Origin of the sequence: Microbacterium aoyamense (assembly GCF_023155855.1) — a bacterium.
GTDB lineage: Bacteria > Actinomycetota > Actinomycetes > Actinomycetales > Microbacteriaceae > Microbacterium > Microbacterium aoyamense.
On sequence record NZ_JAKNUT010000004.1, the window covers coordinates 396,330 to 439,897 of the forward strand.

At 69.8% G+C, this 43,568-nt stretch carries 39 protein-coding genes (1 of these 39 only partly in view); 38 read left to right on the plus strand and 1 reads right to left on the minus strand.

Annotated features, from left to right (window positions below; translation table 11 throughout):
• The 23 genes from efp to MA876_RS13320 form a co-directional block, all read left to right on the plus strand.
• Positions 1-325, plus strand: the 3' portion of a protein-coding gene (gene efp, locus MA876_RS13210) for an elongation factor P (protein ID WP_248150012.1). It extends 236 nt beyond the left edge of the window; only the last 325 of its 561 coding nucleotides appear in the window; the start codon falls outside the window, past its left edge; its stop codon occupies positions 323-325.
• 2 nt (positions 326-327) lie between these two features.
• Positions 328-738: a transcription antitermination factor NusB gene (nusB, locus tag MA876_RS13215; RefSeq protein WP_248150014.1), complete on the plus strand. Its 411-nt coding sequence runs from the start codon at positions 328-330 to the stop codon at positions 736-738.
• Positions 739-1,794: 1,056 nt separating this feature from the next.
• Complete coding sequence (locus MA876_RS13220; RefSeq protein ID WP_248150017.1) at positions 1,795-3,369, plus strand: Rieske 2Fe-2S domain-containing protein; 1,575 nt, start codon at positions 1,795-1,797, stop codon at positions 3,367-3,369.
• 105 nt (positions 3,370-3,474) lie between these two features.
• A complete protein-coding gene (locus MA876_RS13225; RefSeq protein ID WP_248150020.1) occupies positions 3,475-4,017 on the plus strand; it encodes a DoxX family protein in 543 nt (180 codons plus the stop codon).
• A gap of 108 nt (positions 4,018-4,125) precedes the next feature.
• Positions 4,126-4,656: a bifunctional pyr operon transcriptional regulator/uracil phosphoribosyltransferase PyrR gene (gene pyrR, locus MA876_RS13230; RefSeq protein WP_248150022.1), complete on the plus strand. Its 531-nt coding sequence runs from the start codon at positions 4,126-4,128 to the stop codon at positions 4,654-4,656.
• Positions 4,653-5,627 (plus strand): aspartate carbamoyltransferase catalytic subunit, encoded by a 975-nt coding sequence (locus tag MA876_RS13235; protein WP_248150024.1) that lies wholly within the window; start codon positions 4,653-4,655, stop codon positions 5,625-5,627. The genes pyrR and MA876_RS13235 overlap by 4 nt, the downstream gene beginning before the upstream one ends.
• Entirely contained in the window at positions 5,624-6,937 is a 1,314-nt protein-coding gene (locus MA876_RS13240) for a dihydroorotase (RefSeq protein WP_248150026.1), read from the plus strand. Before MA876_RS13235 ends, MA876_RS13240 begins: the two co-directional genes overlap by 4 nt.
• Entirely contained in the window at positions 6,934-7,443 is a 510-nt protein-coding gene (locus tag MA876_RS13245; RefSeq protein ID WP_248150028.1) for a PH-like domain-containing protein, read from the plus strand. Before MA876_RS13240 ends, MA876_RS13245 begins: the two co-directional genes overlap by 4 nt.
• Positions 7,440-8,582 carry a glutamine-hydrolyzing carbamoyl-phosphate synthase small subunit gene (gene carA / locus MA876_RS13250; RefSeq protein ID WP_248150031.1) on the plus strand — a complete coding sequence of 381 codons (1,143 nt, stop codon included), beginning with the start codon at positions 7,440-7,442 and terminating at the stop codon, positions 8,580-8,582. The genes MA876_RS13245 and carA overlap by 4 nt, the downstream gene beginning before the upstream one ends.
• Complete coding sequence (gene carB / locus MA876_RS13255) at positions 8,575-11,862, plus strand: carbamoyl-phosphate synthase large subunit (protein ID WP_248150034.1); 3,288 nt, start codon at positions 8,575-8,577, stop codon at positions 11,860-11,862. The genes carA and carB overlap by 8 nt, the downstream gene beginning before the upstream one ends.
• Positions 11,859-12,719, plus strand: a complete 861-nt coding sequence (gene pyrF / locus MA876_RS13260) for an orotidine-5'-phosphate decarboxylase (RefSeq protein WP_248150037.1) — start codon at positions 11,859-11,861, stop codon at positions 12,717-12,719. The genes carB and pyrF overlap by 4 nt, the downstream gene beginning before the upstream one ends.
• Positions 12,712-13,608 (plus strand): guanylate kinase, encoded by an 897-nt coding sequence (gene gmk / locus MA876_RS13265; RefSeq protein ID WP_248150039.1) that lies wholly within the window; start codon positions 12,712-12,714, stop codon positions 13,606-13,608. Before pyrF ends, gmk begins: the two co-directional genes overlap by 8 nt.
• A gap of 66 nt (positions 13,609-13,674) precedes the next feature.
• Complete coding sequence (locus MA876_RS13270; protein ID WP_248150041.1) at positions 13,675-14,508, plus strand: ABC transporter ATP-binding protein; 834 nt, start codon at positions 13,675-13,677, stop codon at positions 14,506-14,508.
• The gene (locus MA876_RS13275) at positions 14,505-15,548 is read left to right on the plus strand and encodes an aliphatic sulfonate ABC transporter substrate-binding protein (protein WP_248150059.1); all 1,044 of its coding nucleotides are present in this window, start codon (positions 14,505-14,507) and stop codon (positions 15,546-15,548) included. Before MA876_RS13270 ends, MA876_RS13275 begins: the two co-directional genes overlap by 4 nt.
• The gene (locus MA876_RS13280) at positions 15,545-16,366 is read left to right on the plus strand and encodes an ABC transporter permease (RefSeq protein ID WP_308221660.1); all 822 of its coding nucleotides are present in this window, start codon (positions 15,545-15,547) and stop codon (positions 16,364-16,366) included. Before MA876_RS13275 ends, MA876_RS13280 begins: the two co-directional genes overlap by 4 nt.
• Positions 16,357-18,345, plus strand: coding sequence for an acetate--CoA ligase (gene acs, locus MA876_RS13285; protein ID WP_248150062.1), 1,989 nt, complete (start codon positions 16,357-16,359; stop codon positions 18,343-18,345). The genes MA876_RS13280 and acs overlap by 10 nt, the downstream gene beginning before the upstream one ends.
• 41 nt (positions 18,346-18,386) lie before the next feature.
• Positions 18,387-19,706 carry an O-acetylhomoserine aminocarboxypropyltransferase/cysteine synthase family protein gene (locus tag MA876_RS13290; RefSeq protein ID WP_248150064.1) on the plus strand — a complete coding sequence of 440 codons (1,320 nt, stop codon included), beginning with the start codon at positions 18,387-18,389 and terminating at the stop codon, positions 19,704-19,706.
• Positions 19,703-20,263, plus strand: coding sequence for a CoA-binding protein (locus tag MA876_RS13295; RefSeq protein WP_248150066.1), 561 nt, complete (start codon positions 19,703-19,705; stop codon positions 20,261-20,263). Before MA876_RS13290 ends, MA876_RS13295 begins: the two co-directional genes overlap by 4 nt.
• Before the next feature lie 100 nt (positions 20,264-20,363).
• Entirely contained in the window at positions 20,364-20,618 is a 255-nt protein-coding gene (gene rpoZ / locus MA876_RS13300) for a DNA-directed RNA polymerase subunit omega (protein ID WP_248150068.1), read from the plus strand.
• Positions 20,619-20,706: 88 nt separating this feature from the next.
• A complete protein-coding gene (gene metK, locus MA876_RS13305; RefSeq protein WP_248150070.1) occupies positions 20,707-21,900 on the plus strand; it encodes a methionine adenosyltransferase in 1,194 nt (397 codons plus the stop codon).
• A gap of 1 nt (position 21,901) precedes the next feature.
• Positions 21,902-23,884 carry a primosomal protein N' family DNA-binding protein gene (locus MA876_RS13310; protein ID WP_248150073.1) on the plus strand — a complete coding sequence of 661 codons (1,983 nt, stop codon included), beginning with the start codon at positions 21,902-21,904 and terminating at the stop codon, positions 23,882-23,884.
• A 7-nt stretch (positions 23,885-23,891) separates the two neighbouring features.
• Positions 23,892-24,806: a methionyl-tRNA formyltransferase gene (fmt, locus tag MA876_RS13315; RefSeq protein ID WP_248150076.1), complete on the plus strand. Its 915-nt coding sequence runs from the start codon at positions 23,892-23,894 to the stop codon at positions 24,804-24,806.
• 5 nt (positions 24,807-24,811) lie between these two features.
• The gene (locus MA876_RS13320) at positions 24,812-26,173 is read left to right on the plus strand and encodes an RsmB/NOP family class I SAM-dependent RNA methyltransferase (RefSeq protein WP_372491532.1); all 1,362 of its coding nucleotides are present in this window, start codon (positions 24,812-24,814) and stop codon (positions 26,171-26,173) included.
• A gap of 218 nt (positions 26,174-26,391) precedes the next feature.
• Here the strand turns inward: MA876_RS13320 and glsA are convergent, their stop codons facing one another.
• Positions 26,392-27,564: a glutaminase A gene (gene glsA / locus MA876_RS13325; protein WP_248150082.1), complete on the minus strand. Its 1,173-nt coding sequence runs from the start codon at positions 27,562-27,564 to the stop codon at positions 26,392-26,394.
• A gap of 20 nt (positions 27,565-27,584) precedes the next feature.
• On the opposite strand from glsA, the gene rpe reads away from it, so the two are divergent.
• From rpe to MA876_RS13400, 15 genes are all read left to right on the plus strand, one after another.
• Positions 27,585-28,268 (plus strand): ribulose-phosphate 3-epimerase, encoded by a 684-nt coding sequence (rpe, locus tag MA876_RS13330; RefSeq protein ID WP_308221661.1) that lies wholly within the window; start codon positions 27,585-27,587, stop codon positions 28,266-28,268.
• A gap of 67 nt (positions 28,269-28,335) precedes the next feature.
• The gene (locus tag MA876_RS13335) at positions 28,336-28,599 is read left to right on the plus strand and encodes a phosphoribosyl-ATP diphosphatase (RefSeq protein ID WP_248150085.1); all 264 of its coding nucleotides are present in this window, start codon (positions 28,336-28,338) and stop codon (positions 28,597-28,599) included.
• A gap of 42 nt (positions 28,600-28,641) precedes the next feature.
• Positions 28,642-29,484, plus strand: coding sequence for an ATP phosphoribosyltransferase (hisG, locus tag MA876_RS13340; protein ID WP_248150088.1), 843 nt, complete (start codon positions 28,642-28,644; stop codon positions 29,482-29,484).
• Position 29,485: 1 nt separating this feature from the next.
• Entirely contained in the window at positions 29,486-30,259 is a 774-nt protein-coding gene (gene hisF / locus MA876_RS13345) for an imidazole glycerol phosphate synthase subunit HisF (protein WP_248150093.1), read from the plus strand.
• Positions 30,256-30,615: a phosphoribosyl-AMP cyclohydrolase gene (gene hisI, locus MA876_RS13350; protein ID WP_248150095.1), complete on the plus strand. Its 360-nt coding sequence runs from the start codon at positions 30,256-30,258 to the stop codon at positions 30,613-30,615. The genes hisF and hisI overlap by 4 nt, the downstream gene beginning before the upstream one ends.
• Positions 30,612-31,211 carry a Trp biosynthesis-associated membrane protein gene (locus tag MA876_RS13355; RefSeq protein WP_248150097.1) on the plus strand — a complete coding sequence of 200 codons (600 nt, stop codon included), beginning with the start codon at positions 30,612-30,614 and terminating at the stop codon, positions 31,209-31,211. The genes hisI and MA876_RS13355 overlap by 4 nt, the downstream gene beginning before the upstream one ends.
• A 28-nt stretch (positions 31,212-31,239) precedes the next feature.
• Positions 31,240-31,470, plus strand: a complete 231-nt coding sequence (locus MA876_RS13360; protein ID WP_248150099.1) for a DUF6704 family protein — start codon at positions 31,240-31,242, stop codon at positions 31,468-31,470.
• Between the two features lies 1 nt (position 31,471).
• Positions 31,472-32,248: an indole-3-glycerol phosphate synthase TrpC gene (gene trpC / locus MA876_RS13365; protein WP_248150101.1), complete on the plus strand. Its 777-nt coding sequence runs from the start codon at positions 31,472-31,474 to the stop codon at positions 32,246-32,248.
• Positions 32,245-33,501 (plus strand): tryptophan synthase subunit beta, encoded by a 1,257-nt coding sequence (trpB, locus tag MA876_RS13370; protein ID WP_308221662.1) that lies wholly within the window; start codon positions 32,245-32,247, stop codon positions 33,499-33,501. The genes trpC and trpB overlap by 4 nt, the downstream gene beginning before the upstream one ends.
• A complete protein-coding gene (trpA, locus tag MA876_RS13375) occupies positions 33,498-34,298 on the plus strand; it encodes a tryptophan synthase subunit alpha (RefSeq protein ID WP_248150103.1) in 801 nt (266 codons plus the stop codon). The genes trpB and trpA overlap by 4 nt, the downstream gene beginning before the upstream one ends.
• Before the next feature lie 10 nt (positions 34,299-34,308).
• On the plus strand, positions 34,309-35,295 hold the full coding sequence (gene lgt, locus MA876_RS13380) for a prolipoprotein diacylglyceryl transferase (RefSeq protein ID WP_248150106.1): 987 nt from the start codon (positions 34,309-34,311) through the stop codon (positions 35,293-35,295).
• A 93-nt stretch (positions 35,296-35,388) separates the two neighbouring features.
• The gene (gene gltB, locus MA876_RS13385; protein ID WP_248150109.1) at positions 35,389-39,951 is read left to right on the plus strand and encodes a glutamate synthase large subunit; all 4,563 of its coding nucleotides are present in this window, start codon (positions 35,389-35,391) and stop codon (positions 39,949-39,951) included.
• The gene (locus MA876_RS13390; RefSeq protein ID WP_248150118.1) at positions 39,944-41,410 is read left to right on the plus strand and encodes a glutamate synthase subunit beta; all 1,467 of its coding nucleotides are present in this window, start codon (positions 39,944-39,946) and stop codon (positions 41,408-41,410) included. The genes gltB and MA876_RS13390 overlap by 8 nt, the downstream gene beginning before the upstream one ends.
• A 52-nt stretch (positions 41,411-41,462) precedes the next feature.
• A complete protein-coding gene (gene pyk / locus MA876_RS13395) occupies positions 41,463-42,905 on the plus strand; it encodes a pyruvate kinase (RefSeq protein WP_248150121.1) in 1,443 nt (480 codons plus the stop codon).
• An 85-nt stretch (positions 42,906-42,990) separates the two neighbouring features.
• Positions 42,991-43,374, plus strand: coding sequence for an SHOCT domain-containing protein (locus MA876_RS13400; RefSeq protein WP_248150124.1), 384 nt, complete (start codon positions 42,991-42,993; stop codon positions 43,372-43,374).
• The last annotated feature ends 194 nt before the right edge of the window (positions 43,375-43,568 follow it).

Sequence of the window (43,568 nt, forward strand, 5' to 3'; positions counted from 1 at the left end):
CTTCGTCTTCATGGATGTCGACGACTACGACCAGATCAACGTCGCCGCAGCCACGGTCGGCGACGCCGCCAACTTCCTGCTCGAGAACCAGCAGGTTCAGATCGCGCTCAACAACGGCAACCCGCTGTACGTCGAGCTGCCGGCATCCGTCGTCCTCGAGATCACGTACACCGAGCCCGGCCTCCAGGGCGACCGGTCGTCAGCGGGCACGAAGGCCGCGACGGTCGAGACCGGCTACGAGATCCAGGTCCCGCTCTTCGTCGAGCAGGGCACGAAGGTCAAGGTCGACACCCGCACGGGTGATTACCTCGGCCGCGTCAACTGACCTTGAGCGCACGCAGCAAGGCGCGCAAGCGCGCACTCGACATCCTCTTCCAGTCCGACGTCCGCGGTGACGAGCTGTCGACGACGATCGCGGCCGAAGCCAAGCGGGCGGCGAGCGAACCCGCTCGCGAAGCATCCTGGCTCTACGCGCGCGAGATCGTCGACGGCGTCAACGACAATCGCGACGCGATCGACGAGCAGATCACGACCTTCGCGAAGGACTGGACGCTCTCGCGTATGCCGGCCGTCGACCGGGCCGTCCTGCGCATCGGCGTGTGGGAGCTCCTCTACAACGACGAAGTGCCGTCGGCCGTCGCGATCGACGAGGCGGTCGAGCTCGCTAAGGAGTTCTCGACCGACGAGTCCGGGTCCTTCGTCCACGGTGTGCTGGGGCGGATCGCGCGCTCCTCCTGAGGTCGAGTCGCTCGTCGTTCCCGCACGATCAGAAACGTCAGCAGGCCCGCGCCGACCGCGATCGCGGCGATACCGACGGGCAGCAGCCACGGCGACAGTTCGGCCATCGCGCTGGTCACGAGCGGAGTGAGCAGCGTGCCCCACGCGCCGATCCCGCCGCCCAGCAGCCAGTCGCGCAGCAGTCCGAACAGCGGGATCGCGGCGAGGCATACGGCACCGCCCGCCATGAGGCTGATCGCCAGCGCTTTCAGCGGCTTGCGCGCCAGAACGATGCCGACAGCACCCAGCACGACGCCGGCGAGCAGACCCCAGCGGTCGAGCTGCACCGCCCAGTGGTAGCGGGTGCGCATCGCATCCATCGACGGGGCATCGAGGATCGGGAAAGCGAGGTCGGCCGAGAGGCCGATGGATGCCCCGAACTCCGGCGGAATCTCCATCCCGAACGCCGTGAGGATCGGCAGGACCTCGATCGTGAGTGGGCGGGCGGGGGTGGATGCCGCGAACTGCGCGAGCGCGTCGTCGCGCGTCTCGAGGAGCTCGGTGACGAGCGCCTCCGCGACGGCGGGCGGAACCTCGCCGCCCGCGAAGACCTGCGCGAGCGCTCCCTGCAGGGGCGCGAGGTCCTTCCCCGTGATCGCCGCGCCCTGGCTCACCGCCCAGTCGGCCGCACCTCCGAGCTGCGCACGCACGTCGGGGCTGTTGTAGACCGCGATCGCGTTGCGCACCGTGCCGCCGTCGTCGTTCACCGCCGCGAGCACGAGGTGCGCCTGCAGCCAGCCGGTGAGCAGGAAGAGCGACAGCGCGATGAGCCACCGGCTCAGCCGCGGACGGTCGACGCGACCCGACACGAGATCCATCAGGAAGCCCACAGGTACTCCTCTCCGGGGTGACAGAGCGCGACGGCGCGTGCAGAGATACATCCGGCATCCTTTCGTCACGCACGCCCGCGCGGAACCGTGCCAGCACGCACGCACCGGGTTTGTCACGGTCCGGTCTCCGGGGTCGTCGGCGGGTCGAAGGTAGAATCGACGGGTTCCGATCAGGAGGATTCACCCCATGCGCATCACCGGGCTCGGCCACGCCGGCATGTTCATCGAGACCCGCGGCGGCAGCATCCTGTGCGACCCCGTCATCGGCCCGACGTTCTTCGGCTCGTGGTTCCCGTTCCCCGACAACCGCGCCCTGGACTGGGCGAAGTACGGTGCCGCGGACTTCCTCTACGTGTCGCACCGCCATCGCGATCACTTCGACCCCGCGCTCATGGAGCGCCACGTCCCCAAGAGCATCAAGGTGCTGCTGCCCGACTACCCGACGGACGACCTCGAGCAGGATCTCCGCAAGCTCGGCTACGACAACATCATCTACACGCAGGCGGGCGTCCCGCTGCAGTTCGGCGACCTCAAGATCATGGTGACTCCGCTGCGTGCCCCGAGCGACGGCCCGATCGGCGACTCGTCGCTCAGCGTCGACGACGGCACCGCCAGCATCCTGAATCAGAACGACTCGCACCCGCTCGATCTCGAGAAGCTCATGTCGTTCTCGAAGCCCGAGGCGTACTTCACGCAAGTCTCGGGCGCCATCTGGTGGCCGATGGTCTACGACCTGCCGCAGGATGCGAAGCAGAACTTCGCCCGACTCAAGCGCGACGCGCAGAACAAGCGCGCGATGTACTACATCGAGAAGGTGGATGCCGAGCACGTGTTCCCGATGGCGGGGCCGCCCATGTTCCTGCGTGAGGAGCTGTTCCGCTACAACGGGACGGGGCTGGAGGATGACTCGATCTTCACCGATCAGCGTCAGTTCCTCGCGCACATGGCGGAGCTGCGGCCCGAGCAGAAGGGCTACGAGTTCGTCCCGGGCACCGTCGTCGAGCTGAACGACGGCGAGATCTCGGTCACGCAGTCGCTGTACACGGATGCCGAGATCGACCGCTTCTTCGACGAGAAGTGGGATTACCTCGCCGAGCAGCGCGACACGCGTCAGGACGAGGTCGCTGCGGAAGAGGCATCCCGCGCCGCCGTCCTTCCGCCCGACGAGATGCTCGCCGCCATCAAGGAGTGGTGGGAGCCACTGCTGCGTCGCGGCCGGACGATCCGCATGGGCGTGGGCGGCAACGTGCGATTCCGCATCGGCGGCCTCGACATGGTCGTCGACTTCCCGAAGGCCAAGGTGCGCGAGTACGCGGGGGAGGAGTGCATCTACTGGTACACGATCCCTGCCGACCTCGTCTCGACGAACATCCGCGACCACGAGATCGACTGGTCGAACTCGATCTTCCTCTCGATGCAGTTCGAAGTCGGACGTTCGGGCAAGTTCAACGAGTTCCTCACGACGTTCCTGAAATGCCTGTCGCGCGACCGCATCGAGTACGTCGAGAACTGGTACGCGGAGCAGACGGATCAGACCGAGGATGCGCAGCTCGGCGACTGGATCGTGCAGCGCCGGTGCCCGCACCTGCGCGCCGACCTCACCAAGACCGGCAAGATCGAGGACGGCGTGCTGACCTGCAGCCTCCACGACTGGAAGTGGGACCTCACGAGCGGAAAGTGCCTCACGAGCCAGGGGCATCCGATCCGGGCGAGCCAGGTCGAGGACGATCTCTTCCGCGAAGCGACCACCCCCGCCGCGTAGGTGCTGGCACGGATCTCGGGCGCGATCGGTATCACGTGACCTGAACCCCGCTCCTGGGTGTGTGTCGGACAACCGTCCGGCAGCATCCACGATCGAGGAGTCACGATGACCACCGTTCCCGTATCCCACGGCGCCGTCGGCGCCTTCCCGACCACCCGCCACGCTCGCCCGTCGTTCGTACGGCGCGCGATCGCCGCTGAGGCTCGCGCCGAAGCGGGGCTCAAGGTCTTCCTGCAGCGCTGGAGCATTCCGGCCCTGCGCACGGCGCTCGGCGGGGTCTTCCTCGTCTTCGGCGTCCTGAAGTTCATCCCGGGGGCGAGCCCGCTCGAGGCGCTCGTCGCGAGCACATGGGACAAGCTCACGTTCGGGATCGTGGGCGCGCAGCCCGCGCTCATCCTGACCGCGGTGATCGAGGTCACCGCCGGCATCCTGCTCGTCGCAGGCGGTGCGCTCGCGCGCATCGGACTCGTCGTGCTCGCCCTCGCGTTCGTCGGAATCCTGTCGCCCATCGTCCTCCTGCCTGGAGAGGTCTTCGGTGCGGCAGGCCCTACGCTCACGGGGCAGTACATCTTCAAGAACGTCGTGCTCATCGCAGCCGCCCTCGTCGTGGCATCCCGGGTCCTTCGCGGCCCCGCAGCGAAGAGCTGACTTTCCCGTCGATCGGGGCCGGTCCTTCGGGGCCGGCCTTTCGGCGCGCTAGAGTGGAGGCACAGCAACCTTTAACACCGTCCTGTGAGGCGGAGAAGGGAGCGGCCGATGAGCACACGTACCGTGCTGCACGACGCCGACATCGCACGCGCTCTGACTCGGATCTCGCACGAGATCCTCGAGTCCAACAAGGGCCCCGAGAACCTCGTCCTGCTGGGCATTCCGACCCGCGGCGTGACTCTCGCGCAGCGCATCGGCGGTCTGCTCGCCGACTTCAGCGGTGCTTCCGTGCCCACGGGGGCGCTCGACATCACGATGTACCGCGACGATCTGCACCGGAACCCCACGCGGGCGCCGCAGCCGACGCAGATCCCCGCGGGTGGCATCGACGGCAAGGTCGTCGTCCTCGTCGACGACGTGCTCTTCTCGGGCCGCAGCATCCGGTCGGCCCTCGACGCGTTGCAGGACATCGGGCGTCCCGCTGCGGTCCGCCTCGCGATCCTCGTCGACCGCGGCCACCGCGAGCTGCCGATCCGCCCCGATTTCGTCGGCAAGAACCTGCCGAGCGCCCGCGACGAGCGCGTCAACGTCCGTCTCGCCGACGTCGACGGCGTCGAAGAGGTGACGATCGAGTCATGAGGCACCTGCTCGACACCCAGACCCTCTCGCGCGCGGACGCTCTGCGGATCCTCGATGTCGCCGAGGACATGGCCGACACGCAGCAGCGCGAGGTGAAGAAGCTCCCGACGCTGCGCGGCAAGACCGTGGTGAACCTCTTCTTCGAGGACTCCACGCGCACGCGCATCTCGTTCGAAGCGGCCGCGAAGCGCCTGAGCGCGGATGTCATCAACTTCTCGGCGAAGGGGTCGAGCGTATCGAAGGGCGAGTCCCTGCAGGACACGGCGCAGACGCTGCAGGCGATGGGGGCGGATGCCGTCGTCATCCGCCACGGTGCTTCGGGCGCCCCGCGCACGCTCGCGACGAGCGGGTGGATCACCGCCGGCGTCGTCAACGCCGGCGACGGAACCCACGAGCACCCGACGCAGGCGCTGCTCGACGCCTTCACGATGCGCAAGCGTCGATTCGGCACGGAGAGCCGTGGCCGCGATCTCGCCGGCATGAAGGTCACGATCGTGGGCGACGTGCTGCACTCGCGCGTCGCGCGCTCGAACGTCTGGCTGCTGAACACCCTCGGCGCCGACGTCACCCTCGTCGCGCCGCCGACGCTCGTGCCCCAGGACGTCTCGGGCTGGCCCGTGCGCGTCGTGTACGACCTCGATGAGGCGATCGCGGCCGGGCCGGACGCGATCATGATGCTCCGCATCCAACTCGAGCGCATGAATGCCGCGTATTTCCCCACTGAACGGGAGTATTCTCGCCGATGGGGGCTCGACGCCCGGCGCATGGGCATGCTCCTGACGGATACGATGGTTCTGCACCCGGGTCCGATGAACCGGGGGCTGGAGATCTCCGCCGACGCCGCCGATTCCCCTCGCTCGACGGTGCTCGAGCAGGTCGCGAACGGCGTGTCGGTGCGGATGGCGGTGTTGTATCTGCTGCTCGCGGGCGAACGTGCCCACGGCGGCGACGAGAGTGAGGACGTGCTGTGACGGATGAGGTCCTTCTGATCCGAGGAGCACTCCTCGAGGGCGGCCGTGCCGCCGACCTGATCGTCGACGGCGGAGTCATCGCCGAGGTGGGATCGGGGCTGAGCCGTGCCGGTGCGACGGTGGTGGAAGCCGAGGGTCTGATCGCCCTCCCGGGCCTGGTCGATCTGCACACGCACCTGCGCGAGCCGGGGTACGAGGCATCCGAGACGATCCTGACCGGATCCCGCGCCGCCGCGGCCGGCGGCTACACGACGGTGTTCGCGATGCCGAACACCTCGCCCGTGGCCGATACCGCCGGAGTCGTCGAGCAGGAGCTCGCCCTGGGCGAGGCCGCCGGTTACGCCACGGTGCAGCCGATCGGCGCCGTCACGGTGGGGCAGAAGGGCGAGCGCCTCGCCGAACTGGGGGCGATGGCCGACTCGCGGGCCCGCGTGAGGGTCTTCAGCGACGACGGCTTCTGCGTCTTCGACCCGCTCATCATGCGCCGAGCGCTCGAGTACGTGAAGGCGTTCGACGGTGTCATCGCCCAGCACGCGCAGGATCCGCGGCTGACCGAGGGCGCCCAGATGAACGAGGGCGCCGTCTCGGCCGAACTCGGCCTCGCCGGGTGGCCCGCCGTCGCCGAGGAGTCGATCATCGCGCGCGACGTGCTCCTCACCGAACACGTCGGCTCACGCCTGCACGTCTGCCACCTGTCGACGGCCGGCTCGGTCGACATCATCCGCTGGGCCAAGCGCCGGGGCGTCCAGGTGACGGCGGAGGTCACGCCGCACCACCTGCTCCTGACGGACGACCTCGTGCGCGGGTACGACCCGCGGTTCAAGGTCAACCCGCCGCTGCGCCGCGAGGAGGACGTCCTCGCCGTCCGCGAGGGCCTCGCCGACGGCACGATCGACATCGTCGCGACCGATCACGCGCCGCACCCGCTCGAGGCGAAGGCGTGCGAGTGGCAGGCCGCCGCGAACGGCATGGTCGGCCTCGAGAGCGCGCTGCGGGTCGTCCACGCCACGATGGTCGAGACGGGGCTGCTCCAGTGGACGGACGTCGCCCGCGTCATGTCACGCGAACCGGCACGCATCGGCCGGCTGAGCGACGCGGGAACGCCGCTCGCGGCGGGGCACCCGGCATCCTTCACCCTCTACGACCCGACCCCCGCGCGCCCGTTCACGACGGCCGACCTCGAGGGACGCAGCGTCAACTCGCCCTACCTCGGTCGCGACCTGCCGGGCGACGTGCGCTGGACGGTGTACCGGGGCACGCCCACGGTCGCCGATGGCGCGCTGCTCGAGAAGCCGGGGGTGCGCGGATGACGCGGGAAGGCGCGCTCATCGTCATCGTCGCGTTCACCGTCCTGCTGATCGCGGTCGGCGTGTGGGCGTGGACGAAGCGCCGTCGCCGCGACGCGACACCGCTCATCACGCCCGGCGACGTGCCCGCCGGCGCCACGACGAGTGCCCTGTTCGAGGGCCTCTACGTCGCGACGACGCGTCACGACGTCCCCCTCGAGCGCATCGCGGCTCCGGGTCTCGGCATGCGCTCGCGCGTGACGGTCACGGTGACCGACGCCGGCCTCGCGCTCGATCTCACGGGTCGGCCGCGCCTGTTCCTCGCGACAGACCGCATCGCGGGCGTCGATCAGTCGACGGTCGCGATCGACCGCGTCGTCGAGAAGGACGGCCTCACCCGCCTCGCCTGGCGCACCGACGCGGGGGACCTCGTCGACAGCTACTTCAGACCTCAGGATGCCTCGGCCCGTGCGCTCGCAGACGCCATCGCCGGCATCCTCTCCACCACGCAGACGGGAACCGACGCATGACCTCCCTTTTCCGCTCCGATCCCGCCGTGCTCGTGCTCGAGGACGGCACCCGTCACGTCGGCCGCGCCTACGGCGCGACGGGCACGACGATCGGTGAAGTCGTCTTCGCGACCGGCATGACCGGCTACCAGGAGACCTTGACCGACCCCTCGTACGCGGGCCAGATCGTGCTGCAGACCGCGCCGCACATCGGCAACACCGGCATGAACGCCGAGGACCCGGAGTCCCGCCGCATCTGGGTCTCGGGCTACATCGTGCGCGACCCCTCGCGCGTCGTGTCGAACTGGCGCGCCGAGGAATCGCTCGACGACGCGCTCGTCTCGGACGGCGTCGTGGGCATCAGCGGCATCGACACGCGGGCCGTGACGCGTCACATCCGCTCGGCGGGCAGCATGCGCGGCGGGATCTTCTCGGGCGAGGCTGCGGGGCTGGATGCCGCCGAGCAGCTGCGCCTCGTGACCGACGCGCCGCAGATGGCCGGGCAGAACCTCTCGGCCGCGGTCTCGGTCTCGACGGCCGAGATCACCCCGGCGACGGTTGAGCGGATCGGCAACCTCGCTGTCCTCGATCTGGGCGTCAAGCAGGCCACGATCGACAACCTCGCCGCACGCGGCTTCGATGTGCACGTCCTGCCGCAGGATGTGACGATCGACGGCATCCGTGCCATCGACCCGGTCGCGGTGTTCTACTCCAACGGACCGGGCGACCCCGCGGCATCCGGCGATCACGTCGAGCTGCTGAGATCGGTCCTCGACGAGCGTCTGCCGTTCTTCGGGATCTGCTTCGGCAATCAGCTCCTGGGTCGCGCGCTCGGTCTCGGCACTTACAAGCTGCCGTTCGGTCACCGGGGCATCAACCAGCCCGTGCTCGACAAGGCCACGGGCCGCGTCGAGATCACGGCGCACAACCACGGCTTCGCGGTCGAAGCGCCGCTGGAGGGGTCGTTCGACTCACCCAACGGCTACGGCAAGGTCGAGGTCAGCCACGTCGGCCTCAACGACCAGGTCGTCGAGGGCCTGCGGGCTCTCGACATCCCGGCCTTCTCGGTGCAGTACCACCCCGAGGCGGCCGCCGGCCCCCACGACGCCAACTACCTGTTCGACCGCTTCGCGGAGATGGTGAAGGAGAACCGTGCCTAAGCGGGAAGACATCAAGAGCGTCCTCGTGATCGGATCGGGTCCGATCGTGATCGGCCAGGCGTGCGAGTTCGACTACTCGGGCACGCAGGCCTGCCGCGTGCTGCGCGAGGAGGGCGTGCGCGTCATCCTCGTGAACTCGAACCCCGCGACGATCATGACCGACCCGGACTTCGCGGACGCGACGTACATCGAGCCGATCACGCCCGAGGTCATCGAGACGATCATCGCGAAGGAGAAGCCCGACGCGATCCTGCCGACCCTCGGCGGGCAGACGGCGCTCAACGCCGCGATCGCGCTCCACAAGCGCGGCAGCCTCGAGAAGTTCGGGGTCGAGCTCATCGGCGCCGACTTCGAGGCGATCAACAAGGGCGAGGACCGCCAGATCTTCAAGCAGCTCGTGCTCGACGCGGGGGCGGATGTCGCGGCATCCGTCATCTGCCACTCGATGGACGACCTGCTCGCGGGCGCCGCCAAACTCGGCTACCCCCTGGTCGTGCGTCCGTCGTTCACGATGGGCGGCCTCGGCTCGGGCTTCGCGTACGACGAAGCCGACCTCCGCCGCATCGGCGGCGCGGGCCTGCACGACTCGCCCACGAACGAGGTGCTCCTCGAGGAGTCGATCCTCGGGTGGAAGGAGTACGAGCTCGAGCTCATGCGCGACACGGCCGACAACACCGTCGTCGTCTGCTCGATCGAGAACGTCGACCCCGTCGGCGTGCATACGGGCGACTCGATCACCGTGGCCCCCGCGCTCACGCTGACCGACCGCGAGTACCAGAAGCTGCGCGACATCGGCATCGACATCATCCGCGCCGTCGGCGTCGACACGGGCGGCTGCAACATCCAGTTCGCCGTCGATCCTGCGACGGGACGCATCATCGTCATCGAGATGAACCCGCGCGTGTCGCGCTCGTCGGCGCTCGCATCGAAGGCGACGGGCTTCCCGATCGCCAAGATCGCCGCGAAGCTCGCGATCGGCTACCGCCTCGACGAGATCCCCAACGACATCACGAAGGTGACGCCGGCGAGCTTCGAGCCGACGCTCGACTACGTCGTGGTCAAGGTGCCGCGATTCAACTTCGAGAAGTTCCCCGCCGCCGACACGACGCTCACGACGACCATGAAGTCGGTCGGCGAGGCGATGGCGATCGGCCGCAACTATGCGACGGCGCTGCAGAAGGCGCTGCGCTCGCTCGAGAAGCGCGGCTCGTCGTTCCACTGGGGTGCCGAGGAGCGTTCCGTCGATGAACTGCTCGAGATCGCCACCGTGCCGACCGACGGCCGCATCGTCGTCCTGCAGCAGGCGATGCGCAAGGGCGCGACGATCGAGCAGGCCTTCGCCGCGACCAAGATCGACCCCTGGTTCCTCGATCAGATCGCGCTGATCAACGAGGTCGCCGAGTTCGTGCGGACGGTGGGGGAGTTGGACGCGTCGACACTCCGCATCGCGAAGGAGCACGGCTTCAGCGACGCTCAGCTCGGCGAGCTGCGCGGGATCCCCGAGGCCGAGGTCCGCGGCATCCGTCACGCCCTCTCGATCCGTCCCGTCTACAAGACCGTCGACACGTGCGCGGGGGAGTTCCCGGCGCTGACGCCCTACCACTACTCGAGCTACGACGTCGAGACCGAGGTCACGCCGTCGGATCGCACGAAGGTCGTCATCATCGGTTCGGGCCCCAACCGCATCGGGCAGGGCGTCGAGTTCGACTACTCGTGCGTGCACGCGTCGTTCGCGCTGTCGGAAGCGGGTTACGAGACCGTCATGGTCAACTGCAACCCCGAGACCGTGTCGACCGACTACGACACGTCCGACCGCCTGTACTTCGAGCCCCTGACACTCGAGGACGTGCTCGAGGTGCTGCACGCCGAGTCGCAGTCGGGCGAGATCCTCGGTGTCGTGTGCCAGCTCGGCGGCCAGACGCCGCTCGGCCTCGCGAAGGGCATCGAAGAGGCGGGGTACACGATCCTCGGCACGAGTCCCGCGGCGATCGACCTGGCCGAGGAGCGCGAGCTCTTCTCGCGCCTGCTCGACGACGCGGCGCTGGTCGCACCGCGTCACGGCACGGCGACGGACGTCGACGGCGCGGTGGGCATCGCGGAGGAGATCGGCTACCCCGTTCTCGTGCGCCCGAGCTTCGTGCTCGGCGGCCGCGGCATGGAGATCGTCTACGACAGCCCGAGCCTGCGCGAGTACTTCGTCCGCACGGCCGGCGAGGTGATCGTCGAACCCGGCAAGCCGCTCCTGGTCGACCGGTTCCTCGACGACGCGATCGAGATCGACGTCGATGCGCTCTACGACGGTGAGCAGCTGTACATCGGCGGTGTCATGGAGCACCTCGAGGAGGCCGGTATCCACTCCGGCGACTCGTCGTGCACGCTGCCGCCGGTCTCGTTGGGCCGCAGCGACATCGACCGCGTGCGCACCGCGACCCTCGCCATCGCGCAGGGCGTGGGCGTGCGGGGCCTGCTCAACGTGCAGTTCGCGATCTCGGCCGGCGTGCTCTACGTCATCGAGGCGAATCCCCGCGCATCGCGGACCGTCCCGTTCGTCTCGAAGGCGCTGGGCATCCCGCTCGCGAAGGCCGCCGCCCGCATCATGGCGGGGGCCACGATCGCCTCGCTCGTGGATGAGGGACTTCTTCCTGCGCAGGACGGCTCGCGCGTCCCCCTCGACGCCCCCGTCGCGGTCAAGGAGGCCGTCCTGCCCTTCAAGCGCTTCCGCACGAAGGACGGTCTCATGGTCGACTCCGTGCTCGGACCCGAGATGCGTTCGACGGGCGAGGTCATGGGTATCGACCGTGACTTCCCGACCGCATTCGCGAAGTCGCAGGAGGCCGCGTATGGCGGCATGCCCCTCGAGGGCACGGTGTTCATCTCGGTCGCCGACGGCGACAAGCGCGCCGTCATCCTTCCGGCCCACCGCCTGCAGGAGCTCGGCTTCACGCTCGTCGCGACCGAGGGCACGGCCGAGATCCTCGCGCGCAACGGCATCGACGTCGAGGTCGTGAACAAGTACTCCGCGACGCAGGAGTCGGGCGAGGTGAACATCGTCGACCTCATCAACGAGGGCCGCATCGACATGATCGTCAACACGCCCTCGGGCGGAATGGCGCGCGCCGACGGCTACGAGATCCGCGCGGCGGCCGTGGCCGCCGACAAGGCCCTGTTCACGACGATGGCCGTGCTCGGCGCCGCCGTCAGCGCGCTGCCCGTGCTGCGCGACGGCTTCGCGGTGCGGAGCCTGCAGGAATACGCGCTCGACCGAGCGGAGCGCGCATGATCCCATTCGGCACACGGCTGCGCACAGCCCTCGACTCCTTCGGGCCTCTCTGCGTGGGGATCGACCCCCACGAGAGTCTGCTGCAGGAGTGGGGGATGGATGCCTCGGCCGCCGGCGTGCGGTCTTTCGGGCTCGCCGTGGTCGAGGCGGCCGCGGGCCGGGTCGGCGTCGTCAAGCCGCAGGTCGCGTTCTTCGAGCGCTTCGGGTCACGCGGCTTCGCGGCGCTCGAGGAGGTCATGGCCGCCGCGCGTGAAGCGGGACTCGTCGTGATCGCCGACGCCAAACGCGGCGACATCGGCACGACGATGGAGGGCTACGCGCACGCGTGGCTCGAGCCCGGGTCACCGCTCGAGGCGGATGCCGTGACCCTGAGCCCCTACCTCGGAGCGGACTCGCTGCGTGCGACGCTCACGACGGCCGTCCGGCACGGCAAGGGCGCCTTCGTCCTCGCCGCGACGAGCAACCCCGAGGCCTACTCGGTGCAGAGTGCAAGGACGATCGACGTCGCCGCGTCCGACGACGAGTCAGTCGCCGAGCGCGTCGCGCGGGACGTGTCGTGGATCAACGGCTCCGACGCGTTCGAGGGCGGACTCGGCCCCATCGGTCTCGTCGTCGGCGCGACCGTCGACCGCACGGTCATCGGACTGCCCGACGACGCGCTCGCGGGCGCGCCGATCCTGGCGCCGGGATTCGGGGCGCAGGGCGCCGAACCGGGTGACCTGGGGAAGCTCTTCGGCGCGCTCTCGCGCAACGTCGTCGCGAGCGAGAGCCGCAGCATCCTGTCCGCCGGCCCCGACGCCCTCGCGGCGCGCATCGAGGCCCGCGCGGCGATGTACGTTAGACATTCCGATGCCTGATTCACGTACTCCCCCCGAAGTCGACCGCGTCGCCGCATCCCGTCGCGCCGTCGCCGCCCGCAGAGCCCGCGCCGCCCTCAAGAAGGACGTCGCGATGCGCGTCATCACCCCCCAAGCCCTCCTGCGCCGGGCGCTCGACGACCCGTCGTCGCCCGCCGGCGCGATGCGCGTGACCGAGTTCCTCACGTGCATCCCCGCGATCGGCGAGGGCAAGCGCGACCGCATCCTCGCCGAGCTCGAGATCGCCCCCGTCAAGAAGCTCGGCGGGCTCGGCGCGCGCCAGCGCGTCGCGCTCACGGCCTACCTCGACTCCCGCATTCCCGAGCGCACGCCGCGCGGCAATCGCAGCAAGCTGCTCGTGCTCGCCGGCCCCACCGCCGTCGGCAAGGGGACCGTCGCGGCGCACATCAAGGCGCATCACCCCGAGATCCTGCTCTCGATCTCGGCCACGACCCGCCCGCCCCGTCCGGCAGAGGTCGACGGCGAGCATTACTTCTTCGTGGACGACGCCGAGTTCGACCGCATGATCGCGGCGGGGGAGCTTCTCGAGCACGCGACGGTGCACAACCGCTTCCGCTACGGCACGCCCCGTCGTCCCATCGACGCGGCTCTCGCCGAGGGGCGCACCGTCCTTCTCGAGATCGACCTGCAGGGCGCACGCCAGGTGCGCGCGGCCGAACCGTCGGCGACCCTCGTCTTCCTCCTGCCGCCGAGCTGGGACGAACTCGTCGAACGGCTCGTGGGCCGTGGCACGGAAGGCGACGAAGAGCGCGCACGGCGCTTGCGCACCGCCAAGGTCGAGCTCGCCTCGCAGAACGAGTTCGACTACCGGGTCGTGAACGACGATGTCGCCCGCGCGGCGGCCGAGGTCGCGGCGCTCGCGCGCTGACCCCCCGCGTTTCGTAACATTACGACCGAGTCGAGGAACACGGCGTAACGTCGGCAGGCTGGACGCATGTCCTCCCTCGCCACTGCGCCCGCACCACGCGCCACCGAGCGTCGCGGCGTCGTGCACGTCAGCGGGCTCGCGCGCACGTTTCCGACCGCGCAGGGCGCGCACGACGTGCTGCGGGGCATCGATCTCGACCTGCACGCGGGCGAGATCGTCGCGATCGTCGGCCCCTCGGGCTGCGGCAAGTCGACGCTCCTGCGACTGCTCGGCGGTCTCGACTCGCCGACGGCGGGTGTCATCGCCGTCGACGGCACGACGGTCCGCGACACCGACGACCGCACGGCCGTCGCGTTCCAGGAGCCCCGGCTCCTGCCGTGGCGCACGATCGCGCAGAACGTCGCGCTCGGGCTCCCGCGCGGAACCGACAAGCGCACTGCGCGCTCGCGGGTGGCGGAACTGCTCGAGCTCGTGGGACTCACGCCCGCGGCGGAGCGACGCCCCTCCGAGGTGTCCGGTGGCATGGCGCAGCGCGCCTCGCTCGCCCGGGCGCTCGCCCGCGGCCCCGAAGTGCTCCTGCTCGACGAGCCGTTCGGCGCACTCGACGCCCTCACCCGCCTGCGCATGCAGGACCTCCTCCTCGACATCCATGCCTCGCAGCCGACGACCGTCGCGCTCGTCACGCATGACGTCGAAGAGGCCCTCTACCTCGCCGACCGCGTCATCCTGCTGCGGTCACTCGGCGAGGATGCCGGCGCATCGTCGGTCGCACGCGCGATCGAGGTTCCCGGCATCCGTCCCCGTGACCGTGCCGACCACGTGTTCACGCAGCTGCGCGCCGAGCTCCTCGAAGGACTCGGCGTGCCCACCCATCACCACACTCCCGAGGAGACCCGATGAGCACCATCGTCCGCCGCACCGTACCCGCCCTCGTTCTGGCCGGTGCGCTGATGATGGGCACGACGGGCTGCCTCGCCGGCGAGAACGCCTCGGCCGAGTCGGGGACGGATGACGCGGGTCAGGCGCAGGAGTGGTCGACCGACACGCTGTCGCTCGACTTCGCGACCTACAACCCGCTGAGCCTCATCGTGCGCGACCAGGGCCTCATCGAGGAGGCGCTGGGCGACGACGTCACCGTCGAGTGGGTGCAGTCGGCCGGCTCCAACAAGGCGAACGAGTTCCTGCGCGCCGGCTCGATCGACGTCGGCTCGACAGCGGGGTCGGCCGCGCTGCTCGCGCGCTCGAACGGCTCGCCCATCAAGGTCATCGACATCTACTCGCAGCCCGAGTGGTCGGCGCTCGTCGTCCCCGCGGGCAGCGACATCACCTCGGTCGCCGACCTCGCCGGCACCTCCGTCGCGGCGACGCCGGGCACCGACCCGTACTTCTTCCTCCTGCAGGCGCTCGAGACCGAGGGTCTCACGATCGCCGACGTGCAGCTGCAGAACCTGCAGCACGCCGACGGTCGCGCCGCGCTCGAGGCCGGCTCGGTCGACGCGTGGGCGGGTCTGGATCCGATCATGGCCGCCGCCGAGAGCGAGTCGGGCGCGGAGCTGCTCTACCGCAACGTCGACTTCAACTCCTACGGCTTCCTCAACGCGACCGAGGACTTCATCACGAACCACGCCGACGTCGCGCAGGTCGTCGTCGATGCCTACGAAGAGGCACGTGTGTGGGCTCTCGAGAACCCCGAAGAGACGGCCGCCCTGCTCGCCGAGGTCGCTGACATCGCCCCCGAGGTCGCCTCGACGGTCATCACCGAGCGCTCCAACCTCGATGTGAGCGGCATCCCCGGCGACGACCAGCTCGCTGTGCTGAAGAAGATCGCACCCGTGCTCGTCGAGTCCGACGCCGTTCAGGGCGGAGACGCCGCAGTGCAGGCCGCGCTCGACTCGATCATCGAGGACTCCTTCGCCACGAAGGCGGTCGAGGCTCAGTGAGTCTGCGCACCGCCGAGGCGGCGGCCCCCGACGCGGGGGTCGCCGCCTCGGCGCGCTCGTTCTGGTCGCGCCCGGTCGTCCGCATCGTCGGCGGCCTGCTCGTGCCGCTCGCGCTGCTGGGCGCATGGCAGATCGCGTCGGTGTCGGGCCTCGTGCCGGCCTACCGGCTGCCTCCGCCCGCGACGGTCGTCACGGCCGCGGTCGAGATGGCCGCAACGGGCGAGCTCTGGCTGCACATCGCCATCTCCGTGCAACGCGTGCTCCTCGGCTTCCTCATCGGATCACTCGTGGGCATCGGCGCGGCCGCGATCGTGGGTCTCACCCGGGCTGGTGACGTGCTGCTCTCGCCCACCCTTGCAGCGATCCGCGCCATCCCGTCGCTGGCCCTCGTGCCGCTGCTCCTGCTGTGGATGGGCATCGGCGAGGACTCCAAGGTCACGCTGATCGCGATCGGAGCGTTCTTCCCCGTCTTCACGACGGTGTCGATCGCACTCCGCCACGTCGATGTGCGCCTGGTCGAGATGGGGCGGTCCTTCAGCCTGCGCGGCTGGGAGCTCTTCCGCACCGTACAGCTGCCGTCCGTGCTCCCCGCGCTCGTCTCGGGCCTGCGACTGGGAATGGCGCAGTCGTGGCTCTTCCTCGTGGCGTCCGAGCTGCTCGGCGCCGCGATGGGCCTCGGATTCCTGCTGACGATCTCAGGCCAGAACGGCCGCGTCGATCGCATCCTCATGACCATCGCGATCCTCGCGATCCTGGGCGCCCTGTCGAACGCGATCCTGACCCTCATCGAGAAGAGGCTCCTGAAGCGATGGACGTGACCGAGCCGATGACCGAAGCCCGCCTGGTCGAAGCCCGCACGTTCCCGCCGTCCCCGTCGTTCGCAGAGCGCGCGAACGTGACGGCGGAGGCGTACGGGCGCGCGGCGGCGGATCCCGAAGCCTTCTGGGAGGATGCCGCGCGCCGGCTCGACTGGGCGCAGCCGTGGCACACCGCGCTCGAGTGGCGCCCCGCGACCGACGGGATCCCGCGGGCCCGCTGGTTCGAGGGCGGACGCCTCAACGTGGCCGTCAACTGCGTCGACCGCCACGTCGACGCGGGTCGGGGCGACAAGGTCGCGCTGCGCTTCGAGGGCGAGCCGGGCGACCGGATCACCGTCACGTACGCGGACCTGCAGCGTCGCGTCGCGCAGGCGGCGCACGCGCTCACCTCGCTGGGCATCGAGCCGGGCGATCGGGTCGTCGTCTACCTCCCGGTCCTGATCGAGACGGTCGTGATCGCGCTCGCGTGCGCCCGCATCGGCGCCGTGCACTCGCTCGTGTTCGGCGGCTTCTCGGCCGACGCACTGCGGTTCCGCCTCGAAGACACCCATGCGAAGCTCCTCGTGACGTCGGACGGACAGTACCGCCGCGGTGCCGCGGTCGAAGTGAAGTCGACGGCGGATGCCGCGGCATCCGGTCTGCCGCATCTCGAACACGTCCTCGTCGTGCGCCGCACCGGCAGCGCCGTGCCGTGGGACGAGGCCCGCGACCGCTGGTGGCACGACGTCGTCGAGACGCAGCCGACGCAGCACGACGCGCAGGCGTTCGAAGCGGAGCATCCGCTCTTCGTCATCTACACCTCGGGCACGACCGGCAAGCCCAAGGGGCTCGTGCACACGTCGGGCGGGTACCTCACGCACGCGAGCTGGGCGCACTGGGCGCACTTCGACGCGAAGCCGGACGACGTGCACTGGTGCACGGCCGACCTCGCGTGGGTGACGGCGCACACGTACGAGATCTACGGACCGCTCTCGAACGGGCTGACGCAGGTGATCTACGAGGGCACGCCCGACGCGCCGCACCGTGAACGCCACCTGGAGATCATCGAGCGCTACGGCGTCACGGTCTACTACACGGCGCCGACGCTCATCCGCACGTTCATGACGTGGTTCGGCGACGATCTGCCCGCGGGCCACGACTTGTCGAGCATCCGACTGCTGGGCACGGTCGGCGAGGCGATCAACCCGGCCGCATGGGTCTGGTTCCGCAAGAACTTCGGACGGGATGCCGTGCCCGTCGTCGACACGTGGTGGCAGTCCGAGACGGGTGCCGCGATGATCGCGCCCCTGCCCGGCGTGACGACGCTCAAGCCCGGCTCGGCATCCGTTCCGCTTCCCGGCATCGACGCGACGGTCGTCGACGAGCGCGGCCGCGAGGTCGAGCCCGGGCGCGCCGGCACGCTCGTCGTGCGCCGGCCGTGGCCGGGGATGGCCCGCACAGTGTGGGGCGATCCCGACCGCTACCGGAGCGCGTACTGGGCACAGCACGCCGACCGCGGCTACTACGTCGCCGGCGACGGCGCGACACGCGACGCCGACGGGTACATCTGGATCCTCGGACGCCTCGACGATGTCGTGAACGTCTCGGGGCACCGCCTCTCGACGATCGAGATCGAGTCCGCGCTCGTCGCGCACGACACCGTGGGAGAGGCCGGGGTCACCGGCGTCGGCGATCCGGTGACGGGCCAGGCGGTCGCCGCCTTCGTCGTCGGGGCGGGGCGTGCGGACGTGGATGCCGCGGCCCTGCGCGCCGAGGTCACCCGTGCGATCGGGCCCGTCGCCAAGCCCCGGCACATCGTCGTCGTGCCGGATCTGCCCAAGACCCGGTCGGGCAAGATCCTGCGTCGCCTGCTGGCTCAGTTGTGGACGGCCGAGCAGGACCGCCGCGCCGGACGCGAGCCCGAACCGCTGGGCGACACGACGTCGCTGCAGAACCCCGAGGCCGTCGAGCGCATCGCCGCGGCTCTCGCCGCGGCCTGACCGGCCCCGCAGATCTGACACCATGACAGGTGAGGGAGAACATGACTGAAGAGCACCGATTCGGCTTCCGCACGCGCGCGCTGCACGCGGGCGGAACACCCGATGCCACGACCGGCGCGCGCGCCGTGCCGATCTACCAGACCACCTCGTTCGTCTTCGACGATGCGACGGATGCCGGCAACCTGTTCGCCCTGCAGAAGTACGGCAACATCTACTCGCGCATCGGGAACCCCACCGTCGCGGCTCTCGAGGAGCGCCTCGCGTCGCTCGAGGGCGGCATCGGCGCCGTCGCAACGGCATCCGGCATGAGCGCCGAGTTCATCACGTTCGCCGCCCTCGTCGGAGCGGGCGATCACGTCGTCGCGTCGGCGCAGCTGTACGGCGGCACCGTGACGCAGCTCGACGTGACACTGCGGCGGTTCGGTGTCGACACGACCTTCGTGGCATCCACCGATCCCGCGGACTACGCGGTGGCGATCCGGCCCGAGACGAAGGTGCTCTACGTCGAGACGATCGGCAACCCGTCGGGCGAGATCGCCGACATCGCCGGACTCGCCGACGTCGCGCACGCCGCGGGCATCCCGCTCGTCGTCGACTCGACCCTCGCGACACCGTATCTCGCGCGTCCGCTCGAGCACGGCGCCGACATCGTCATCCACTCCGTCACGAAGTTCCTCGGCGGCCACGGCACGACACTCGGCGGCGTCGTGATCGAGAAGGGCACGTTCGACTGGGGCAACGGGAAGTTCCCGCAGATGACCGAGCCGGTCGCCTCGTACGGCGGCATCAAATGGTGGGACAACTTCGGCGAGTACGGGTTCCTCACGAAGCTGCGCACCGAACAGCTGCGCGACATCGGTCCGGCGCTGAGCCCGCAATCGGCGTTCCAGCTCCTGCAGGGCGTCGAGACCCTGCCTCAGCGCATCGACGCGCACCTCGCCAACGCGCGGATCGTGGCCGAGTGGCTCGACAGCGACCCGCGCGTGTCGTTCGTGACCTGGGCGGGGCTCCCGGATCACCCGCATCACGACCGCGCGAAGACCTACCTGCCGCTCGGACCGGGCTCCGTCTTCGCCTTCGGCGTAGCCGCGGAAGGCGACGACCCCGAAGCCGGGCGCCGGGCCGGCGAGGCGGTCATCGATGCCCTCCAGCTCGCCTCGCATCTGGCGAACATCGGCGATGCGCGCACCCTCGTCATCCACCCCGCATCGACGACGCATCGGCAGCTGACGCCCGAGCAGCTCGTCGCGGCGGGAGTGCCCGCCGACCTCATCCGCATCTCGGTCGGACTCGAAGACCCCGAAGACATCCTGTGGGACCTCGATCAGGCCCTCACGACCGCGACAGGAGCGACCCGATGACCGATCTCTCGTGCGCTCTGCCGCCCGCTCCCGTCGATGCGTGCGCTCTTCCGGGCGCGCCGGCGCCGGGACGCACGTGGGAAGGGCCGAACGCACAGCAGCGCCTCGACATCCTCCGCTCGGCGCGCTCCGTCGCGATCGTCGGGGCTTCCGACAACCCCGCCCGCGCGAGCTACTTCGTGGGCTCCTACCTCGTCGGCTCGTCGCCGTACGACGTCTACTTCGTCAACCCGCGGGCGACGACGATCTTCGGCAGGCCGGCGTACGCGTCGCTCGCCGATCTTCCGGTCGTGCCCGACATCGTCGACGTCTTCCGCCGCGACGAGGATCTGCCGGGCGTCGCGCAGGAGGCCGTGGACGTCGGCGCGAAGGCGCTGTGGCTGCAGCTGGGGTCGTGGAACGAGGATGCCGCGGCCATCGCCGAGGCCGCGGGCCTGGATGTCGTGATGGACCGGTGCATCAAGATCGAGCACGCGCGATTCCACGGCGGACTGCATCTTGCAGGCTTCGACACGGGCGTCATCAGCTCCAAGCGACAGGTCGTCAGCCGCGGCTGAAGTCTGCACAGGCATCCGCACGGTAGAATGGTCGGATGCGCGGCCATCGTGCCGCGCCCGAGATCTACGACACATCCGCCGAAACCTGCAGGAGGTTCCCATGGCCGGAACGAACCAGGGGATCATCGATCCCCCCATCGACGCTCTTCTCGAGAAGGTCGACTCGAAGTACGAGCTCGTCATCTACGCATCGAAGCGCGCGCGCCAGATCAACGACTACTACTCCGACCTGCACGAGGGCAACCTCTTCGACAACGTCGGCCCGCTCGTCGACTCGAACGTCGAGGACAAGCCGCTGACCATCGCTCTGCACGAGATCCACGAGGACAAGCTGCGCCTGCGTCACCCGGAGTAATCCGCACCAGCACCACCTGTGCCCTCGAGAGCTGAGTGTCCGCTCTCGAGGGCATACTGGTTCACGCCCGCCCCGATCTGGAGAACCGATGTCCGAACTGCGCCTGTTCACGTCCGAGTCCGTGACCGAGGGCCATCCCGACAAGATCTGCGATCAGATCAGCGACAGCATCCTCGATGCACTCCTCACGGTCGATCCGAACAGCCGGGTCGCCGTCGAGACGCTCGTGACGACGGGCCTCGTCCACGTCGCCGGCGAGGTGCGCACGGAAGGCTACGTCGACATCCCGGGCATCGTCCGCAGTGTCGTCAACCGGATCGGCTACACCTCGAGCGAGACCGGGTTCGACGGCGACTCGTGCGGTGTGAGCGTGTCGATCGGCGAGCAGTCGAGCGACATCGCGGCGGGTGTCGACACCGCTCGCGAGCAGCGCGAAGGCGACTCGTCCGACCCGCTCGACGCCCAGGGTGCGGGCGATCAGGGCATCATGTTCGGCTACGCCACGACCGAGACGCGCGAACTCATGCCCGTCGCGGCATGGACGGCGCATCGCATCGCCGAGCGGCTGACGGAGTCCCGTCGGTCCGGCGCCCTGCCGTTCCTGCGGCCCGACGGCAAGACGCAGGTCACGCTCGGGTTCGAGGGTCAGGCGCCGCGCACCGTCGAGACGGTGGTGCTCTCGACGCAGCACCACCCCGATATCTCGCAGAAGGCGCTGCAGGCCGCTGTGCGGGCCGAAGTGATCGATCCTGTGCTCGAGACGCTCGATCTCGACGCCTCCGGCGTCAACGTGCTGATCAATCCCGCAGGCCCTTTCGTCATCGGCGGGCCCAAGGGCGACGCCGGACTCACAGGGCGCAAGATCATCATCGACACGTACGGCGGGGCCTCGCGTCACGGCGGCGGCGCGTTCAGCGGCAAGGACCCCTCGAAGGTCGATCGCTCGGCGGCGTATGCGATGCGCTGGGTCGCGAAGAACGCCGTCGCCGCGGGACTCGCCGACCGACTCGAGGTCCAGGTCGCCTACGCAATCGGTCAAGCGCGTCCGGTGGGCCTCTACGTAGAGACCTTCGGCACAGGTCATGTCTCGGATGAGGCGATCACGCGTGCGATCCTCGACGTCTTCGACCTCCGCCCGCTCGCCATCATCGAGCAGCTCGACCTGCTGCGCCCGATCTATGCGCAGACGGCCGCGTACGGCCATTTCGGGCGTGAACTGCCCGACTTCACGTGGGAGCGCACCGACCGCGTCGAAGAGCTGCGCGCAGCCTCCGGGCTCTGACGTGACCGCGCGGCGCGTCGCGCGCGTCCTGCTCGATTCCCCCCTTCCTCAGCTCGACCGGCTGTTCGACTACGCGATCCCCGCGTCCCTCGTGTCCGAGGTCGCACCCGGGGTCCGGGTGAAGGTGCCCTTGCGCAGCGCCGGACGCATGGTCGACGCGTTCGTCGTCGAGGTGGGCGAGCAGGATGACGCGGACCGCCCGCTCTCCGAGCTCGACACCGTGATCTCGACCGTGCCGGTGCTCACGCCGGGCCTCTACGCGCTCGCGCGCCGCGCGGCCGATCGCGCCGCCGGGTCGGCGAGCGACATCCTCCGCCTCGCGATCCCCAAGCGCATGGTCCGTGCCGAGAAGGCGTGGCTCGCGAACCCGCTGACCGCGGCGCCGGTCGTCGACGAGGACGCCGCGACTCGAGCATCCCTCGTCCTCGCCGATTTCCCCGGCCTCGAAGACGCGATCCTCGACGCCGGGCGCGTCGCACTCGACGCACCGCCCCGGCTCGCACAGCCGTCGCTCGGCGCGTGGGCCGAGCTGCTCGCGGCGGCCGCTGTCCGCACCCTCGCGGCAGGGCGCAGCGCCGTGATCGTCGTGCCCGACCATCGCGATCAGGCGCAGGTCGCGTCCGCTCTCGCGGCGTGGGCCCCCGACGGGTCCGTGGTCGAGACGGATGCCCGGCAAAGCTCGCCCGCCCGCTACGCCGCCTTCCTTCGGACGCTGTCGGACGCGCCCTGCATCGTTCTCGGCAATCGCTCCGCCGTCTATGCACCGGTGCACGACATCGGACTCGTCGCTCTCTGGGACGACGGGGATCCCCTCCTGTCCGAGCCGCTGAGTCCCGGCGTGCATGCGCGGGACGCCGCGCTCGTCCGGCAGGAGCTCGACGGCTGTGCGCTGCTCTTCGCAGGGCACACGCGGACCTCCGACGTCGAGCGGCTCGTGGGCGTGGGGTGGGTGCGAGAACTCCCTGCGCAACGGCGAACGAGTCCCCGGGTGGTCCTCAGCGCGACGCGCGAGGGGGAGTCCCGGGGCGCCCGCGTTCCGTCATCCGCGTTCGCCGCCGCGCGCGGGGCGCTCGAGTCCGGGCCCGTGCTCGTGCAGGTCGCGCGACCGGGGTACGCCCCCGTGCTCGTGTGCGCCGAATGCCGGCATCCCGCCCGGTGCCGCCACTGCGGCGGTCCGCTGCACGCCCGCGCCGCCGGCGCGGTGCCGGTCTGCACGTGGTGCGGCCGCTCGGCGAGCGGGTGGACGTGCGCCGACTGCGGGTCCGACAAGGTGCGCATGGTCTCGTCGGGCAGCGAGCGCACGGCCGACGAACTCGGTCGCGCGTTCCCCGGCACACGCATCATCGTCGCGGACGGCGAGCACCCCGTGCTCCACGTCGACGCGAAGCCCGCCCTCGTGATCGCGACGCGCGGCGCCGAACCCATCGCCGAGGGCGGCTATCGCGCCGTCATCCTGCTCGACGGCGACCGGATGCTCCAGGCCGACGATCTGCGCATCGGCGAGTCGTGCCTGCGGTGGTGGTCCAACGCCGCCGCCCTGGCGGCCCCGCGCGCACCCGTGCACCTCGTCGGCGTCGCCGGCCCCGTCGCGCGCGCCCTCGCGACGTGGACCCAACCCGCCTACGCGCGCGCCGAGCTCGAGGACCGCATCCCGCTCCGAATGCCTCCGGCCGTCCGCGTCGCCTCGATCGACGGTGATCGGGTCGCCGTCGACACCGCCCTCACAGCACTGCGCGAAGGCGTGCCCGAGGTCGACCCGACCTGGGTGCTCGGACCTGTTCCGACCGAGAACGGCGCACGGGCGCTCGTGCGCTTCGACTACTCCGCAGGCTCCAAGGTCACCGACGCGCTGCGCGCCTCGGTGATCGCGGACGCCCTTGCGGCGCGCCGGGCGAACAAGGGCCGCCGCCAGCCCCAGGGCAGACCCCAGGCGCCCCGCAATACACTCAGAGTGCGGGTCGACGTGCCCGATCTCGACCTCTAAGGACCCCATGCGCCTCGTCTTCGCGGGCACCCCCGCGCCCGCCGTGCCGTCGTTGCGCGCCCTCGCGGCGCGCGGCCACGACCTCCGTCTCGCGGTGACGCGCACCGACGCGCCACTCGGTCGCAAGCGCGTCCTGACGCCGTCGCCGGTCGCCGTCGCGGCGAATGAGCTCGGCATCGAGGTCGTCCGCGCCGATCGTCTCGACGCCGACGTCACGGCGCGCATCGCGGCGGAGGAGCCCGATCTCGGCGTCATCGTCGCGTATGGCGGGCTCGTGCGCGAGCCGCTCCTGTCGACGCCGCGTCTCGGATGGATCAATCTGCACTTCTCGCTTCTTCCGCGGTGGCGGGGCGCCGCACCCGTGCAGCGCGCGATCATCGCCGGCGACCGCACGACCGGTGCGAGCGTCTTCCAGCTCGTCGCCGAACTCGATGCCGGGGAAGTCTTCGGCGAGATCGAGCTGCCCGTTCCCGCGGCGGCGACGGCGGGCGAGCTGCTCGACGAACTCGCGATCGCGGGTGCCGACCTGCTGGCCGAGGTCGTGGCATCCCTCGCCGATGGCTCCGCTGTCGCAACCGCGCAGGCGGGCGACCCGACCTACGCCCACAAGCTCGGCGACGACGACGGCCGAATCCGATGGGACGAGCCGCAGACCGCCGTTCTCGACCGCATCCGCGGCGTGACGCCCGAACCCGGCGCACACACGACGATCGACGGCGCGCGGCTCAAGGTGCTCGCGGCATCCGCAGCCGAGGGCGCCCTCGCTCCCGGCGCGATCGCCGGCGACGGCAAGCGAGTGCTCGTCGGGACGGCGACCGACCCCGTCGTGCTCGTCACGGTGCAGCCCGCCGGCAAGGGCGCGATGCGCGCCGCGGATTGGTGGCGCGGCCTGCGCGATGCACCGGCGGAGGTCGGCACGTGAGCCGCGTGCAGCCCGCGCGGCGCGTCGCGTACGACACGCTCCGCGCCGTTCACGAGTCCGACGCCTACGCGAATCTGCACCTGCCGACGGCGATCGCCCGCGCCGGCCTGAATCCCGCCGACGCGGGACTCGCGACCGAGCTGGCGTACGGCACGCTGCGACGCCAGGGCACGTACGACGCCGTCATCCAGATCGCCGCCGACCGCGCGGTGCACGACATCGATCCCGCCGTGCTCGACGCCCTCCGGCTCGGCGTGCACCAGCTCCTCTCGACGCGCGTCGCATCGCACGCCGCCGTCAACGAGTCGGTCGAGATCGCGCGCGAAGCCGGCAGCCGGGGCGCCGCGGGCTTCACGAACGCCGTGCTGCGGCGCGTGTCGCGCGATACGCCGGGGGAGTGGATGCAGCGCATCGCCGACGGCGCGCGCTCAGACGACGAGCGCCTCGGGCTCGTGACATCGCACCCGGTCTGGATCGTGCGGGCGCTGCGTCGGGCGCTCGCGGCGGAGGGTCGGGCCGACGAGCTCGAACAGCTGCTCGCGGCCGACAACGACGCGCCACGGGTGACGATGGCCGCTCTGCCCGGTCTCGCCGAGGTGCCCGAGAGCGCTGTCCGCACGCCGTACTCGCCGTTCGGATTCCGGCTCGGCGGCGGCGACCCCGAGTCCTCCATCCGCGCGTCCGAGGGGCGCCTGCGGGTGCAGGACGAAGGCTCGCAGCTCGCCGCGCTCGCCCTCGTGCACGCGACGCCGATCGAGCAGGGCGAGCGCTGGCTCGACCTGTGCGCGGGCCCGGGCGGCAAGACGGCCCTGCTCGCGGCCGAGGCGATCGGGCGCGGCGCGCGCCTCGACGCGAACGAGATCACACCCGCGCGTGCCGGACTCGTGCGGCAGGCGCTCGCGGCAGTGCCGCTCGAGGTCGAGGTCGCCGAGCGCGACGGCCGGGAGTATGCGGCGGAGCATCCTGGCGTGTACGACCGCATCCTGGTCGACGCGCCGTGCACGGGGCTCGGCGCAATGCGCCGTCGCCCCGAGGCGCGCTGGCGCAAGGCCCCCTCCGACGTCCCCGAGCTGTCCGAGCTGCAGCGCGAACTGCTCTCTAGCGCGATCGGTGCGCTCAAGCCGGGCGGCGTCGTCGCGTACGTCACCTGCTCGCCGCACCTCGCCGAGACGGCGGGCGTCGTCGCCGAAGTGCGTCGCGAATGGGGCGAGGCGATCGAAGAGATCTCGGCGCGGGATGCCGTGGCCTCGGCATCCCGCATCGATCCCAGCATCCTGCCCCAGATCGACGGCTCGGGTCGCGCGCAGCTGTGGCCGCACCGGCACGGCACCGACGCGATGTCGATCTCGCTCCTGCGCCGCGTCTGATCCGGCGTGTACGCCTGCGGACCTGTGTCGGCGCGTCTTCCGACATCCAGACCCCGCTATCGCGCTGCGTGTCCCACCTCGCGCGCTACGTGTCCCATTTCTGCTCGAATGCGAACCCCATTCCGAGGTGAACTGGGACACGCCTGCGCAGTCGGGTGAGTCCGCGGTCGCCCGAGCGCTTTCACACGCGGGCGGGCAGAGAGCGAGCCCGCTGTGAGTCAGACGAGGAGCACGAACCCCTCGGGCATCGTCTCGAACTCGGCTTGGAGGGCGACCACCGCGCCCGGGTGAGCGGCGCCCAGCCCGGTCGCGTCGACCGTCACGGTCGCGCCCGGCGGCAGCTCGTCGCCCATGCCGCGCAGGATCGCGACGACGCGCTCCGTTCCGGCGAATCCGAGTTCACCGCCCAGACGGACGACGCGCCCGCCCTCCACGGTCTCGAGGGCGACGGCGGGCACCGCGACGCTCTCGTGCGACTCGAGCATGTGCATCCCGAATCGTTCGGCGAGCTCCTCGACCACGAGCACGCTGCGCACGGAGTTGCCGTGCGTGTCGAGGCGCGGGCTGAACGCGGCCACGCCGAATTGCGACGGCGCGACGGCGAGGAGACCGCCGCTCACGCCGCTCTTGGCCGGGAGGCCGACGCGCAGCATCCATTCGCCCGAGAAGTCGTACATTCCGCAGCTGCCCATGATCGAGAGCACGTCGCGGGCGACGCGCTCGTCGATGACGCGACGGCGGGTGAGGGGGTTCACTCCGCCGAAGGCCAGCGTCGCGGCCATGACGGCGAGATCCCGCACCGTTACGAGCAGGGAGCACTGGCGGAAGTACGCCTCGACCGCCGTCTCGACCTCGCCCTCGAGCACGCCGTGCGAGCGGAGCAGGTGTGCCAGCGCGCGGTTGCGGTCGCCCGTCGCGGACTCCGACGCGTAGACGGCCTCGTCGACCCACAGCGACCGCCCGGCGAACGCCGAGAGCGTCTCGACGATGCGGGCCGTGCGCTCGTCGACGTCGCCACCGGGGACGAGGGATGACACGGCGATCGCGCCCGCGTTGATCATCGGATTCGCGGGGCGGCCCGTGCCCATCTCGAGACTGATCGCGTTGAACGGCTCGCCGCTCGGCTCGACGCCGACGCGCGCGAGCACCCGCTCGCGACCGAGCTCCTGCAACGCGAGCGCGAGCACGAAGGGCTTCGAGATCGACTGGATGGTGAACTCCGCCGCATCGTCGCCCACCGCTCGCACGCGTCCGTGCGGACCGACGACGGCGAACGCAAGTCGATCGGTGTCTGCGGCTGCGAGCTCCGGGATGTAGTCGGCCGGCGCGCCGGCGTCCTGCGGGGCGATCTCGTCGAGGACGTCGTCGAGCAGGGCGGTGATGGGGTCCACGCATCGAACATAATGGAGCCGTGCCCGACGAGAACGGCCGCGAACGCGGCATCCGCATCAATCCCAGCATCCTCGCCGCCGACTTCGTCAACATGCAGGCAGACCTCGCGCGCATCGCGACGGCCGATTTCGTGCACGTGGATGTCATGGACAATCACTTCGTGCCGAATCTGACCTTCGGTCTGCAGATGGTCGAGCGTATCCAGGCGACGAGTCCCGTGCCGCTGGACGTGCACCTCATGATCACCGACCCCGAGCGCTGGGCTCCCGGCTACGCCGAGCTCGGAGCCGCGTCGGTCACGTTCCATCTCGAAGCGTCGGCTGAGCCGATCACACTCGCGCGCCGGCTCCGCTCGATCGGTGCCCGGGCCGGTGTCGCGGTCAAGCCGGGAACCCCCGTCGAGGGGCTGTTCGACGTGCTCGACGAGTTCGACCAGATCCTCGTCATGACCGTCGAACCGGGCTTCGGCGGTCAGTCGTTCATGCCCGAGACGATGCCCAAGCTCCGCCTGCTCGCCGATGAGGCGCGTCGTCGCGGGTCCGAGGTCTGGCTGCAGGTCGACGGCGGCATCGGCGAGTCCACGATCGCCCAGGCCGCCGAGGCCGGCGCCGACACGTTCGTCGCAGGATCCGCGGTCTTCGCCTCGGGCGACCCCGACAACGCGATCGCGGGCCTCCGCTCGGCCGCGGCGCACGCGCACTGATCGGTTCGCCGGTTGCGCGCGGCGTCACGCGGGCATCGGCACCGCCGCGGGTCGCTACCCTAGAACGGTGAAGACGTTCGAGACGCTGTACGCCGAGCTCGCCGCGAACGCGGCGGAGCGCCCCGAGGGATCGGGGACCGTCGCGCAGCTCGACGCCGGCGTGCACGCGATCGGCAAGAAGATCGTCGAAGAAGCCGCCGAAGTGTGGATGGCCGCCGAGTACGAGTCTGTGGATGCCGCAGCAGAAGAGATCTCGCAGCTGCTCTACCACCTGCAGGTGCTCATGATCGCGAAGGGCCTGTCGCTCGAGGACGTCTACCGACATCTCTGAGCTGCTCCCGCATCCTTCCGCCACGAACTGAAAGCACACGTCATGCTGCGAATCGCCGTGCCGAACAAGGGCTCGCTCGCCGACACCGCCCACGAGATGCTCGCCGAAGCGGGCTACACGGGTCGCCGCGACCCCAAGGACCTGCACGTCATCGACCCGGTGAACGAGGTCGAGTTCTTCTACCTGCGTCCGAAAGACATCGCGACCTACGTCGGCTCGGGCGCGCTCGACGTCGGCATCACGGGCCGCGACCTGCTCTTCGATGCCCGGATGCCGGGAGCCCGCGAGATCGAGGCGCTCGGTTTCGGGGAGTCGACGTTCCGCTTCGCGGGCACGCCGGGCCGCTTCGCCGACCTCGCGGACCTCGAGGGCGCCCGCGTCGCGACGTCGTACCCGGGCCTCGTCGACGGGTTCCTCGACGAGCGCGGCATCGCGGTCGACCTCGTTCCACTGGACGGCGCCGTCGAGTCGGCGGTGCGGCTGGGGGTGGCGGATGCCGTCGCCGACGTCGTCTCGACCGGCACGACGCTGCGGCAGGCGGGTCTCGAGATCTTCGGCCCCGTGCTGCTCGAGTCCGAGGCCGTGCTCATCGCCGGCCCCGCCGACGCCCCGGGCAGCGACACGCTCCTGCGACGCCTGCGTGGTGTCATGGTCGCGCGGCGCTACGTGCTCGTCGACTACGATCTGCCCGTCGCGCTGCTCGACGACGCCGTGCGGATCGCGGGCGGCATCGAGTCGCCGACGATCTCGCCGCTTCGCGATCCCGAGTGGGTCGCCGTGCGCGTCATGGTGTCGCGCAAGGAGGTCAACCGCGTCATGGACGACCTCTACGGCATCGGCGCGCGCGCGATCCTCGTGACCGCGATCCACAACGCGAGGTTGTGACATGGCACTCGTCTGCCGCGTCATCCCGTGCCTCGACGTCGCCGCCGGCCGCGTCGTGAAGGGCGTCAACTTCGAGAACCTGCGCGACATGGGCGACCCGGTCGAGCTCGCTCGCGAGTACTTCCGACAGGGTGCGGACGAGCTGACGTTCCTCGACGTCACGGCGACGGTCGATGAGCGCGCGACGACGTACGAGGTCGTCCGGCGTACGGCCGAAGAGGTCTTCATCCCGCTCACGGTCGGCGGGGGAGTCCGCTCGGCCGAGGACGTCGCGCGCCTGCTCTCGGTCGGCGCCGACAAGATCGGCGTCAACTCGGCCGCGATCGCACGGCCGGATCTGCTCGACGAGATCGCCGACCGCTTCGGTGCGCAGGTGCTCGTGCTCTCGCTCGACGTCAAGCGCTCCGCGGCGACGCACTCCGGATTCGTCGTGACGACGCACGGCGGGCGCACCGAGACCGAGCTCGACGCCCTGGACTGGGCCCGCGAGGCGATCGAACGCGGGGCGGGCGAGCTCCTCGTCAACTCGATCGACGCCGACGGCACGAAGGCCGGATTCGATCTCGAGCTCGTGCGCCTCATGCGCGAAGTTTCGAGCGTGCCGGTCATCGCGTCGGGCGGCGCCGGTGCCGCCGCGGACTTCGGCCCCGCGGTCGAAGCGGGCGCGGATGCCGTGCTCGCAGCATCCGTCTTCCACTCCGGTCAGCTCACCGTCGGCGACGTCAAAGCCGCGATGTCCGCCGACGGCATCGCGGTGCGCGAGGTCGCGGCGTGAGCGAGTCGATCGAAGACCGCATCGCGCGCGTCGCGTTCAACAGCGACGGGCTGGTCGCGGCGATCATCCAGCAGTGGGACACCCACGAGGTCCTGATGCTCGGATGGATGGATGCCGAGGCCCTCCGCCGCACGCTGACCGAGGGACGCGTGACCTTCTGGTCGCGGTCCCGCCAGGAGTACTGGCGCAAGGGCGACACCTCCGGTCACGCGCAGTACGTCCGCGGCGCGCGCCTGGACTGCGACGGCGACGCGATCCTCGTGCAGGTCGAGCAGATCGGCGCGGCGTGCCACACGGGCGACCGCACGTGCTTCGACGCCGACGACCTGGACCCGATCGCGGGGGAGCCGGAGTGATCGCGCGCGCGCGACTCCTCTCGGTCGTCGTGACGCTGCTCGCGGGCGCGATCGGCATCATCTCGTCGACGCAGACGTGGATCTTCGTGCTGCTCGAGGACGGCATCCATCATCAGCTCGCGGTGCCGGGGGCGGCCGCCGTGCCCGTCCTCGCTCCATTGAGCCTCGCCGTTCTCGCGCTCGGCGCCGCGCTCTCGATCGCCGGTCTCGTGCTGCGCTACATCTTCGGCGCGCTCACGGTGCTGATCGCGGCCGTGCTCGCTGTGCTGACCTTCCAGGTCTACGCGCCCGACACCCGGCACGTCGCATCGACAGTCACCGAGGCGACCGGCATCTCCGGGGCCGATGCGGTATCGGAGCTCGTGGCAGGCGTCTCGACGACCCCCTGGGTGCCGATCACGCACGCCGCCTGGGTCGTGCTGTTCGTCGTCGGGATCTTCATCCTCGCAACGGCACGCCGCTGGAAGAGCACGGGACGCAAGTACACGACGGATGCCGCGACCACCGCACCCGCGGCATCCCGCCCTCACGACGCGATCGACGACTGGGACGACCTGTCCCGTGGCGAGGATCCGACCGCCCGCCCGCTAGACTGACCGCAGCCGCGACTACTCGGAGGAACCCATGAGCGACGACATCAGCGACCCCGGCCACGGACACTCCCCGGCCGCCTGGACGGCTGTCGTGATCATGCTCGTCGCCGTCACGCTGGGCACGCTGTTCTACTGGTTCGACATGCCCGTCCTCGTCTGGGCATCCGCGGGTCTGCTCGTCGTCGGAGCCATCGTCGGCTGGGCCATGGCCAAGGCGGGCTACGGCGTCAAGGGACCGAAGTACTCCCCGAAAGCGCACTGACGTGCTCGCCGACCTCACGGCCGGCGCGGTAGAGGATGCCGAGGCTCGCTCGGCCGAGCGGCCCACAGCCGTCGTCGAGAGCGCTGCTCTCGCGCAGGCGCCCGCGCTCGATGCCCTCGCCGCGCTCGCTCCCGCTGACCGCGTCAAGATCATCGCCGAAGTCAAGCGCGCGAGTCCGTCGCGCGGCGACCTGGCATCCATCCCCGATCCTGCCCACCAGGCTCTCCGGTATCAGGAGGGCGGCGCGTCAGCCATCTCGGTGCTGACCGAGGGCCGTCGTTTCAAGGGCAGTCTCGCCGACCTCGAGGCCGTCAAGGCCGCGGTCGATGTGCCGGTGCTGCGCAAGGACTTCATCGCGACCGAGTACCAGGTGCTGGAGGCCCGCGCGTCGGGCGCCGACCTGGTGCTGCTGATCGTCGCGGCGCTCGCGCAGCCCGTCCTGACACGGCTGCACAAGCTCGTGCTCGAACTCGGCATGACACCCCTCGTCGAGACCCATTCGGCGAGCGAAGTCGATACCGCGGCCGACCTGGGCGCGAAGCTGATCGGCGTCAACGCACGGGATCTCTCGACCTTCGCGCTCGATCGCGATCTGTTCGGTCGCCTCGTGGACCGTATCCCGGCGGATGCCGTCAAGATCGCCGAGTCGGCCGTGCTGAGCCCCGCCGACGTCACCCACTACCGCAGCGCGGGCGCCGATGTCGTCCTCGTGGGGGAGGCCCTCGTGACCAACGACCCCGTGTCCACACTGCACGCGTTCCTGGAGGCCGGGTCGTGACTCTTCTCCGCGAGGCATCCGGCCCCTTCTTCGGCGACTTCGGCGGGCGCTACATGCCCGAATCGCTCATCGCCGCGATCGACGAGCTGACGGCAGAGTACGAAGCGGCGAAGGCGGATGCCGCGTTCCAGGCCGAGTTCGTGCACCTCCTGCACACGTACGCGGGGCGACCGTCGATCATCACCGAGGTGCCGCGGTTCGCGGAGCACGCCGGGGGAGCGCGGGTCTTCCTCAAACGCGAGGACCTCAACCACACCGGCTCGCACAAGATCAACAACGTCCTGGGGCAGGCGCTGCTCACCAAACGACTCGGCAAGACCCGCGTCATCGCCGAGACGGGTGCGGGGCAGCACGGTGTCGCGACCGCGACGGCCGCGGCCCTGTTCGGCTTCGACTGCACGATCTACATGGGCGAGGTCGACACCGAGCGCCAGGCCCTCAACGTCGCCCGCATGCGGCTGCTGGGCGCCGAGGTGATCCCGGTCACGACGGGCTCGCGCACGCTCAAGGACGCCATCAACGACGCCTACCGCGACTGGGTCGCGAGCGTCGAGACGACGAACTACATCTTCGGCACGGCGGCGGGACCCCATCCCTTCCCGGCCATGGTGCGCGATTTCCAGAAGGTCATCGGAGAAGAAGCCCGTCAGCAGTTGCTCGACGAGGTCGGGCGCCTGCCAGACGCGGTCCTCGCGTGCGTCGGCGGCGGCTCGAACGCGATCGGCATGTTCGACGCGTTCCTCGACGATGAGGGCGTCAAGCTGTACGGCGTCGAGGCCGCCGGTGACGGTGTCGACACCGAGCGGCACGCGGCATCCATCGAACGCGGCCGCGTCGGAGTGCTCCACGGCGCGAAGACATACGTCCTGCAGGACGAGGACGGCCAGACGATCGAATCGCACTCGATCTCGGCGGGTCTCGACTACCCGGGCGTCGGCCCCGAGCACTCCTGGCTCGCCGCGATCGGGCGGGCGGACTACATCCCCGCGACCGACGACGAGGCGATGCAGGCGCTCCGACTGCTCTCGCGCACCGAGGGCATCATCCCCGCTGTGGAATCCGCCCACGCCCTCGCGGGTGCCATGCGGATCGGGCGCGAGCTGGGCCCCGACGCGATCCTCGCCGTGTGCCTCAGCGGCCGCGGCGACAAGGACATGGACACCGCCGCACGCTACTTCGATCTGTACGACCGTGAGCCGCTGCCGCCCGCGCCCGACGTCGACGCCGCCCATGGTGAAGGAGCCGAGCTGTGAGCCGCGTCGCCGCCGCGATCGATCGCGCGAAGTCCGAGGGCCGCGGCGCGTTCGTGGGCTACCTGCCGTTGGGATTCCCCGACCTGCAGACGAGCATCGACGCGGCCGTCACGCTGGCCGAGAGCGGTGCCGACATCCTCGAACTCGGTCCGCCGTACTCCGACCCCGTCATGGACGGCACCGTCATCCAGGAGGCGACGCAGGCTGCGCTCGCGGGAGGCTTCCGGCTGCGCGACACGTTCACGGCCGTGCGAGAGATCGCGAAGCGCACCGACGTGCCGATCCTCGTCATGACGTACATCAACCCGGTGCTGCAGTACGGCGTCGACCGCTACGCCGATGATCTTCTCGCGGCCGGGGGAGCGGGCCTCATCACGCCCGACATCACCCCGGAGGCCGCTGAGGATTGGATCGCCGCCAGCAAGCGCACGGGCCTCGACCGCGTCTTCCTCGCCGCGCCCACCTCGACCGACGAACGGCTCGACCTCATCGTCAAGAGCTCGACCGGCTTCGTCTACACCATCTCGACGATGGGCATCACGGGGGAGAGAGCGGAGCTGGATGCCGCGGCCCGCACGCTCGTCGCCCGCCTGCGCGATCACGGCGTCGAGCACGCGTGCGTCGGCATCGGCATCTCGAACGCCGAGCAGGTCGCGGGTGTCCTCGACTACGCCGACGGAGCGATCGTCGGCACGGCGCTCGTCCGCGCCCTGCGGGAGGGCGGACTCGACGGGCTCGCCGAGACGGCGCGCGCGCTTGCCGCGGGCACGGTCACGGGCCCGGCGTCCGGGAACTAAACTCGCACTCATGCTTTCTTCCGCCGCGAGCGTCGTCGCCAGCATCCCGAGCCCTTCCATCAGCTCCTTCCAGCTCGGCCCGCTCACGATCCACTTCTACGCGCTGTGCATCATCGCCGGCATCATCGCCGCCGTGCTGCTCACCAACCACCGTCTCACGAAGCGCGGCGCCGAGCCGTGGGTCGTCATCGACATCTCGCTCATCGCGGTGCCGCTCGCGATCATCGTGGCGCGGCTTTACCACGTGTTCACGCACGCGGGCTTCTACTTCGGCGAGGGCCGCGAGTGGTGGAACCCGTTCGTGCAGGACGCAATCTGGAACGTCTGGGACGGCGGCATCGCGATCTACGGGTCGCTCATCGGCGGTGCGATCGGCGCATGGCTCGGCTGCAAGTGGACGGGCATCCGGGTCTGGACGTTCGCCGACGCCCTCGCACCCGGCCTCCTCCTCGCGCAGGCGCTGGGTCGTTTCGGCAACTGGTTCAACCAGGAGCTCTACGGTCTGCCCACAGATCTCCCGTGGGGCCTGCAGATCGACTACCCGAACGCGGCGTGGCCCGTGGGTCTGCCCGAGGGAACACTCTTCCACCCGACCTTCCTCTACGAAGTGATCTGGAACCTCCTCGGCGTCCTCGTCCTCCTCTACATCGGCCGGAAGTTCCGCCTGCAATGGGGCCGCCTGTTCGCGATCTACCTCGTCTGGTACAGCGCGGGCCGCATCGTGTGGGAGTCGATCCGCATCGACCCGAGCGACATCATCCTGGGGCTGCGCACCAACGTGTGGGCGGCGATCATCGGCGTGATCGTGGGCGTCGTCATCTTCTTCGTGCAGAAGCGACGCCACCCGGGCCTCGAGCCGTCGCCCTACAAGCCCGGACGCGAGTGGACGCCCAAGGGCACGGTACAATCGCAGGACGCGGACTACGTCGATGTCAGCGAACCACCGATCGACGAAGTCACCGAAGGCACCGCCACAAGCACAGTCGCCACGAAGTAAGCCGCGCTCTTCCCCCCAGCGCGCGCCCCTTTTCCCCAATGTGCACGGGCCGACGTCGTCCCATCCAGATCTGATCATGTGAGGACGGTTGGTATGGCTTCTCGCTCCCCTCGCGCCGCCACCCTGGCGACGTTCCCCGCCAAGCAGGGCATGTACAACCCCGCTTTCGAGAAGGATGCCTGCGGCCTCGCGATGGTCGCGACGCTCCGCGGCGAGGCGAGCCACGAGATCATCGACCTCGCTCTCACGGCGCTGCGCAACCTCGAGCACCGCGGTGCCATCGGGTCGGACGCCGGAACGGGCGACGGTGCCGGCATCCTGACGCAGATGCCGGATGCCTTCCTCCGCGCGGTCGTCGAGTTCGAGCTGCCCGCCGTCGGCCGCTACGCGGTCGGTCTCGCCTTCCTGCCGCAGGACGACGACGCCCGCGCAGCCCAGAAGGACGGTATCGAGCGGATCGCGGCATCCGAGGGCCTCACCGTCCTCGGCTGGCGTGTCGTCCCCACCGACGACGCCCACCTCGGCAAGCTCGCGTTCGCAGCTCGTCCGGTGTTCGAGCAGCTGTTCGTCTCGAGCGCAGCCGAGCTCGAGGGGATCGCCCTCGATCGCCGCACCTTCCGGCTGCGCAAGCGCGCGCGGACCGAGCTCGACGCGTACTTCGTCTCGCTGTCCAGCCGCACGCTCGGCTACAAGGGCATGGTCACGACGCTGCAGCTCGAGCCGTTCTACCCCGATCTGTCCGACGACCGTTTCGCGTCGGAGCTCGCCGTGGTGCACTCCCGCTACTCGACGAACACCTTCCCGTCGTGGCCGCTCGCGCAGCCGCTTCGCATGCTCGCGCACAACGGCGAGATCAACACCGTCAACGGCAACCGCAACTGGATGCGCGCGCGCCAGTCGCAGCTCGAATCCGAGCTGATCGGCGACATCCGTCCGCTCTTCCCCATCTGCACCGAGGGCGCGAGCGACTCGGCATCCTTCGACGAGGTCCTCGAGCTCCTCACGCTGACGGGCCGCAGCCTGCCCCACGCGATCATGATGATGGTTCCCGAGGCCTACGAGAAGCAGGCCGACATCGATCCCGAGCTGCGCGCGTTCTACGACTTCCACTCGATGCAGATGGAGCCGTGGGACGGCCCCGCCGCGCTGATCTTCACCGACGGCACGCTCGTGGGCGCCACGCTCGACCGCAACGGCCTGCGCCCGGGCCGATGGACCGAGACGACCGACGGCATCGTCGTGATCGGCAGTGAGACGGGCGTGCTCGATTTCGCCCCCGAACGCATCAAGCGCCGCGGACGCCTGCGCCCGGGCCGCATGTTCCTCGTCGACACGGCGCAGGGCCGCATCATCGAGGACGACGAGATCAAGCGCGACCTCGCGACCCTGCACCCGTGGCAGGAGTGGCTGGATGCCGGGCGCGTGCGCCTCGCGGACCTTCCCGAGCGCGAGCACATCGTGCATCCCATCGCCTCGATCACGCGCCGTCAGCGCACTTTCGGCTACACCGAGGAAGAGGTCAAGATCCTCCTCACCCCAATGGGTCAGAACGGTGCCGAACCGCTCGGTGCGATGGGCTCGGACACGCCCGTCGCCGTCCTCAGTGAGCGCCCGCGGCTGCTGTTCGACTACTTCACGCAGCAGTTCGCCCAGGTGACCAACCCACCGCTGGACTCGATCCGCGAAGAGGTCGTCACGTCGCTCGCGCTGGGCCTCGGCCCCGAACGCAACCTGCTCGCGTGGGGGCCCGAGCACACGCGCAGCGTGGCGCTCGACTTCCCCGTCATCGACAACGACGAACTCGCCAAGATCCAGCACATCCACACCGCGCTGCCCGGCCGCTCGTCCGTCACGATCCGCGGGCTCTATCGCGTCGAGTCGGGCGCGAAGGGCATGAACAAGCGCCTCGCGCAGATGTGCAAAGAGGTCGATCACGCGATCGAAGACGGCGCGGAGTTCATCGTGCTGAGCGACCGCGACTCGAACAAGGACCTCGCGCCCATCCCGTCGCTGCTCATGCTCGCAGCCGTGCACCACCACCTCATCCGCAACGAGACGCGCATGCGCGTGGGCCTCGTCGTCGAGGCCGGGGACGTGCGCGAAGTTCATCACGTCGCGACCCTCATCGGCTACGGGGCATCGGCGGTCAACCCGTACCTCGCGATGGAGACCGTCGAGTACCTCGTCCGTGCCGGCTACATCACGGGCATCACGCCCGAGAAGGCCGTCAAGAACCTCATCTACGCGCTCGGCAAGGGCGTGCTGAAGATCATGTCCAAGATGGGCATCTCGACCGTCTCGTCGTACGCCGGCGCACAGGTGTTCGAAGCCGTGGGGCTGTCGGACGAGTTCATCTCGACCTACTTCACCGGCACGGAGTCCAAGCTCGGGGGAGTGGGGCTCGACGTCATCGCGGCCGAGAACGCCCGTCGGCACGAGTACGCGTACCCGGAGGATGCCGCGGTGCGCGCGCACGAGCGGCTGTGGACCGGCGGCGAGTACCAGTGGCGCCGCGATGGATCGCCCCACCTGTTCAACCCCGACACCGTGTTCCGTCTGCAGCACTCGACGCGCACGCGCCGGTACGACATCTTCCGCGAGTACACGAAGCTCGTCGACGACCAGGCACACGAGCTGAAGACCCTGCGCGGGCTCTTCCGGCTCAAGACGGGTCAGCGGCCTGCCGTACCCATCGACGAGGTCGAGTCCGTCTCGGCGATCGTCAAGCGGTTCTCGACGGGCGCGATGAGCTACGGCTCGATCTCGCGCGATGCGCACGAAACGCTCGCGATCGCGATGAACTCCATCGGCGCGAAGTCGAACACGGGCGAGGGCGGCGAAGACGTCGAGCGCCTGCTCGACCCCGCCCGCCGCAGCGCGATCAAACAGGTCGCGTCGGGGCGCTTCGGCGTGACGAGCCTCTACCTGACCGAGGCCGACGACATCCAGATCAAGCTCGCTCAGGGCGCGAAGCCCGGCGAGGGCGGTCAGCTCATGTCGACCAAGGTCTATCCGTGGATCGCGCGTACCCGGCATTCGACCGCCGGCGTCGGGCTGGTCTCGCCGCCGCCTCACCACGACATCTACTCGATCGAAGACCTCAAGCAGCTGATCTTCGACCTGAAGCGGGCGAACCCGAGCGCACGGATCCACGTCAAGCTCGTGAGTCAGTCGGGCATCGGTGCGGTGGCCGCGGGCACCGCGAAGGCGCTGGCCGACGTCATCCTCGTCTCCGGTCACGACGGCGGCACGGGCGCGAGCCCGCTCAACTCGCTCAAGCACGCGGGTACACCGTGGGAGCTCGGCCTCGCTGAGACGCAGCAGACGCTCATGCTCAACGGCATGCGCGACCGCGTCGTCGTGCAGGTCGACGGTCAGCTCAAGACCGGACGCGACGTCATCATCGGCGCGCTGCTGGGCGCCGAGGAGTTCGGCTTCGCGACGGCGCCGCTCGTGGTCTCGGGCTGCATCATGATGCGCGTCTGCCACCTCGACACCTGCCCCGTGGGCGTCGCGACGCAGAACCCCGTGCTGCGCGAGCGCTTCAACGGCAAGCCGGAGTTCGTCGTGAACTTCATGGAGTTCATCGCCGAAGAGGTGCGCGAGATCCTGGCGGAACTCGGCTACCGCACGCTCGACGAGATCATCGGTCGCAACGACCTGCTCGACGTCGACGGCGCCGTCGAGCACTGGAAGGCGAGCGGGATGGATCTCGCTCCGATCCTCGAGGGCCCGCAGTTCGGCGACGACGAGATGCGCCGCAACATCCGTGCGCAGGACCACGAGCTCGACGAGCACTTCGACATCCAGATCATCGAGCAGGCAGGAGGTGTGCTCGCCGACGGCGGTCACATCTCGATCGACCTGCCGGTGCGGAACACGGCGCGTGCCGTCGGGACGCTCCTCGGGCACCACGTGACGCGCGCGCACGGCGCGAACGGGCTGCGCTCCGGTTCGATCGAGGTCAACCTCACGGGCTCGGCCGGTCAGTCCTTCGGGGCGTTCATGCCCGCGGGCATCACCCTGCGCCTCGAGGGCGACTCGAACGACTACGTCGGCAAGGGCCTGTCGGGGGGCCAGATCGTCGTGCGGCCGCCGCGCGCGGCATCCTTCGACGCCTCCGAGAACGTCATCGCGGGCAATGTCATCGGCTACGGCGCGACGCAGGGCACCATGTTCCTGTCCGGCGTCGTCGGCGAGCGGTTCTTCGTCCGCAACTCGGGAGCGACGGCGGTCGTCGAGGGTGTGGGTGACCACGCGCTCGAGTACATGACCGGCGGGCTCGCCGTCATCCTCGGCCGCACGGGTCGCAACCTCGGCGCCGGAATGTCGGGCGGTACGGCTTACGTCTACAAGCTCGACGAGGCTCTGGTCAACCGCGAGGCGCTCAAGAACGGCGAGCTCGAACTCGGCCCGCTCGGGTCGGGGGATGCCGAGATCCTGCGGGATCTGCTCACGCAGCACGTGTCCGAGACGGACTCGACGCTCGCAGCATCCCTTCTCGCAGACTTCGACGACGAGATCGAGAACTTCGTCCGCGTCCTGCCGCGCGACTACGCGGCCGTCCTGCAGACGCGGCAGACCGCCGTCGCAGAGGGACTCGACCCCGACGGCGACGTCGTCTGGAACCGCATTCTGGAGGTGACGGGTGGCTGACCCGAAGGGCTTTCTCAAGGTCACCGAGCGCGAGCTCCCCGCTCGCCGCCCGGTGCCCGTGCGCATCATGGACTGGAAAGAGGTCTACGAGCCGGGCGACTCGGCCGTCCTCCGTCGCCAGGCGGGCCGCTGTATGGACTGCGGCGTGCCGTTCTGCCACAAAGGCTGTCCGCTCGGCAACCTGATCCCGGAGTGGAACGATCTCACGTGGCGTGGCGAAGGTCGCGCGGCGAGCGAGCGCCTGCACGCGACGAACAACTTCCCGGAGTTCACGGGCCGGCTCTGCCCTGCGCCGTGCGAGAGCTCGTGCGTGCTCGGCATCAACCAGCCCGCCGTCACGATCAAGCAGATCGAGGTGTCGATCGCCGACGAGGCGTTCGGAAGTGGATGGATCGAGCCCGAGCCCCCGGGGCGGCTCACCGGCAAGACGGTCGCCGTCGTGGGCTCAGGCCCCGCCGGGCTGGCCGCGGCCCAGCAGCTGACGCGCGCCGGTCACACGGTCGCCGTCTTCGAGCGGGACGACCGCATCGGCGGGCTGCTGCGCTACGGCATCCCGGACTTCAAGATGGAGAAGCGCCACATCGACGCGCGCCTGCGTCAGATGCAGGACGAAGGCACCCGGTTCCGTGCCGGCGTCGAGATCGGCACCGACATCTCATGGGATGACCTGCGCTCCCGCTACGACGCCGTCGTGGTCGCCACGGGCGCCACGGTCCCGCGCGAGCTGCCGATCCCCGGTCGCGACCTGGCGGGTGTGCACTTCGCGATGGAGTACCTCATCGAGTCGAACCACGCGGTGGCGGGTGACAGCGTCCCCAACCAGATCTCGGCCGAGGGCAAGCACGTCGTCGTCATCGGCGGCGGTGACACCGGAGCCGACTGCATCGGCACGGCCCACCGTCACGGCGCGCTGAGCGTCACCAACCTCGCGATCGGCAAGCGGCCGCCGGGGGAGCGTCCCGACCACCAGCCGTGGCCCATGTCGCCGTTGCTGTTCGAGGTCTCCTCGGCGCACGAAGAGGGCGGCGAACGGTCCTATCTCGCCTCGACGGTCGAGTTCCTCGGCAACGACGCGGGCGAGGTGCGCGCACTCCGCGTCGCCGAGACCGAGTTCGTCGACGGCCGACGCGTCCCCAAGAGCGGCACCGAGCGCGAGATCCCCGCTGACCTCGTTCTCATCGCGATGGGCTTCACCGGTCCCGAGCGCGCGCTCCTCGAAGAGCAGCTGGACACCCGGTTCACCGCGCGCGGCAATGTGCAGCGTGAGGACGACTACCAGACGACCGCACCGGGCGTCTTCGTCGCCGGCGACGCCGGGCGCGGCCAGTCGCTCATCGTGTGGGCCATCGCCGAGGGCCGCGCGGTCGCAGCGAGCGTCGACGCCTACCTCATGGGCGAAACCCAGCTGCCGTCTCCCGTTCGTCCGACGGACCTCGCGATCGGCCTGCAGCCCGCGTAGGCTGAAATCGGCTCCTCTGCCAACAAATGCACCCCCACCAAGAAAGACACGGATGAGACGCGCCAAGATCGTCGCCACACTGGGACCCGCAACATCGTCGTATGAGATGGTCCGCGCGATCATCGATGCGGGCGTCGATGTCGCCCGGTTCAACCTGAGCCACGGGGACTACTCGGTTCACGACAACAACTTCGCGAACGTGCGCAAGGCGGCGGATGACGCGGGTCGGCCCGTCGCGATCCTCGTCGACCTTCAGGGGCCGAAGATCCGGCTCGGCAAGTTCACCGACGGTCCTCACGATCTCGCCGTCGGAGACATCTTCAAGATCACCGCCGAGGACGTTCCCGGCACGAAGGAGATCGTCTCGACGACGTTCAAGGGTCTGCCCGACGACGTCAAGCCGGGGGACTTCCTCCTCATCGACGACGGCAAGGTGCGCGTCCAGGTCGAGAGCGTCGACGGTCCGGTCGTCACGACCAAGGTCATCGTGGCCGGTCCGGTCTCCAACAACAAGGGCATCAACCTGCCCGGGGTCGCGGTGAACGTCCCTGCGCTGTCCGAGAAGGACGAGGCCGATCTCCGCTGGGGTCTGCAGGCCGGGTGCGACCTCATCGCGCTCTCGTTCGTGCGCGACGCGAAGGACGTCCAGCGCGTGCACGTCATCATGGCCGAAGAGGGACGCCACGTCCCGGTCATCGCCAAGATCGAGAAGCCGCAGGCCGTCGATCACCTCGAGGAGATCATCGACGCCTTCGACGGCATCATGGTCGCCCGCGGCGACCTCGGCGTCGAACTGCCGCTCGAAGCCGTGCCGATCGTGCAGAAGCGCGCCGTCGAACTCTGCCGCCGCATGGCCAAGCCCGTCATCGTGGCGACGCAGATGCTCGAGTCGATGATCGAGAACCCCGTCCCCACCCGCGCCGAGACGAGCGACGTCGCCAACGCCGTGCTCGACGGCGCTGATGCCGTCATGCTCTCGGGCGAGACGAGCGTCGGCAAGTACCCCGTCGTCGTCGTCGAGACGATGGCGCGCATCATCGCATCCACCGAGGACCACGGTCTCGAGCGCATCCAGCCGCTCACGACCAAGCCCCGCACGCAGGGCGGCGCCATCACTCTCGCCGCCAACGAGGTCGCGGACTTCGTCGAAGCCAAGGCGCTGTGCATCTTCACGGAGTCGGGCGACACGGCCCGCCGCATGTCGCGCCTGCGCCCCAAGATTCCCATGTACGCGTTCGCGGCCGAGCCCGCCATCCGGCGCCGCATGGCGCTCACGTGGGGCGTGCAGTCGACGCTCGTCGAGCACGTCGCACACACCGACCGCATGTTCATCCAGGTCGACGACTTCTTCCTCTCGAACGATCTCGCGAAGGTCGGTGACAAGGTCGTCGTCATCTCGGGATCCCCTCCCGGGATCATCGGCTCGACGAACGACATCCGCATCCACAAGATCGGCGACGCCGTCCACGGCAAGGCGCCGATCTACCGGGAGTAGTTCGGATCTGTCGTCACGACGGCCGCGCTCGCTATGCTGAGCGCGGCCGTCGTGCATGTTGCCGATGCGACCGAGAGGGTGATCGATGATCTGGGACGCGTTCTGGCTGATGCTGTGGTTCTTCTACATCGCCGCCTACATCTACGTCGTCGTGCTGATCATCACCGACCTCTTCCGCGACGAGAAGCTCTCGGGCTGGTGGAAGGCCGTATGGATCATCTTCCTCGTGTTCGTGCCGTTCCTGACCGCGCTCGTCTACCTCATCGCTCGAGGGAAGGGCATGGCAGAACGCGCCGGCGCCCGGCGCGGAATCGTCGCGGAGTCCGACGACTATCGTCCGGCCGCGTCCGCGAGTCCGTCCGACGACATCGCGAAGGCGAAGGCGCTGCTGGATGCCGGCACCATCTCGCAGGGCGAGTTCGACGCGCTCAAGAGCAAGGCGCTGGGCAACCAGTACTTCGGCGCCTGACGCGCTATCCGCGCAGTGTCGGCCCCGAGCGAGCCGCGCCCGTCTGCAGGAGCGAAGGGCCCCGCTATCGGCGGTTTCTAGGGATCGTCGCAACACGGGGTTAGGTCTGAAGTAAAGCAGCGAAACGCTCGGCTGGGGTTTCCCAGCCGAGCGTTTTGCGTGGGCGGCCGTTGAGTTCGATGGCGGCATCGGCG

Excerpts from the sequence above, each read along its gene's own strand:
- MA876_RS13220 (WP_248150017.1), top strand. The coding sequence starts at position 1,795 with ATGCGCATCACCGGGCTCGGCCACGCCGGCATGTTCATCGAGACCCGC.
- MA876_RS13225 (WP_248150020.1), top strand. The coding sequence starts at position 3,475 with ATGACCACCGTTCCCGTATCCCACGGCGCCGTCGGCGCCTTCCCGACC.
- pyrR (WP_248150022.1), top strand. The coding sequence starts at position 4,126 with ATGAGCACACGTACCGTGCTGCACGACGCCGACATCGCACGCGCTCTG.
- MA876_RS13235 (WP_248150024.1), top strand. The coding sequence starts at position 4,653 with ATGAGGCACCTGCTCGACACCCAGACCCTCTCGCGCGCGGACGCTCTG.
- MA876_RS13245 (WP_248150028.1), top strand. The coding sequence starts at position 6,934 with ATGACGCGGGAAGGCGCGCTCATCGTCATCGTCGCGTTCACCGTCCTG.
- carA (WP_248150031.1), top strand. The coding sequence starts at position 7,440 with ATGACCTCCCTTTTCCGCTCCGATCCCGCCGTGCTCGTGCTCGAGGAC.
- pyrF (WP_248150037.1), top strand. The coding sequence starts at position 11,859 with ATGATCCCATTCGGCACACGGCTGCGCACAGCCCTCGACTCCTTCGGG.
- gmk (WP_248150039.1), top strand. The coding sequence starts at position 12,712 with ATGCCTGATTCACGTACTCCCCCCGAAGTCGACCGCGTCGCCGCATCC.
- MA876_RS13270 (WP_248150041.1), top strand. The coding sequence starts at position 13,675 with ATGTCCTCCCTCGCCACTGCGCCCGCACCACGCGCCACCGAGCGTCGC.
- MA876_RS13275 (WP_248150059.1), top strand. The coding sequence starts at position 14,505 with ATGAGCACCATCGTCCGCCGCACCGTACCCGCCCTCGTTCTGGCCGGT.
- acs (WP_248150062.1), top strand. The coding sequence starts at position 16,357 with ATGGACGTGACCGAGCCGATGACCGAAGCCCGCCTGGTCGAAGCCCGC.
- MA876_RS13290 (WP_248150064.1), top strand. The coding sequence starts at position 18,387 with ATGACTGAAGAGCACCGATTCGGCTTCCGCACGCGCGCGCTGCACGCG.
- MA876_RS13295 (WP_248150066.1), top strand. The coding sequence starts at position 19,703 with ATGACCGATCTCTCGTGCGCTCTGCCGCCCGCTCCCGTCGATGCGTGC.
- rpoZ (WP_248150068.1), top strand. The coding sequence starts at position 20,364 with ATGGCCGGAACGAACCAGGGGATCATCGATCCCCCCATCGACGCTCTT.
- metK (WP_248150070.1), top strand. The coding sequence starts at position 20,707 with ATGTCCGAACTGCGCCTGTTCACGTCCGAGTCCGTGACCGAGGGCCAT.
- fmt (WP_248150076.1), top strand. The coding sequence starts at position 23,892 with ATGCGCCTCGTCTTCGCGGGCACCCCCGCGCCCGCCGTGCCGTCGTTG.
- hisG (WP_248150088.1), top strand. The coding sequence starts at position 28,642 with ATGCTGCGAATCGCCGTGCCGAACAAGGGCTCGCTCGCCGACACCGCC.
- hisF (WP_248150093.1), top strand. The coding sequence starts at position 29,486 with ATGGCACTCGTCTGCCGCGTCATCCCGTGCCTCGACGTCGCCGCCGGC.
- MA876_RS13360 (WP_248150099.1), top strand. The coding sequence starts at position 31,240 with ATGAGCGACGACATCAGCGACCCCGGCCACGGACACTCCCCGGCCGCC.
- lgt (WP_248150106.1), top strand. The coding sequence starts at position 34,309 with ATGCTTTCTTCCGCCGCGAGCGTCGTCGCCAGCATCCCGAGCCCTTCC.
- gltB (WP_248150109.1), top strand. The coding sequence starts at position 35,389 with ATGGCTTCTCGCTCCCCTCGCGCCGCCACCCTGGCGACGTTCCCCGCC.
- pyk (WP_248150121.1), top strand. The coding sequence starts at position 41,463 with ATGAGACGCGCCAAGATCGTCGCCACACTGGGACCCGCAACATCGTCG.
- MA876_RS13400 (WP_248150124.1), top strand. The coding sequence starts at position 42,991 with ATGATCTGGGACGCGTTCTGGCTGATGCTGTGGTTCTTCTACATCGCC.